Below are 57,671 nucleotides of genomic sequence, written 5' to 3' on the forward strand. Positions count from 1 at the left end.
TTTATACTCAGCCGCTCTTGACTATAAAGCAGCACAGTTACAAGGCCGAAAAAAAGGCCGACAATTGTTGATTGGCTTACAAAAAGCAGTAGCTGAAGACGGTCTAGCTTACTCTCCTGAGTTATCAGAAGAACTACTTCTAGCAGCCGGCGGGGATATTGATATGTATCGTAAAGACCGACAATCCGATTTTGTCAAAGAATCTTTCCAAACCGACCAAAAAGTTGCTCGAGAAATGGGGATTAAACAACATCCTACCGCAGTCGTTTACAACTATACTTGCGAGAATGATTTCGGCATTTTAGTCGAAAATTTTGAAAACATGGATGAAATTAAACAACTATGTCGTGTCCATCCACATAACGAACCGTTGCTGGACCAAGGTGACGCAACCTTTGAATTTAAACGTCGCTCCAATTATCATTTTCCAAATGGACATTTACATTTATTATAAAAAAGATGCTGCGACAAAAGCTGTTAACCAATTATCTTAAGAGTTAAAAAGTGGGATATAAGTCATTTGGACTTATATCCCACTTCTTTGTCTATAATTTTTCAACCAAAGCTTCTAATTCCGTTAAACGTTCTTCAAAAACTTTCATTGCATCTTCGATATACGCGGCTTGTGTCATATCCACGCCCGCTTTTTTCATCACTTCAATTGGGAAGTCACTACTTCCTGCTTTCAAGTAGTTAAGATAGTTCTCTAAAGCTCCCTCTTCTCCAGCTAAAATATGTTTAGACAATGCCGAAGCGGCTGAGAAGCCAGTTGCATATTGATAAACATAGTAATTATAATAAAAATGTGGAATTCTCGCCCATTCGTAACTAATTTCTTCATCTCTAACTACTTCTGGTCCATAATATTTAGCATTGAGCTCGCCATAATACTCACTCAAATATTCACTTGTTAATGGCGTGCCTTTAGCATCTTCCGTGTGAATAAAATGCTCAAATTCCGCAAATTGCGTTTGACGGAAAATGGTTCCCTTAAAGCCGTCTAAATAGTGATTTAAGACATACGCACGTACTTTAGGATCTGTCTCTGTTTGTAATAAATATTCTGTTAAAATATTTTCATTTGTGGTTGAAGCAATCTCAGCTAAGAAAATTGAATAGTCGCCATAAACATACGGCTGATTATTTCTTGTATAGTAACTATGAACACTATGGCCCATCTCATGGACTAATGTAAATAGTTGATCCAAACTATCATGCCAATTCATTAAAATGTATGGGGCTGTATCATAAGCTCCGGAAGAATATGCGCCGCTTCGTTTTCCTTGATTTTCAATCACATCAATCCAACGACTTGAAAAAGCTTCTTTAACAATAGATAAATAGTCTTCACCTAGTGGTTTTAAAGCCTCAATTGCTTTTTCTTTTGCTTCTTCATAGCTGTAACGAATTGGTGCTTCACCTAGCAAAGGCGCATACAAGTCGTACATGTGTAATTCTTCTACGTTTAATAATTTTTTTCTTAATTTTACATAACGATGTAGCAAAGGTAAATGTTTATTTACTACAGCTACTAATGTTTCGTGAACACTTTCAGGGATATGATTACTTGCTAAAGAGGCTGCCCGAGCAGAATCATAATTTCTAATTTTTGCTTTATAATTATGCGTTTTAACATGTGCACCTAAAGTTGAGGCTAATGTATTTCTAAATTGTTTGTACACTTTGTACAACCCTTTAAATGCTGCTTCACGAACAGATGGATCGACACTCTCCATTAATTGACCATAAACGCCATGAGAAAGTTGAATCGTTTCGCCTTCAGCATTTTGCACAGTTGGAAATTCTAAATCTGCATTATTTAAAATTGAAAATGTATTACTTGAGGCACCAAAAATTTCACTAGCCCCCGCCAGTAAAGCTTCTTGTTCCATCGATAAAACATGGGGACGTTCATCTAAAATATTTTGAATATAGTGACGATAAACAGCTAATTTCGGCTGCTCTTCAAAATATCCCCAGATTTGTTCATCACTTAATGTTAAAACCTCTGGGTCAAACCAAGAAACAGCTTCACTAACTTGTGCATATAAAGAACTAGCTCTGGCATATAAAGCTTGGTAAGCTGTATTTGTAGTGTCTTGATCATTTTTTAAATGAGAATAGACATATAATGTTTCCACTTTTCGATAGACATCTAAAACGTATTCTAACGCAGCTAGAAAAGCTTCTGCGCCATTCCCTAAGGTACCTTTAAATGACTCTGCTTGATTTAGCTCCTCTGTCAACTGATTATACGCAACATCAAAAGCAGCATCATCTTTAAAAATTTTGGTTAAATCCCAAGTCAATGGAGTTGGAACTTCATCACGTGTTGGTAATTGTTTAATTTCGCTCATAGTTTACTCTCCTTTAAGAAACGTTTTACTCATTATATTATCATAATTTAACACGTGTGACTAAAAAAATGTTGTTTTTTCACTTTTTTTAGCCAATGAATGAGCTTTTCAGGATCTTCTCTTAGGAAAATACTAGTTATTAGGTACTTATTGTTTACTTTAATTAACACATAACATTCTTGTAACCATCTCAATAAGCTATTCCCCACGATTTTAAAAAGCTTTTTTAAGCCAATATTCGGCAGCGGTTGCCAAATAAAGTTCCCTTCTTCCAAAAAACTAGCTTCCAAGATACGCCATAGTTCCTGTTTGGTCACTAAACGCCCTTCTTTGGTTTTTAGTGCTTCCCAAACAAGCATTTTTAAATGAATATCTTCTTCAGAAGAAGGTAATAGCTTCAATCCAGGATAATAAAACCAAGGAGGTAACTGGAGAAGGTGACAACCTTTCGTGTATAAAAAGCTTTGTGTTCTAAGCAACTGAGCATTTCTGTAACCAAGTTGTTGAGTCAATTTTTGATAATAATCATGCATTAATTGGCCAGTGTGCCGTCTATCTGGCAGTAAATTTAAATTAGCAGTCGGTAGTTGGATGATTTCTAGTAATTTTTTTTCGTAAAAATCCCATGATTGCTTTCTTCTATAAAATTGTTGACATTGACTCTCTTCAATATGACAAAGTAACTCTATTCGTTCTTGTTTCTTATTGGCCGTCCATAAATAAAACCCCAAGGACTCCGAAAAGTAAAGAAATTGTTTCGTTAATTGCGTGAGCTTGTCTTTAGGCACTAATCGTTCACCTAAAATCCAAACAACTTGATAGCCATGAGTTTGATAAGTCTCCGTCCGTTCCACCAAACGTTTAATTGGCAATGGACTACATTGAATTTCAATGGCTATCTTCCCAATGAGTAAATCTGGGCGTTGCTTCAAGGTGGGTAAGTATGCCTCAACTTGAAAGGACAGCTTTTCGCGTAAACACTTTTCCGCAAAAAGCTGCTTCAAGCGGAGGTGTTCTTCTGTTTCAGCTTCTGCTTCGTACCAACAACTATTCTTTTTACGATGAGCAAAATGGGGTATTTTAATGGGGCCTGCCTTCAAAATGACCGATTGATGACACATTGGACACGCAAAAGCTTGTTCGCTTCGTATCTGTGTTAATTCATCAATCGAGCAATCGATTAAAGAAAATAATTCTTGGTTGTCTGCCGTTAAAGCTGTTAACATGATTTTCACCTCTCATAAATAAACTACGCAAAGTTTCTTAATTTTCATCAAAAAAAAAGCAAAAACTCGAAAGTTTTTGCTTTTTTGCTTAATCATTAAAGTAATAACGTGTTAATTCCAGCGCACTGCGTTCCATAATACAAGTGCCATATTCGACTAAAGTATCCTGAGTGACAGTTGTTTTATGAGCAAATTCTAAAATCTGTGCAATTTCATTATCAACATTTGTTTTTTCTAATTCATCGGTTAAGAACAAAACTTGTAAGTAATAACGATCGTTGTACGTGTATAAGTTAGTCAAAACAGATTGCATGAAGACTTCTTTGGATAATTGGATCATCGCTTCAAAATTATCTAATTCAAAGATTACATTTCTGTTTGTTTCATCTGTGGCTTCCATCTCATCAAGTTCATCGGCGGCTGCTTTGTCTGCTTCAATTTGTTTGCGAATCAATTCGCTAACATCTGCATTGACTTCGCTCAGACCTTCTAAGGAAGACAAGTCGTCCATAGCGACATTCTTACTAATAAACAATTCTAAGCCATCATTTTTAGGCAAGACTTGGAAAGTGACTGCTTCACTACCTTGGAATTCATCTTCGACATCAACTTCTTCTAAAATACTATAAAAGAAATTTTCAACATCTTTGTGGTTTCCTAGTAAGTCAAGAAAAGTAATCCCTCTATCCGCCAGGTCTTCGTTGCCAATTAACACACGAATCGTATTTTCATTAATATGTTCCATTTCCATAGCGCTACACCTCTCTTTGCTTCAATCAGGAAACTTCTTACGTTCATTGTAGCGAAAACTGCACAAAAGTAAAGTGGAAAGTCTGTAAATCATCGGAAACTAGCGAACATTTTATAAACTTTGAACTTTTTTAACGATTGGTTTTTCGCTCCTTCTACCTCTTCATCTTAACGCAGTCTCTCTAAAAAAGATATTATTTTTCCTTGACTACGTTCTGCCAAATCAAATGAATACAAGTTCTAAATATGTATTAAAAAGCCAGAGATAAAAATCCCTGGCCCTAAATTCATATGAATCGTTCTTTATTACAATTAACAAATAAAGAACAAAATTTTATATTTTTTATAAACCTGCCATTAATTGTGCTTGGCGCAATTCCAGTTGTCGAACATCTCTTGGTAAGAATCGACGAATTTCATCTTCGTTAAAACCGACTTGTAATCTTTTCTCATCAATCATAATTGGCCGACGCAACAATCCAGGGTTTTCTTGAACCAACTCTAATAAATCTTGAAGTGGAAGCTCGTCCAAATCCATATTTAATTTTTGGAAAACTTTAGAGCGAGTAGAGATAATCTCTTCTGTTCCATCTTCTGTCATGATTAAAATTGCTTTTAATTCCTCAATATTTAAAGGTTCAGAAAAAATATTTCTTTCTTTAAAAGGAATTTCGTGCTCTTGCAACCAGGCTCTAGCCTTACGACATGACGTGCAACTCGGGGAAGTATAAAGTGTCAACATTGTGCATCACTCCTTTTCGCGAATCATCGCGTTTCTGAAACAGGGAACTGTACTGTTCCTCTATTTAAAACCAGTATACCTAATTTCTAATAAAAATACTAGAGGTTTTTAAACATTTTTTATTAACTTTGTTTATTTTTCCTTCATTACATCCGTGTAAAATTAGGGTTAATTTTTATGAAATTTTATGGATATTCGTTATGATTCTGTAAAAAAGTAATACAGTTTTCTATTTTTATGGTTGCTGTTATAATTTACTTCTCTTGGTGATTTTTCAAGAAGTTCCCATGTATTTTTTTCTAATAAAATGTATAATAGAACTATTCACTATCTTAAGTCTAAAGTCAGGTGGTTATTTAATGAAAACAATTTTTTCTGGTATTCAGCCCAGTGGTACTCCGACAATCGGAAATTACATTGGTGCAATGAAACAATTTATCGAATTACAAAATGAATACAATTGTTATTTTTGTATTGTGGATGAACATGCCATTACCGTTCCCCAAGAACCGCAAAAGCTACGCCAGCAAATTCGTAGCTTAGCAGCTCTTTACCTAGCGGTTGGTTTAGACCCACAAAAAGCAACAATTTTCATACAGTCTGAAGTGAGTGCCCATGCAGAAGCTGGTTGGATCATTCAGTGCAATACTCCTATTGGTGAGTTAGAGCGAATGACACAATTTAAAGATAAATCGCAAAAAAATGGTCGTGCTGGCGTAAGCGCTGGTCTTTTAACATACCCTCCATTAATGGTTGGTGATATCGTGTTGTACAACGCTGACTTAGTGCCAGTCGGAGATGATCAAAAACAACACTTAGAATTAACACGTGATTTTGTGGAACGCTTCAACAAACGTTACGCTCAAAAAAATCAAGAAATTTTAACGATGCCTGAAGTAAAAATCGCTGAGCAAGGTAGTCGAATTATGAGCTTACAAGAACCAACGAAAAAGATGAGTAAGTCTGATACAAATGTGAAGGGCTTTATTTCAATGCTTGATGAGCCAGCAGTGATTCGCAAAAAAATCCGCTCTGCTGTAACTGATTCAACTGGTGTAATTGAATATAATAAAGAAGAAAAGCCTGGCATTACTAACTTACTAAATATTTATTCTGCTGCGACAGGTCAAACTGTTGAGGAACTTGTTCAAGCTTACGAAGGCAAAGGCTATGGAGACTTCAAAGCAGATTTAGCAGAAGCAGTAGTTGCCTTATTAGAACCTATTCAAGTGCGCTACCAAGAGCTTCTAGCTTCAGAAGAATTAGATATGATTTTAGATGAGGGTGCAGAAAACGCTCGCCAGGTAGCCAACAAAACACTTCAACGAATGAAAAATGCTGTTGGTTTGGGAAGAAAAGTTCGGCGCTAACTAAACATAATAAAAACCCGCGAAGTTTTATTCGCGGGTTTTTTTATGTTCTAAATTGAGCATCGTACAGCCGACGATAGTGGCCTCTTTGCGCGTACAAAGTTTCATGTGTTCCATCTTCTAAAATTCCTTGGTCACTAACTACGATTATTCGATCAGCATGTTTAATCGTTGCCAGTCTGTGGGCAATAATTAATGTTGTTCGCCCGTCAGCTAACGAGTTTAATGACTCTTGAATCACTTGCTCTGTTTCTGTATCTAATGCAGAAGTCGCTTCATCTAGAATTAAAATTGGCGGGTTCTTCAAGAACATTCGCGCAATTGCCACTCGCTGCTTTTGACCGCCCGATAATTTCACGCCACGTTCGCCAATAATTGTGTCCAAGCCATCTGGCATTAGCTGAATTACATGTTCTAAATGTGCTAATTTCACCGCTTGTTGAATGTCTATTTCTGTAGCATTTAAATTCCCATAAGCAATATTTTCTCGTAATGTTCCAGGGAATAAAAACACATCTTGTTGAACAATTCCAATCTGCTTACGTAATGAAGCCAAGGTCATTTGCTGGATATTTCTACCGTCAATCGTAATTTCACCACTACTGACTTCATAAAAACGAGGCAACAGATTGCACAAGGTCGTTTTTCCTGAACCACTTTGGCCAACGAAAGCAACGGTTTCACCAGGTTGAATTTTTAAATTGATATGGTCTAAAACTTTTGTGCCATCTTCATAAGCAAATGAAACATCTTTATAGGCAATCGTTCCTTCTAAATGCGAAACAGCAACAGCTCCTGGCAAATCTTTGATGGCCGGTTGTTTGTCCATTTCTTCCGTAAAACGTTTAAAACCAGCAAATCCTTTGGGATAACTTTCAATCATATTATTGACTTTTTCAATCGGCCGAATAAAAATATTGGCTAATAAAATAAATCCTACAAACTGACCTTCTGTAATTTCTCCTTTAATTGTATAATACGCACCAAAAATTAATGAAAATAAATTTATCAGACGAATTAATAAGTAATTATAGGCGGAACTGACACCCATCACCTTATAAAAATATAATTTCGATTTTCGATACATTTGATTTAAATAATTAAACTGTTTTCGTTCAAATGGTTCATTTGCAAAAGATTGCGTGACACGTATCCCACTTACTGACGCTTCAATCCCAGCATTAAATTCACCTAAATTATCGTAAATATCCGTATTCGCTTTTGTCATTTTTTTATTAAAATAGCCTAGCGCAATCGTGATAAATGGCAATAAAATAAACGTAGCGATGGCTAATTTCACGTGAATGGTTAACATTAATAAAAAAGAACCTGCTAACGTCATAATCGTAATAAAGACGTCTTCTGGACCATGATGCGCCACTTCCGAAATTTCAAAAAGATCAGTGGTCAAACGGCTCATTAATTTCCCTGTTTTTTGATTATCATAATACTCAAACGGTTGTGTTTGAAGATGCTGATATAATTCTTCACGCATATCTGTTTCAATATTCACGCCTAACATATGACCAAAATAAACCACAATAAATTGTAAAAACGTATTGATTATATAAAATGCAAATAAGCCCGCACTAGCTAATGCAATGAGGCGAAAATCTCCTTTTGGCATAATCTTATCAATTACTTGGTTGACTGCTACTGGAAAAGCCAACTCTAACAGCCCCGCAAAAACGGCACACCCAAAATCCAAAATAAATAATCGACGATAAGGTCGATAATACCAAAAAAAACGCTTTAACATAACTCCTTAACTCTCCCCCTTCATTCTCACTCATTATACGGAAAAAGACGGTCTCTTGCAAAATTCTAACTTCTATCAGAACGCATGTTATTTAAGTAACTTTGACTCAAAATCATTTTCACAAACTTTTCATTATCAGAATATTTTTTCATTTATCGTTTCCATTTTTTCGGTAAAAATAACTATAATTGTCTTTTCCCGCAAGGCTTTGATTTCTGCGAAAAACCTTGAAATACAGTGAAAAATACTCTATTTATTTGTGAAAATATCAGCTACAATATAACATATGAAAAGTTTTGTAAAAAAGTTAAGAGGTGCACTTGTTAAATGAGAACCATTGTTTTTGATGTTGATGACACGCTGTACGATCAGCAACAACCCTTTCGAAATGCGATGACTAAAATTTTCCCGAACGTTGCGACAGAGGATATGCATGAATTGTATCTTCGTTTTAGACACCACAGCGATGAAACGTTTCCGAAAGTTTTAGCCAATGAATGGTCCCTAGATTTCATGCGGTTTTTCCGGATGAATGAAACATTAAAAGATCTAAACTATCCAGGAATTTCACAAGAAGAAGGAAAAATTTTCCAACAAGTTTATGAAGAAGAATTGGATAATATTACGATGCATCCAGAAGTTACTAAGCTTCTTGATACTTTACAAGAAAAGGAAATTCCGATGGGGATTATTACAAATGGTCCAACAGACCATCAATTTAAAAAAGTTAAACAATTGAATCTTGAAAAATGGGTTCCAAGCCAAAATATCATTATTTCTCAAAGTACGGGTTTTCAAAAACCTGAAAAGGAAATTTTTGATTTAGCCTGTAATCAATTTTGTATGGAACCTGAACATACTTTATATGTTGGTGATAGTTATGACAATGATATTGTAGGCGCACGTAATGGTGGCTGGCATTCTCTTTGGTTTAACCACCGCTCTCGTGAACTACCAAGTTGCCAACCTGCATCACACCTTGCAGAAGTCACTTGTTTCACTGAACTTTGTCCGACTGTGGAGAAATTATTTAATCTTTAAAAATAAAAAAGCCTAACTACGCTTCAAATTTGAAATGTAGTTAGGTTTTTTTCTATTCTCCAATGCTTAAAATTGTGCGAATATCTTCTTCCGTCATTTTCGCTAATTGCTCTTCATTTCCTTGAATCACTTTTTGGAACAGCTCGCGTTTCTCTTGCTGTAAGGAATTCATTTTTTCTTCAACCGTTCCTTCTGCAATCATCCGCCACACTTCAACAACCTTTTTTTGTCCCATGCGGTGCGCCCGACCAGCCGCTTGTTCTTCGACTGCGGGATTCCACCATAAATCGTATAAAATAACTGTATCTGCACCAGTTAAATTTAGTCCGGTTCCCCCTGCTTTCAATGAAATTAAAAAGACATCTTTTTCTCCTTCATTGAAGGCATTCGCCATCGTTAACCGATCTTGGGGCTTCGTACTTCCTCGTAAATAGAACGTCTCTAAACCTAATTCATTCAATTCTTTTTCTAAGATAGAAAGCATGCTTGTGAACTGAGAAAATAATAGAACACGACGATTGTTTTCTTTTGCAGCCACTAAAAAGTCTTTGACTTGTTCCACTTTGCCAGAACCTCCCGTGTAATCCTCAATAAACAAACGCGGATCGCAACAGATTTGTCGTAAACGGGTCAAGCCTGCTAAAATACTCATACGATTTTTCTTGAAGGTTGCCTGATCCATTTGACTAACATCTGCTTGCATTTGTTTTAGATAGGCCAAATAAACCGTTTTTTGTTCTTCTGTTAAGACACTGTACATATTATTTTCAATTTTTTCTGGTAAGTCTGCGAGCACCGTTTTCTTGTCTCGTCGTAAAATGAATGGTTGAATCATTTTGGCAATTTCTTCCGGCTTAATTTCTCGAAAGGCTTTTTTGCCTGGGAACAATCCCGGTAAGATCATTTGGAAAATTGACCACAGTTCATCTAAATTATTTTCAATTGGTGTGCCACTTAATGCAAAACGTTGGGGTACTTTTAAACTTTTTAAGGCTTGCGCCGTTTTAGTCCCACTATTTTTAACCATTTGGGCCTCATCTAAAATCAAATAGCCGACACGCATTTCCTGATAAAGCTGAACATCTTGTCGCATACTTGCATAAGAAGTAATCAGAATATCTTCGGTGCTATTTTGTAAAAGCGCTGCTCGTTCTTGGCGGTTGCCAGAAACCACTTGAACATTTAAGGTTGGCGCAAAACGTTTGACTTCGGCTAACCAGTTATAGGTTAAACTTGCAGGTGCGACAATCAAAGCTGTCCCTTTCAAGCGCTCTTCTTCTTTTTCCGAAAGTAAATAGGTAATGGTTTGCAGTGTCTTCCCTAAACCCATTTCATCAGCTAAAATACCGCCAAATTGATAATGGCTAAGCATTTTCAGCCATTTATAACCTGTTTCTTGGTAATGGCGTAACGTTGCTTGTAAGGTTTTGGGGACTTGCGCTTCAAAGTTTTCTGGATGCGTTAAATCCGTGACCATTTTTTTAAAGGAATCTGAAAAATGTGCCCGCTCGTTGTCTTCTAATAAACTTTCGATCATGAGGCCTTGGTTTTTGGGCACATGAATGACATTGTCTTCTTGATGCATATTTTTTCGCAGCTTCGTTAAAATTGCACTTGTATGGAAAAATTCCTCTGAGTCAAAAGCAAGAATTTCACCACTTTTTAACGTATAAAAAGCATCATTACGTAGCAGACTAGTCAATACTGCATCGATTTCGGTTTCATCAATGCCAGTGACATCAAACCGAATATCTAACCAAGAATCCCCTTCCGCAACTTCAATCGTTGGTTGATGATGCTGGGCATCTAAATACAATTCCCGTAATTTCCGTCCCATCCGAACTTCTCCTAATTGACGGAAAGCTGGAACCTCGGCTTTAAAGAAATAATACAAGGACTCTCCAGCAGGTAAGACTTTTTCAAAGCCTGTGGTTGTTTGCTGATAGGCAAACTGTTGAAATTGTTGCTTAATTGCTGTTTCTTTTGCTTTATCTCGAACGATTTCTTGATTGACTTCAGGTAATTGAGCATATTTCGGGTTTGTCGAGAAAATGACTTCTCCATAGTGATAGTCAATCCGAGCGTTAATCCGACCTTTAATTTTCTTAAAAATAAAGACTGCTTTTAAAGGATGGTGGACGACTAATTCTTCAACTGATTCTTCAACAGACACTCGACCAATTTTTTCCAATAATGGTAACACTTCACTAAATAAATCAGAAACTGTTTCTTTTTCATAAATAATTGACGGCTCTTCCAAGCGTTTCATTAATTGAAGTAACGTGGTGTAGATGGCTTCCTGCTCTTCTGTTAGTAAATAAACCGTTTGATCCGCAATCGCCCAGTGATAGTGGGCTAGAAACGTTGTAATAGGATTCTGAATAGTTAATTTGAAGCTTTGTTCCTCGGTTTTTTGTACTGTAAACGTAAGTGGCAAACTGGTTTCTTTGAACGTTAGATAGCGATACTTATGAGTTTGATTGGTCAATATAAACTGACCCGTTCGATTCATTTTTTCAACTAACGATTGACTGCGATCAATTGGTAATAATAGATAACGTTTGTCGATTTTCCCTTTAACTTGAATACCGTTTGCACCTAATAATTGGCTGGTATGATAAATTGCCGCAAGTTCTGTTAAAATTTCTTGAATCTCCATTGAAAAAGAATCATGTAGCAAAGTAAATTGGTGTTGTTTATTCACCATAAAAGTCATTTCTTTTTCATATGCTTGTAAAAAATCACCAATATTTTTCACAATATATGTTTTAGGTTTGGTCCCTTCCAAACCAATTTTTAAAGAAAGACCAATCGTTGATAATTCTGGATAGTAATTATTCGTTTCAATCACATCTAAATGAAATTCTAAACGTAAAGGTTGCAAGGGAACTTCGGCAGAGGCTTTGCTTAATTTGGCAAAGCCTTTGGTAAACATTTCAGCTGTTGATCGATTTGTTTTCTCAAAACTGACTGTTTGATTCGCTTGAATAATTCTTGACACGCCTCGTTGTTTCAGTGCCAGTTCGACTGCCACTGTATGCTTGCAATAGCCATGTTCCATCCAATATTGACATTCACAAACATCTTGTTCTTTGGCGGTACCATCCAATTCAACAAGATAAAGTTCTTCCCCTAAAACCTCAGACAACCAGATCCTTTTTTCTGGATTTTGAACGATAGATAAGACCCGGCCTTCTTGCATATATTCGCGCCCTTGTTCAACGATTCGCTCTGGAATACTCCATTTCATCGACTCACCTCCTCTTCTACTAAGCTAGCTGATAGTGAACGGTACTTTGACCATTCCCATTGCTTTTTATTTGTAATTGTTGTGGAATTCGTGCTTTTAATTCGCCAATATGACTAATAATCCCAATCATGCGGCCTTCATTTTCAATCGTTTCTAACGCCTCCATTGCCATTTCCAATGCTTCTTCATCTAAGGAACCAAAGCCTTCATCAATAAACAACGCATCAATTAAGACTCCGCCTGCTTGTTCTTGAATCACTTCTGCTAAAGAAAGTGCCAAAGCTAACGCTGCTATAAAACTTTCCCCGCCTGATAACGTGTGAGCGCTGCGCACCGTCCCCGAATTGTCATCATAAATATTGATTTCTAGCCCCGTTTGATTCCGATAACTGCCTGCTTCGTGATTCAATTCAAATTGATAACGACTATTGGTCAGGCGGTCTAAACGCTGATTAGCGACTGCCAGCACTCTTTCTAAATACGTTTGTAACATATACCGTTCAAAACTAATTTTTTTAGGATTATTGCCATTCACCGTATCTGCCAACTGTTGTAGTGCAGCAACTTCCTCAAACTTGTCTTCAATTGTTGTTCTTTGCGCATTAATTTCTTGAACCAACTGTTGGTTGTTCAGCATTTTTTCATGCAGTTGATAGTATTTTTTTTCTTGTTCTTCAATTTGTTGTGTTATTTGTTCAATTTCTGTGGTGATTAAAGATAATTCTGGGAACGTATCACTAGATAATTTTTTCTCAATTTCAGCGAGTTGGATAGTCAGTTGGGTTTGCTCTTGTTCAAATAAAGCAATTTGTTCTTGCTGACTTTCTAGTGTCGGTACCTCTTTCAACCACTCCGTCAATTGGTCCTCTGTCACTCCTTGTTCCGTTAAAACTGCCTTTAACTGACTCTCAAGTTGTGCGACTGTTTGTTGAAGTGTTTGTTGTTCTTTCTCCAAATGCGTCAACGTACTTTCAAGGATCATTTCTTCTTTCTTCAAGGTTTCTCCTTGTGTCGTCACGTTTTCTTTTTGACGTTCAAATGCAGAGAGTTCTTCTTGAAGCAAAGCTTGTCGTTTAGTCATTTCTTCGTATGTGACGGTTGCATCCAATAATTGGCTAGCAATCATTTGCTGCTGGATAGTGATTCTTTCCAGACTTTGTTGCATTGTTTCTACTTGTTGTCGGAGCACTTCAAAGCGTTGAGAATTTTCAGCTACTTGTTCTTCTAGTTCCGCCAGACGGTCCTTTTCGACTGAAATTTCCGTTAGTTTTTGTGCTATTTGTTGTTTTTCTTTAGCTAATTGCGACTCAACTTCCGCAATTTCTGCAGGTGTTACTTGTGAAAAAGTTAGTCCTGTTAACGGCAACTGCAAGTCAGCAAACTGCGCTGCTAATTGTTCTTGTTCCTCAGTATACGCAGCTTCCTGTTCTTGTAATTGGCTTTCTTTCTGTTGCTTTTCCGCCCCTAATGCAGAGAGCGTTTCAGTAAATCGTTGAACCGTTTTTTCAACTTCCGTTAATTCCCGTTCCGCTTGATCAATCTCTTCTAAGGAAACTTCTTGATGAGTTTGTTGCTTTGGATGTTCTAAAGAGCCACAAACTGGGCAAGGTTCCCCCTCTTCAAGTAACAAGCTTAATCGTTGGATTTGTAAAGAGGCCCATTGACTTTTCTTTGTCTGCAACTTCGCTTCTTCGGCGCTTTTTTGTTGCTGTTCAACAGCAAACCGTTGTGTCAACTCGTGCAATTCCACTTGGTTTTGACTAATTTTTTGCCAAGCTTTTTGATTTTTTTGCCAACGTTCTACAAAATTTTGCCAATGATCTGCTACACTAGAACATTCAAAATTTGCTTTTTCAAGTGTTCCTTCTTGTTCAATAAATTGTTTGGCTGTCGCCACTTTATCCGCTAATGTTATTTTTTCCTGTTGGCAAGATTCATACTCTTTTTGAATGGCTTGATAATTGGCTTGTTCTGCTATTTGTTGTTGGGCTAACTGTTCATATTCTTGGTATTGTGGTAATTGACGTTGAATCGTTTGAAGACGTTCTTGTTTTTCAGCAATCAATGGTTGTTGTTCTTCCAACTCACTCATGATTGCTTGCCAATCTGTCAATGCTTGTTGCGTTTCCATAAGAGCTTGTTGTTTGGACTTTGTTTCTTGCTCTTTTTGTTGTTTTTCGCTTCGTTTTTCAAAGACTTTTTCAGCTAAAGATTGCTGTTTTTGGCTCCATTTTAATTGCTGAATCTGTTCCTTTAGCCGCTCAATGACGGTTTCCTGTTCAGCTTGTTTTGCTTTCTTTTCCAATAATTCTTCTTTTTGCTGTTGCAAGTTTTGCCGTTCTTCAATGGCATAACGAACTTGCTCTTTTGCTTGTTTGGCTTGTTTTAAGGTTGCAATTTGTTCTCTTTCAACTAATAGTTGTTGCTGAGCCTCTTGTTGTTGGCTTTCTAATAATTGAAGTTTTTCAAAAAGTGTCATTGTCGGTTCAGGTTCTTCTGACCAATGCAACTGTTCTGTTTTCAGTTCAATTTTTTGCTGGGTTTCTTGAATCTCTTGATTGGCAATTTTTAAGCGTTCTTTTAAATTTTCGCTGAACAACTGATACAATTCTGTTCCGAATAAATTACGCAAAACCTTTTCTTTTTCATCACTTTTAGCAATTAAAAAAGTCCGAAATTCTCCTTGTGGTAACAATACAATTTGAGCAAATTGATTGGCATTCAAATGCAATAATTCTTGAATGAGTTCGTCCACTTCGCGTCTTTTAGAATAGGCTCGTAGTTCTTTCCCTTGAGCATCTTTGACAATTAAAGAAATTTTGGCACTTTGTTTACGGACTCCTGTGCCACGTTTTTTAAAAAGTTCTTGTTCGGGAAGGCGGTTCAGTTCATAGAGATACTCGTTATGTTTAAAAAGCAAAGTAACTTCAGTGGCTTCTGAGGGGTCAGCAAATGTGGAACGCATTTCTTTGCCTAAACGTAATTTCCCAGAACTTTCACCAAACAAAGCATAGCTCATTCCATCAAAAATCGTTGTTTTCCCAGACCCTGTTTTTCCACTAATTAGAAAAAGTGAAGAATCTTCAAACTTCGTAAAATCAATGGTTTCATTAATATACGGTCCGAAGTTTTTCAATGTTAAAGATAATGGTTTCATCCTGTTACTTCCCTCTTTCTAATTGATTAAGTGTACTCAGTTCTTCTTGGACCCATTGTGCTTGTTGTTCTGTCAAGGCCTCTCCTGTCACATCGTTAAAAAAGTCATGCAGATGTTCTTCTGGTGAACGTTGTTCTATTTGTACCACTTTTTTCTGATTTCCGTTGCTTGTTTCTCGACCATTCAAACGTTCCAACCCAATAATTTTGGGGTAAATTTTTCGCAATTGATTCATCATGTTGGGAATGATCGCTCGGTCGGTTAATTGGACATGTAAATAATTTTCCCGATTCACTTCTTGATAAAAAGCGGGATCCGTTAACTGCTGAAACGAGCCCGTCAATTGTTGAATGTCTCGCAATGGTTTCAAAGTACGGAATTTAAAATGAACTTCAGCTTCTGTTTCAACAAGCCAAACACCCTTTTCTTGTGTCATTTCTGATAAAGAAAATTTTACAGGCGAGCCACTGTATCGAGCATTAGGTGCCTGCAACGCATTTTTTCCATGTAAGTGGCCCAACGCGACATAATCAAAAGGCTCTAACAAAGCCGTCGGTACAACATCCAAACCACCCACTGTTAATTTTGTTTCAGAATCAGTTTTTTCACTGCCAGCGACAAAAAAATGACTAACTAACACCTGTTTTTTGTTGGGAAGAAAAGATTCCTGCATTTTCGCGACAACTTTTTCCATCGCCGCCTGAATCGTTCGAATCGTTTCATCTTCAAAATATAAGCGAGCCGCAATCGGTTCAAAATAAGGCAACAAATAAAATTGGGTATTGTCGATTTCAATTGGTTGAAAGGCTTGTTCTAAACGCGTATTCAAATGAAATTGCGTTTGGTTAAACCAAGGGCCTCCTGTTTCTAAACGAGTGCTGCTATCATGGTTTCCCGAAATAGCTAACACGGGTAAATGCTCTTTGAGATTCATTTGAATCATCATTTCATTAAAAATCTCGACTGCTTCAACCGCTGGAACAGAGCGATCATACAAATCTCCAGCGATCACAACAGCATCCACTTGCTCTTCTTTCGCAATTGCTAAGATTTGTTTAAAGGCTTCCTTTTGTTCTGCCAATAAATCAAAACCATGTAATTTTTTGCCAATATGCCAATCTGCTGTATGTAAAAATTTCATTTTTTCACCGCCTAAAAAAGTCCTTCTTATTATTATAACAAATTTCTGGTATTTTTTAAGAAAATCGGACAGAAGAATTAGATTTTTAACAAACTTTTTTCTTAACACAAGAAAAAAGACAGGGAGCATCATCTTTTGATGAGACTACCTGCCAGTAACATTCCTATTTTGTAGCGGTTTGTTTTATTCTTTTTCTGTTGATTCATATTTAAAAGTTGGATCAATTTCTTTATCTAACTGATCAAATGCTTCTTGCATCCGACGTTCCACTTCAGCTAAACCGTCTTTATCCATTTTTTTAATATCGCTAATATCGATTGGCTCCCCAAAACGAACCGTTACTTTTTTACGTTTAAACAACTCTTTTAAAGTTAACGGACCTTGATAAACAGATGGCACGATAGGTACTCGCCCCATTTTAGCAATCAAGGCTACCCCACCTTTTAATTCTGAGGAATGACGCGTGCCACTAGGGAACATAATCAAACTTAAATCAGAATTTTTTAAAATTTTGACAGGTGTTTTAATCGCGCTGGGACCGGGCTTCTCACGATCCACCGGAAACGCATTCGCATGTTTTAAAATGAAACGTAAAACAGGATTTTTAAACAACTCTTTTTTTGCCATAAAGCTAAACTTCTTAGGACTGCCAGCAACAGCTAAATACAGCGGTTCCCACCATGTTCGATGCGGCGCAACTAAGACATAGTTTTGGTCTTTTGGTAATTTTTCTTTATTTTCATAATGTGCATTTCCATTAATCACAAATAAAATGACGCGAACCACGCCACGCATAAATGTAAAAAACATAATTTTCTTCCTTTCTTCTCTCCGCTTTCTAGTATGCCGAAAGCTCTACCTTTTGACAAGCTTTTTTTACGTCTATCAATCAGAGAAATAACATGTCCCTACTAATCTAGGGAACAGATTTTGTCATACGGGTTTAAAAGTAGTATAATACATGAACAATCAGATGAAAAGTTGGAGGTTCTTAATCTATGTTATTATCCGGCGAACGGATTGATCAATTATATGCGGATGATATTCAAATTATTCAAAGCAAAGAAGTCTTTTCTTTTTCCATTGATGCAGTCTTATTGGCTAATTTTCCGCAACTACCAAAAAAAGGCAAGATTGTCGATTTGTGTGCTGGCAATGGCGCGGTCGGCCTCTTCGTTAGTCGGAAAACAGCTGCAAAGATCGACCAAATCGAATTACAACCTCGTTTGGCAGATATGGGTCAACGAAGTATTCTATTAAATAAATTGGAAAAACAAGTAACGATGTATGAACGTGATTTAAAACAAGCGACAGAAGTCATCAAAAAAGATTCTGTGGATTTAGTACTATGTAATCCCCCATACTTTAAAGAACGACCAACTAGCCAAAAAAATCCAAACCCGCACTTAGCGATTGCCCGTCATGAAATTCACACGTCTCTTCAAGAAGTGGTCACTGTGTCGGCGGATTTATTAAAAACAAATGGTCGTCTCGCAATGGTTCATCGTCCTGATCGTTTCCTGGATATTTTACATGCCATGGAAAACGCCAATATTGCGCCGAAAAAAGCTCGGTTTGTTTATCCGAAGCCAGGCAAAGAAGCCAATGTTTTACTAATTGAAGGCATTAAACAAGGCAAAAAAGACGGTTTTCGTGTGTTACCACCTCTTTTTACATACAATGAAAAGAACGAATACGAAGCAGAAATGAAGGCTATGCTGTATGGAGAATAAGAAATCCCATTATTTTTATGTTTTACTTTGCCAAGATGGTTCCTTTTACGGTGGCTATACAACTGAGCCAGAACGTCGATTAACCGAACATAATAGCGGAACTGGTGCAAAATATACTCGATTAGCCAAACGACGGCCAGTCAAAATGATTCATACAGAGAAATTTGAAACACGTAGCGCGGCCACCAAAGCCGAAGCCGCCTTTAAAAAATTAACGCGCAAACAAAAAGAACAGTATTTAAAAACCTTCCATTAAATGACAATAAATCAGAAAGAAACAGCCATCATTTCATTGATGAAATGATGGCTGTTTCTTTCTCTTTTTAAACTAAGTTTTCGACAAAATGAATAACCATTTCGGCTGATTTTTTCCCAGCTTCATCGATGAATTCGTCAAAGCTTTGAGTTGCTTCGCCATCTGCTGTATCACTCATTGCCCGTACAACTAAGAATGGAATATTGAACTGTGAAGCCGCTTGGCCAATTGCTGCGCCTTCCATTTCACAAGCTAAGGCTTCAGGAAACTCTTTCTTAATTTTGGCGATTTTCTCAGCGCTATCCACAAAAGTATCTCCAGTAACAATCAATCCTTTACGAATAGCTAGCCCAGTTTTTTCAGCAGCTTTCGCAATTTCCATCCGCAAGTATTCACTTGTTTCAAAATACAAAGGCACACCACCAGGCAATTGTCCATAGGCATAACCAAAACCAGTGACATCAACATCAAAGTAAGCTAATTTGTCTGCAATGACTAAATCGCCGACTTTTAGTCCTTCACCGATACCACCAGCAGAACCTGTATTAATCACCATATTTACGCCATATTGATGAATCAATAAAGTCGTGGTCACAGCTGAGGCCACTTTACCAATTCCTGAACGAACCACAATCACCTCATGTCTTCCTAACGAACCAGAAACAAATAAAGCGCCTGCTCGTTCCCATGACATCGTGTCTGTCAATTTTTCTTTTAGAATTTTGACCTCTTGATCCATTGCTCCAATAATTCCAATTTTCATAGTGATTCCTCTTTTCTATAAATTCAAAACGATATACGCCACAACGGCTAATAAAATCGCTACAATAATAATTGCCTTGTTTAACCAAGTACTCCGTTCTCGACGTTTCGAGTATTCTCCTACTCGTGACTTGTTGATCGGTTTTTGTTTTTTCTTTTCTTTACGATAAAACGTCGAAATTTCTTTTTCTTTTCGCTTATACGCTTTTTCCGCCAGCTTCTGTTCTTCCTGCTGACGACGTTCTACTTCTTTTTCTTCTGCTTCTCTGCGTTTGCGAAGTTCTGTCCGAGTGACTAACGGACCTTTGCTCATTGCGTGTCCTCCTTAAACTGTCTCTGCAGTAAATACAATTCCCAGTATTGTATAGCAAAAAGTGTTTTTGCATCACAAATCGTGCCCTTTGCCACTTCTGCTTTGGCTTCAGCTATTGTTAGCTCGTAAATTTCCAAGATTTCATCTTCATCTTGAGGACGCGGATTTTCGACTTTCTGCAAATCCGTTGCCAAATAGAGAGCCAATTTTTCATTAGCAAATCCTGGTGACAGATACATTGAATTTATGTAGGTAAGTTGACCTGCACGATACCCAGTTTCTTCTTCCAATTCCCGCATAGCCGTCTTTTCCAGTTGATTTTCTTCTCCAGGATCAATTTTTCCCGCCGGAATTTCTAAAATTACTTGTTCCAAGGGTTTTCTAAATTGTTTAACTAAGACGATTTTTCCTTCTGCGGTTAACGGAATCATAGCTACTGCGCCTGAATGAAAAACCAATTCGCGTTTAGCAGTGCCGCCTGTCGGTAAAGCCACGTCATCCAAAAAAACATCAATAATCTTTCCTTTAAAAATTTCTCGACGTTGAAGTGTTTTTTCTTCGAAGTCCTCATAATTTAACATATCTTTCACCAACCTTTCTTGTTTATCATACCCTAAAATGATAAAAATCGCACCCCTTCTTCTCTAGTTAAACCCTTTTCAAAGAAAAAAATTTATTGCTTTAGAAAAAAATTACATTTTCGAAAAAAAATAGACATAAAAAATTCACAACTTCCTTGTATTATTTAAGCATACCAACAAACAACCCTAACAAAACACTTTTTCATTTTTAACTCCTTTCCCGTCCTACCCCCAATTAGGACGGGTCTTTTTTTGCGTTTTATACTTTTTTTCTTATGATTTCACTAAATCATAAAATACATCTTCCGCTGTATGTCTTTTCTCTCACAGAGTATGCTAAAATAACTATTGTAACGAGAGCTGACTCTTTCGAGGATTAGATAGATAGGAGGAACTATATAAATGAACAAATTAAATACAAAATTACTGATTGGCTATATTCTTTTAGGAGCCTTAATCATTGCTGTCGCTAGAGAATATGGCTTCTTCGCTTTTGTGATTCTGGTAGGCTTTTTAGTATTCGTTCTCTATCGAAAAAAGAAAAATGCCGCCGACAAGAGCGATCAAATGCCTTACTTAACAAAAGATAAAGAAGCCCATTATCGTGAGTTGGGGTTATCTCCACAAGAAATTGATTTTTTCAGAAGTACAATGAGCACAGCCAAAAAACAAATCATACAATTACAAGAAAACATGAATCGTTCAACTAAATTACGGGCGATTGACTTACGTAATGATACAACGAAGGTTTCTAAAGCTCTGTTTAAAGAGTTAGTGAAAGAACCTAAAAAGTTACACTTAGCCAATCACTTTCTCTATACACATTTACCAAATATCGTTGACTTAACAAGTAAGCATTTAGAAATCGAACAACATGAAGTAAAAAACAAACAAACGTATGAAAAATTAGAAGAAAGCGCACAAATCATTGACCAATTGTCAAAATTAGTTAAAAATGATTATGAGGAAATCGTTTCCGATGACTTAGACGATTTAGATGTCGAAATGTCGATCGCTAAAAGCAGCTTATCGCTAAAAGCCGCAACTGAGGAATCACCTCAAGTAAACGAAGACCAGCAATAATCATTAGGGAGGAAAAAAAATGACTGAGCAACAACCCAAAGAAACAACATCTGTAACCAATACATTGGACGATTTATTAAGTAATCCATTTTCATCAATGGATGAACTAACACCAACGCAACAAAATGAACTATCTGAGTTAAAAGAACAGCAAGCAGCGCCTCGTTTAATTGATAAATTACCACAAGAACGTCAAGCCCAAGCAAAAGAGTTAGCTTCAAAAATTGACGTTCAAGATTCACAAGCAGTAATTACCTATGGTTCAAATGCCCAAATCAAACTTGGCGAATTTTCGCAAGCGATGTTAAACCACGTTCAAGCACAAGACATTGGTCCTGTTGGTGATTCACTGACCGATCTAATGTTTCGTTTAAATGAAGCCAATCCCAATGAATTACGTGCTGGCGAAGGCAACTTTATTCAAAAAATGTTAGGTAAAGTCAAACAATCCGTTTACGAAATTACCGCCAAATATCAAAAAATTGGTGCGCAAATTGACAAAATTGCTGTCAAATTAACCCATGAAAAAGATGGTCTTTTAAAAGATAATGCCATGTTAGATCAATTGTATCAAAAAAATAAAGATTATTTTGATGCCTTAAACATCTATATTGCCGCTGGGGAATTAAAAGCAGAAGAACTACGGACGCAAATTATCCCTGAAGCCATGAAAAAAGCGGAAGAATCTGGGGATCAAATGGATGTCCAAATTGTTAATGATTATAACCAATTCCTAGACCGTTTAGAAAAAAGAACCCATGATTTACGCTTGGCTCGTCAAATTACGATTCAACAAGCCCCACAAATTCGTTTAATTCAAAATACTAACCAAGCTTTGGCTGAGAAAATTCAATCATCGGTGAATACGGCGATTCCGTTATGGAAAAACCAAGTAGTCATCGCCTTGACCTTACTCCGTCAAAAAGATGCTGTGACTGCTCAACGTCAAGTCTCTGATACCACCAATGACTTACTGAAGAAAAATTCAGAAATGCTAAAAATTTCTGCAATTGAAACAGCAAAAGAAAACGAACGTGGCCTAGTCGATATTGAAACATTACAAAAAACACAAAATGATTTAATTGAAACTATCCAAGAAACATTACGTATTCAACAAGAAGGAAAAGAAAAACGCCAAGCTGCCGAAATCGAACTTGGCCATATGGAAGAAGATTTGAAAAATAAATTATTAGAATTAACACAATAAACACTGTCTAGAACAAACTTCTTATAGTACAAGCCTGGGACAAAATCCAAAGTGATTTTTGTCCCAGGCTTGCTTTTCTTTTTACGCTTGAATATTGTATTTCAGCCACTTAATGATACAATAAAAGAAAACCATGTTTCTTTTTGAAAGGAGGAGCAATTGTGCCACAATTTGCTTCTAAAGCCGAAGAAAAAAATTATTATGAACGCCAAGCTAGCTTAGCAGAGTTTCTAACTTGGTATCATCAACAAGAATTACCTGAATATGAAAAACCCTCTTTAACCGTTGATATGGTTCTTCTTTGTTACAACAAGGAAGCTGATCAATTAAAAGTCTTACTGATTCAACGTAAAGGTCACCCCTTTAGAAACTCATGGGCGCTTCCTGGCGGTTTTGTTAATCGTAACGAATCTACTGAAGATAGTGTTTTAAGAGAAACAAAAGAGGAAACTGGTGTGGTGATTTCTCAAGAAAATATTGAACAATTACACAGCTTTAGTCGCCCAGATCGTGATCCTCGTGGCTGGGTCGTGACAGTCAGCTATTTAGCCTTTATTGGTGAAGAACCTTTAATTGCTGGCGACGATGCCAAAGAAGTCCACTGGTTCAATCTTGAACGGCATGGTCAACATATCACGTTATCTCATGAAGATGTGGAAATTACTTTAGACTTGAAAACAGCGGCCTCTCTTGGTAAAGATACATTAGCCTTCGACCATAGTGAAATTATAATTAAGGCGTTTAATCGTGTTGTTGATAAAATGGAACATGAACCGCAAGTGCTTCAAGTCTTAGGAAAAGATTTCACCATTACGGAAGCCCGTAAAGTTTTTGCGAAGTTCCTCGGCGTTGATTATCGCAGCATTGACCATTCAAATTTTAAAAAAGCCATGACACAATATTTTGAAGAGTTAGGTGAACGTCCCGTTGGCATTGGCCGTCCTTCAAAAATTTACCAATTGAAAACAACAACAGGGTTCTAAGAGGAGGGAATATTTTTTGACTGTTTACTTAAGAAAAGCAGAACCTTCTGATTTGCCTGACATCCTTGCTATCATTGAAGATGGACGCCGCACCTTACAAAAAAGTGGCATTCCCCAATGGCAAAACGGCGATGGCCCGAATCAAGAAATTTTAGCAAAAGATATCGACCAGCAAACTTGCTATATTTTAATGGTTGAGGATGCCTTGGCAGGCGTTGGTGTTTTATGTTCGGAGATTGATCCTGCTTATGAAGCGATTTTTAATGGTTCTTGGCAACCTCATTCTCAAGCTACGTATACGGCAATTCATCGTGTTGCTCTAAAAAGTTCCTTTCAAGGTCAAGGACTGGCCTTGGTGCTTTTGCGCTCACTGGTTACAGCCGCTCGTTTGCAAGGTGCTACTGATATTCGAATCGATACACATCCACAAAATCTCGCTATGCAGCACCTGATTAAAAAAGCTGGCTTTGTTTATCAAGGTGACGTGATTTTAGATGTTAACGATGGCGAACGTTATGCTTATCAGATGATATTGAAATAAAAAAGTTAGGGATAACTGACAGATTGACAGCTATCCCTAACTTTTTACATCTTATGAACACTATGAGCGCTTTGAATGCCCTCACAGGCTTCTTTACAAGCTTGATTAATTAATAAATAAGAGGATTCTTTTTGGCGGATTCCTAATTGATATTTCAATTCATCAGTCACTTGGCAAGATTCACTTAATGCCTCTAACCAGAAAAATACTCCTTCTTTATACGTATCTAATCCTTCTAGCAAGATTTTCGTTGCTTCTTTATCATAATACGGCTCTAAATTTTTACGAAACATCATTTCTTCTGTAAAAAAACGATTCACATTATTTCGGCAAAACATATAAGTGTCACGGCCTCTCCGATGTGCAACCTGATTACAACCGTATTCTTGAACTTCTTTAGAGATGGCTTTGAAAATTTCGTTGTATACTTCAATTCTTTGCATAATTGACAAAATGGTATCTGTATAACTAAACATAACTCCTTGCTCCCTTCCCCTTCTAAGTAACAAAAATTTGCTTGTTACTTTCATTATAAAGGGAATGTTGGGTTTATATCAAATGATACGCTGTTTCCTTGCTAAAATCCTTCGTTTTTTCCTTAGAAGAATAATAAGTAAGCGGATTATTTAATCTGTTATGTTCGGATTTTCTACACTTGGAAAATAAATTATTTTATAAAGCCATTTTCCGTTTTAACTGATGGCAACGGGCCGGTCTGTGTATTACCAGGAACACCAATATACGTATTGCCGTTGATGGAAGTCATTTCGTTTTCCTCAGCTGCTTCATCTTGAACGGTATAATCACTTTGATATAAAAATTCACCGTTCGTATGGAAGACATAGCCGTCTTGATCTCGTTCATCTGGCTTTTCTAAATTTAAAGACACACGTAATTGATGACGGACATTTTCAATACTATCTGGATATAGTTCAACCATACTGCGCCCTTCATTACTAAAAGTGCGCCAGTCAAAAGAAAGCTGTTGTTTATCATAATTGGTCCAAGTCAAACCTTCTTTGACTAAATGAGTCAATTCATTGGAATCCACATCAGTTTGAATGTTTCCATTTAACGAATCAATAATGTCCATTATTTTCATGATTGATTGACCAGATTTCAACTTGTCTTCAACTGCTTGAATAATTTCTTGTTGTCGGAATCCACGCATAATATCGTTATCGCTATGTCTTTCACGGGCATAAGATAAAGCTTTCGTACCATCTAAATGCTGTTTCCCTGCATCAAAATGAATGGATCCTGGCCCGTCTTTGGTGACACCATCAAACGCCTGCTTGACATTGACATCTATGCCGCCAACTGCATCAATTAACTTAATAAAAGATAAAAAGTTAAACACAACGTAATGATTGATTGGAATATTCAATAATTTCTCAACTGTGTTAACAGAAGCTGTTGGTCCATCGTAGGTATAGGCGGCTTCAATTCGCTGCATCCCTTGGTAATTTTTCGCATCAATTTGAACAAAACTATCCCGTGGCAAACTTAAATAGGTTATTTTCTTCGTCTTGTTATTCACGGTAATCACCATCATAGCATCAGTCCTAGTTGTGCCTAATTTCCGTTCAATTGTATTGTCTAGACCCATGACCAAAAACGATTGACTATCTTTATTTTGCGCTTCAGTATAATCATTTTTTATGGGGACATAGCCTTTATCAATCGTTTTCTTTAAATAGCTACCCGCTACAGCAAAGTATGCTGAGCCGACTGTGACAAAAAACAAAATGATGACTAAACTAATTAAGCTGATTTTTCGCTTCCTACTCATTGGCTGTACTTCCTCTCTCTTGAAAAGTCTCCACCATCATTACTACTCCTCTAAGCAGACAAGAGACAAGTCTATCTTACCAGTCCCCTTCAAAACTAAACATAGCAGAATTTATATAGGGGTATAACCTAGAGGAAACAAAAAAGAGGGGCTTGTTTGTTTAAAAGCCTCTCTTTTTTGTTATTTATTTTTGTGTTCTTTTTTGAACAATTCCACCATTTTTTGCTGTGGTTTTGGAAAAACATACTCTGAAAATTGTTGTGCTGCCACCCATCGCTGCGACTCTAGTGTGGCTAATTCGCCTGTATTTCGGCCATAAAAGACTAAGATATGCCATTTTAAATGACTGAAAATATGAACGACTTCGCCTAAGGCACGTTTTTGCCAGACAACTGTTTCATAGTCAGCAAAAACATTGACAGGTTCTTCAGCGACCAAAGGCTCTGTTACAGGCTCTAACTCTAAAGTTAATTGTTTTTCCGTTTCTGCTGGTTGCGCCATTTTTTGCAATTGTTGAAATTGTTTTTTGCTAATTTCTTCAATCGGAAACAGCCACATATTGGCTAACAAACCTGTTTCAGGTCGTTGTTCTAATAAAAATTCTTGCTTTTTATTTTCAATAATAGTGCCGACATAATACACATCTTTCGGCTTAACTTTTTTTGATTTGACTGGATAAGCGGTCATTTTATCTGCCTGATAGGCCGCACAATATTGCTGAAGCGGACAGCTTTCACACTTAGGGGAAGTTGGGGTGCAGACGGCTGAGCCCAGATCCATTAAGGCTTGATTAAAATCCCCTGGACGCTCACGATCGATGATTTTAAGCATCGCCGCTTCAAATACTTTACGACTACTCGCTTTCGCAATATCTGCATCAATTTCAAATAAACGGCTCACTACCCGCATGACGTTACCGTCAATTGCTGGTTCGGGTAAATTAAAGGCAATACTGCCAATCGCACCAGCTGTATAGGGGCCGATTCCTTTTAAACTCCGAATATCTTCGATTGTGTCAGGCATTTTCCCACCAAATTCTGAAACAATCTGTTGCGCTGCCACTTTTAAATTACGTGCTCGTGAATAGTAGCCTAACCCTTCCCAAGCTTTCAACAACTTATCATCTGGCGCTTCCGCTAAATCTTGAATCGTCGGAAACCATTCCATAAATCGATAAAAATAATCAATGACTGTATCTACGCGAGTTTGTTGTAGCATAATTTCAGAAATCCAAATACGATATGCATCTGTATTCGCTCGCCAAGGTAAATTGCGTTTTTCTCGTTCATACCAAGCTAAAAAATCTTCCTGGAATGAACTAACTTTTTCGGGACTCCACGCCTCCCAAGGCTCTTTATTCGTCATGTTCTACTTCCTTTTCGCTAATAAATTGCTGAATCAAATCATAGTCAAACCCTTTTTGGAATAAGCTTTGTTTGACTTTTTGGACTTTTTTAGAAAAATCAAATCGCTGATTGGCACGCCATAAACGTTCGCCTTCCTTGTCTAACGCTTGTTGTTCTTGTTCTTCGTCCTTTTCAAAAGCTAAAGATTCCAAAGCTAGATCAATGATTTCATTTGTAAAGCCCTTTTGCATCAGATGCAGACGCGTTTTCTGAAGTGCATCTTTAAAACTTTTAGTTCGATAGCGTTTCATGGCTTTTTCTGCAGTTGCTGTGGCAACATTAAGTTGTTCATCTAACGTATAAAAGGTCAAGCCATGCTGAATATCTTCTTCACTAATGCCTTTTTGCTTTAATTGTTGTGCCACATTTCGTGGTCCTTTATCACTGGTTCGCATAGCTGTCCGTACGTAACTTTCACTAAAAATTGCATCATCTAACAACCGTAGCTCTTCTAAACGTTGAACGATTTTTACTCGATCTTCAGGTTCAATTTCTTTCTCTTTTAAATAAGTAAAAATCTCTTTCTTTGAACGTAATTGATAGCTTAAATAATTCATCGCCATTTGTAACCCGACATCATAAGAACTGGCTTTTTTTATTTCTTCTATTAAAGTATCTGATAACTCTTGGCCTTTTAGCAGACGCTGCCGTACTAAAATATCTTCCGAGACACGCAGTTTTTCGCCTGAAGATAGCCAAAGTAGATAAAATTCACCTTTATCTTTACTAATTCGTGTGATTGTTGTCATCTTATTCTCCTGCCCCTCTAAATCAGAACATATATTCTACTATACCATAGAATCCTTGGAAGCCAAATAAATAAAAATGTGCTAAAATGGGAGGAAGTGAAAAATGTGAGATGACTAAAGGATGAAAGAATATGACCCAACAACTAGTAAAAAAAGGCCAACAAATTTCTTTAAAAATTAAACGATTAGGAATTAATGGCGAAGGTATCGGCTATTATAAAAAATTAATTATTTTCGTTCCTGGGGCGCTACCCAAAGAAGAAGTAACTGCCACGATCACAAATGTTACACCCAAATTTGCTGAAGGAACCCTTCAATCTGTCAAAAAAGCTGCTAAAGATCGCGTGGTCCCTCCTTGTCCTGTCTATGAAACATGTGGCGGCTGCCAACTACAACATTTAGCCTACAAAGCACAATTAGACTTTAAAAAAGATTTATTAAAGCAGGCGCTTAACAAATTTAAACCAGCCAATTATCAAAACTATGAACTACGAAAAACAATTGGGATGGAGAATCCTTGGAATTATCGAAATAAAGCCCAATTCCAATTACGCCAAATCGATGGCCAAGTAGAAGCTGGTCTCTATCAAGCTGATTCACATCAATTAGTACCGATTGATAACTGTTTGGTCCAACAGCCTGCGACAACCAAGGTGATGAATACATTAGTTGATTTATTGAATAACTTTCAATTACCAATTTATGATGAACGTAAAAATAGTGGTATCTTTCGAACATTAATGGTTCGAGTGGGCATCCAAACTGGCGAAGTCCAAGTAGTGTTCATTACACAATCGCAGAAATTTCCACAAAAAAAAAAAATGGTTCGCGCAATTAATGAACAATTACCAGAAGTTGTTTCTATTATGCAAAATGTCCAAAATAAAAAAACCTCTCTAGTAATGGGTGATGATACCCTTCACTTATGGGGCAAAGAAAGCATTGAAGAACACATTAACGACGTTGTCTTTGATTTATCGCCGCGAGCATTTTTCCAATTGAATCCAGAACAAACGGAAGTTTTATATAATGAAGGAATCAAGGCCTTAGATTTACAACCAAATGAAACTGTTGTTGATGCTTATTGTGGCGTCGGGACCATTGGCTTAAGTTTAGCGAAACAAGCGCATCAAGTTCGTGGTATGGATACCATTCCCGCCGCAATTGACGATGCTAGATTCAATGCAAAACGACTTGGTGTTACGAACACACATTATGCTGTTGGAACAGCTGAAGACTTATTACCTAAATGGTTCAAAGAAGGCTTTAAACCTGATGCCATTGTAGTTGATCCCCCACGGACTGGTTTGGATCGTAAATTATTAACGGCCCTTTTGAAACAACCACCTAAGAAAATGGTGTATATTTCTTGTAATGTATCCACGTTAGCACGTGATTTAGTTCAATTAGCCAAAGTATATCAAGTAGACTATTTACAATCTGTTGATATGTTTCCACAAACCGCTCGTTGTGAAGTTGTCGTAAAATTAACGAGAAAATAAAAAAAAGGCACCAAGTCTCACGAAATTCGTGAGACTTGGTGCCTTTAACTAATTAAACAATTATTTACTTAATTAGCTATTTTTTCGTCCGAAGAAGAATGAAACCACAGCAACTAAAATTACTGCCCCAATAATTGATGGCACAATTGCCATACCTGCTACGTGAGGACCCCAGCTACCTAAGATTTTTTCTCCGATAAATGAACCAACTAAACCGGCAACGATATTCGCAATCCAACCCATTGATTGACCTTTGCTTGTAAGCGCGCCAGCGATAGCACCGATAACAGCACCAACGATTAAAACCCATAAAGTATGCATAAAATAATTCCTCCTAAATGCTTTATCTAGCGAATAATTCGCTATGTTACTATTATGGACTACTTTTATTAGATAACAAAATAGTTTGCTCGTTTCCATGAAAAAAAAGCAATAATTTCTGATAATTTCATTAAAAAAGCTCAGAACAGGAGACCGAAGTGCACTGTTCTGAGCTTTTATTTAAGAAATCGTTGGTCGTTTTACTCGTTCATGTGCGACATCCGCTGCTTGAATCTCTTTATTATTAAAAGGTGTTAAGCGGAATGCCAATTGGAATTCTTCAAACGTAGTCCGGTATTTTTCTAATTGCCACTGGCCACAAGAGTAGCTACCTAGGGCGTTTTGTTTGTAATCGATATTTAAAACAACATACTCACTTTCTTGTAATTCATTGGTATGCTTAGCAACATCTAGCGCTTGTTCTTCAAAATAAGAAACACTAAAATTATATGAATCAGCCGCTGTTGCTACTACTCCTTGGCCGCGATCATCCGTGAATGCGGACCATTTAGTCGCCATGTGGTTACCATTGGCTTGTGGAACAACATAATTAGTGAACATCTCCGCCACTGTAGCATCATAAACGCCAAGTAAACCAGCTTCTTGTGAATCTACATAGTTTTCTCTCGGCCCTTTACCGAAATATTTTACTTCTGATAGAGACTTGTCTAAATGGAGAGTCACACCCAAACGTGGTAACATATCTGGCGCATTTTCAATTTTACCAGCAGGACTACCTTTTAAGTCGAAGAAAATTTCGCCATTTGGTGCAATTAAATACTGATAGGTACATTGATAATGCCAAGCACTGTTAGTCGTTCCGTTAATTGTTTTTACGATGACTTGGATAAAATCATCAACTTTTTTCCACTCAAAAGAACGGACAATTTCATGCTCTAAATGTAAGAAATATTTTTTCTTCATTTCATCAATAATTTCCATATCATTACTGATTGGTGCCCGCCAAAATGTAAATCTCGGCCCTTTATGCAATAATTTTTTACCATCTCGTGTCACATTCGTTAAGGCGCCCTTCACTTTATCAAAATTAATTGAAAAGTTTGGTCCTTCAATGTATAAATGAGGGCCAATCTCCTTTGCCATCAGCGAGCCAACTGGTGTGATCTCAATCCCTGGTGTTGCAATTGGCAATTCAAACTGTGCGGTAGCTAATTCATGACCAGCAGATGCATAGGCGGTCGTTTCTTTCAATTGATATGAAAGAGTTAAATAATAGGCGGCTCCTGCCTTTTTAGGAAAATCTAAATGATAAGGTAAGTGCAGTCTTCCTTCTTCTCTAGCAGCAATTGCTGGCACTGCTACTGTCCCTGATTGAATCACTGTTTGATCTTCAGTAATTGTATAAACCAGCTTAAAGATAGCCAAGTTTTCAAAGTCAAACCGACTCAATAATGAGAATTCACCCGACAGAACGTCAATAGCACTAGTTGTAATGGGTTCAATGACTTTTTTGTATTCATACAAGCTAGGAGATGGCGTACGGTCAGGCATCAACATCCCATCAATACAAAAATCTTTGTTACTTGGATCATCGCCGAAATCGCCGCCATAACGATAATAAACTTCACCGTTATCTGTTACCGATTCAATGCCATGGTCAAACCATTCCCAAATAAAGCCACCTTGTAATTTATCATGAGCATAAAATAGCTCTTGGTATTCTTTTAAATTCCCAGGGCCATTTCCCATCGCATGACAATATTCACATAAAATATGCGGTTTTTTTGAATTTTCAATAATCGTATTCATCAGTAATTCTCTAGTTGGGTGTTCCAACCACGTATACATTGTAGAATAGACATCCGCGACCTCTGCCTCAAAATCACCTTCATAATGAATTAAACGTGTTGGATCCATTTCTTTGGCAATACGGGCCATTTCAATAAAGTTATGACCAAACGCAGATTCATTTCCTAACGACCAAAAGAGAATTGATGGATGGTTTTTATCCCGTTGAACCATCCGTACCATCCGAGAAACATAAGCCGTTTCCCATTCTGGATCGTTGCTAATCCAATCATATTCTCCGGTTAATTCAAAGCCGTGACATTCCAAATCAGTTTCATCAATCACATACATTCCATATTCATCGCATAAATCATAGAAATAAGCAGATGCTGGATAATGACTGGTTCGAATGGCATTAATATTAAATTGTTTCATTAAACGAATATCTTTTTCAATTTCTTCACGACTAACCACTCGACCATTTTTCGGATTATAATCATGACGATTCATTCCTTTTAGTTTAATGGCCACACCGTTGACTAAGAAAGTCTCACCAGATACATGAATATTTCTGAAACCAACTTTTTGCGGAATAACTTCGACGACTTCCCCTTCAGAAAAAACAGTGATAAATAGCTGATACAAGTATGGTTTCTCCGCTGACCAAGCAGTGACAGACGGCAAACTTGCTGAAAATTCAACCGTACCTTGATTTCCTGCGACAGTCTCTTTAAGAACCGTTTTTCCCTGCTGATCCATCAACTCCAATTGAACTTGTTGTCCTTTGTCTTGCCAAAATTTACCCGTAATTGCCAAGTGGCCATTTTGATACGAATCATCTAAATCGGAAATAATAAAGAAATCTTCCAGCCCATTTTCTGGTACACCGAGTAATTCAACATCACGAAAAATACCACTTAACCACCACATATCTTGATCCTCTAAATACGTACCATCTGACCATTGATAGACTCGCACCGTTAAATCATTTGTTTCACCAATTTTAGCGTAATGCGTAATGTCAAATTCTGCTTCATTTCGTGCACCTTTACTGTAGCCAACTTCATGGCCGTTCACCCAAACATGATAAGCTGAATCTACGCCACAAAAACGTAAAATGATTTTTTTATCGTGAAATGTTTCATCTATAGCAAATGTCCGTTTGTAAATACCTGTTGGGTTTTCCGTTGGTACATACGGCGGATTAATGGGAAAATTGTACCATAAATCAGAGTAATGCATTTTGCCATATCCTTGGACTTGCCAATTTCCAGGAACAGTGATTTGATCCATTTGGCTTGTATCAAAGTCCGTCGCAAAAAAGTTTTCTGGGCTGTATTCTGGCGCTTCTAAAAAGAAAAAATGCCAGCGTCCGTTTAAATTTTTGTATGCTTGTGTATATTTATTTTCATTTAATAACGCTGTTTCTTTCGAGGGAAAGCTCGAAAAGTGTGCTCGTCCAGGCAACCGATTAATACTATCTACTTTATAATTTTCCCAAGTCTTCATAATCCATTTCTCCTTTACCAACTTCATTTTTTTCTTTTGTTTCATACCGTTTCCAACAAATCCAAGCAAAGCCCATAAAGACAATTAACCCAATGATGTTATACGCCAACATTCCCAGTGGACTAGCGGTTCCTTTCGGTAATGTGCCATTGATTTCTTCCATGATTAATTTTGGATCCGGCACAGTTGACATAAAGAATACAAAGATAAAAATGGCTAATAAGAAAATCCCCGCAATTAAGCCAAAGGTTCGATTACCAAAGCGGAAACTTCTCGGCATTGTTTCTTTTTTCCAACGAAGCCCAATATAGGCGATTAACAAGAACAAGACAGGCACTAATGACGTAGAAGCTGTCATATTAATTAACGTTTCTAAAAAGCTATCTATATTTCCAATTCCTAGTGCTGGAATGGCAACTAAAATCGTCACAATAATTCCTTGAACTAACAAAGCATTGGTTGGATTTCCCTCTTCGTTGGTTTTCACTAGCCACTTACCGAAGACCCCATCAGGAATTTCTGAGAAAAATACTTTAACTGGTGCTGCTGTCCACAGAGCCAAAGAACCAAGACTTCCGACAAATAAGATAATTCCTACTAAGCGCACCATCATTGCTGCGGGAATATGGAAATACGTACCTAAAATTTTAAAGATATCAAAAATACCATTTGAAAAATTTCCTTTTAAGACGTCCGTTGGCACTACCAAACCTACAGCAACGGCACCAAGAATATACATGATACCGACCGCAATCGTTGCACCAATCATCGTGCGGACAAACGTTTTATTGCCGCCTTTAACATCCTTAATATATACACCGATACTTTCACCACCGCCAACAGCTTGTAAAATCCACGCCATCGTCATGAAAAAAGTCCAATTAAAAGTTGGCATAATTGACGTCGTGGTAAATTCTTGTGCTGGCTCATTGCCAAAACCAAACACGACGACAAAGGCTAAAACCACAAAAGCCACGCCCATAAATAAACGAGCACCACCCGCTAAGCTAGTCACTTTCGAAATCCACGAAACCCCTTTAATACAAACCCATGTCATTAACCAAAATAACAGAATAGAAATCACTGCAATTATTTTAGTACTATGGTTTCCTTGAAAAACGTTTTGACCTAAAAAAGCGTATGAACCATAAATCAATGTATTCGGTAGTAATGAACAGAAGAAAAACAAGTTGACAAAGAAATATGACCAAGCGCCTAAAAATGCCCATTTAGGTCCTAACACAGATTCCAACCAACTGTGAACACCTGATTCATTTTCAGAATTAGCAGAAGCAAATTCTGCAATCATTAGAATAAATGGTAAAAAGTAAAAAATAGAGCCGAATAAATAGCCTGGAATAGTTGCTAGGCCAATCTGAATACTGTTGTTAACAATGCTGGGAAAGGCAAAAACCGCTGAAAAAGTCATGAGCATCAATGCGACAGAACCTAATCGTTCCCGTGAATGTGTTGCCATTTTACTACATCCTCTCTTTATCAAATTAATTAGTACTCACACATTGTAAAACGCTTACAGTTTTTTAAAAATAAAAAATGTTGCCTATTTCTTGTAAAGATGTTGACTTTTAGAAAGCCTTTACATACTCTTATAAAGAGGTGATAGCATGCAAAATGTTTTTACAAATAATGTCAGCATCCTGATTAATGATCAACCTATTAGCCAAGAATTTCATCTTTATGAAGCTGGCTATGAAAAATGCCGCCCGACAAAACCAACTGAGTTTGCCCCCATTAATTATTGGGTTTTGCATTATTGTAGCGATGGTGAAGGTTATTTTTCAACACCCTTTATGGAAAAACAACACATTACCGCTGGCGATTTGTTTATGATTCCAGCTAATTGTCGCAATATTTATTATCCTAATCGGCAAAATCCTTGGACCTATCATTGGGTCGGTTTTGTTGGAGATCTTTCGTCTCAGTATTTAGAAAAAATAGGCCTGACTACCGAAAATTGTATTTTAAAAGGAACTGTTGATAAGAAATTAGAAAGTTTATTTAAAAATATTTACCAAGAAGCGAAGAAACATAATCATTTTGGCAGTTTAAGTGAAAGCTTTCAATTGTTGAATTATCTAGAGCATCATTCCGTTACACAGCACGAAAATCAAAGCCAACAATTATTTAACCAAATTAAAATGGCTATTCACGAAAATTTTTCAAACAATCTTTCAATTAGTCAATTAGCTTCTGAGTATAACATTGATCGTAGCTATTTATTTAAGCTGTTTCAGCGTTATGAACAAACAAATCCTAGTATTTATGTACAAAACTTAAAATTGCAAAAAGCCTGTTCTCTGTTAAGAAAAAGCTCCCTAACCATCACGGAAATCAGTTTTGAAGCAGGTTTTTCTTCACCTTCTTATTTTTCAAAATTTTTCTTCCAGAAAAAAGAGATGACACCTCGACAATATCGTCAACAGTTTTTGACTTAAAATAAATTGTTGCTTATCTGTAGTTAAAGAAAAAAACGATTTATTTAATAATTTTCAAATTTAGGTAGTTCTTATAATTTATCTATTTTATAATTAATTAGGGTTTTATTATAGGTGGGAGTGTGATATATAGACTAATCAAAATCAATAAATAATTTACAAGTTTTAGCAAATAAACAATATTGGAGAGAAAAATGAAACATTTTATTAAAGAAAACAAAGGTTTAGCCATCTACAGCTTTTTAATTGTCTTTGCTACTTATGGTATTAAACTATTTAACAATACTTACGCTATTGATACTATGCACTTAATGACTAACTACAGAGGCTACTTAAAACATTGGGTTTCGATTGGTAGACCAGGATTAGTAGCTTTAAAGCTTTTAACATACAACTATGTAAATGTTTATTTTTTAAATTTGTTAGCTATTATTTTCTTTGCTATCGCCACTATCTTGTTGTGCTATTATGTTGATCTTTCAACTAAGCAGATTTATAACAAAAAGTATTTATATATTATCCCAAGTATTTTTCCAACCAGTCAATTATTTAGCGAACAATTTTACTTCGTCCTACAAAATTTTGAATTTTCATTAGGTATCTGTTTGGTTATACTTTCTCTCATTGCTATTTACCATATTCCCAATAAAATTTTTAAATTATTCGGCTTTTTGTTGCTGACATTTACACTTACTATGTACCAATCATTCTTTGTATTTGCGTGTACCTTAATTTTATTCAAGATTTTAATGACATTGTATTTTGCTCAGTTGAATGACCTTAAAATTTCTTTTAAAGACTATGCCTTCAAAATTGGTCATTTTATTCTACTAGCTATTTCATCTCTCGTTCTATCTCAACTAATGACGGTGTTAGCGAAAAAAGTTTTAAACGTTGAAAGCTCCTATCTAGATAATATGATTCTTTGGGGTAAACGCCCCTTGATAGATTCTATCAACGATATTAAAGATTACGCCAAAGAACTATTCTTCCCTCCAGTCGGAGACACTTTTTTTACACCGCTGTTTTTGATATGTATTCTTTTACTGGTCATTGTATTAATTAATATGTCCTATCTGAAACGCAAAAATGTTTTCTTCATCTTTATTACCTTGTTAGGTATTCTAATCACTCCACTCATGTTTACAATTTTAGGTGGAAAACGTCCAGCAATTAGAGGTGAAGTACCTAACTTCCCTGCTGTTTTAGCGTTATTACTCATCTTTATTATGATTTACTGGGGATACAACTTTGTGCTTAAACATTTATTAATTGGTATAGTAATTCTCTTTACTTTTATTCAAGTTCGGGAAACAACCAACCTAGAATATTCTGAGTATCTAACAGCGGAAGAAGATTTACGTACTGCGGAAATGATTACAAATAATATTTATTCAATGGAAATTGAGAATCCAGAATCCTATAAACTTTTAATGTATGGAAATCGTTCTCCTCAGAATGTTTCAAATATAAAAGGTGAAACAAACGGTGTCTCATTATTTGAATTCATGCCTAACTCGGTGCATACTAGTTTAAATACTTTGCTCTATATGAAAACATTTGGATTAAATTTTAATGATCCTACCCCAGAAGATTTTGAAAAACACAAAGCTTTACAAGCGGAAATGAATGTCTGGCCTAGCAAAGATTCTATCCGAGTGGTAGATGATTGTATTGTTGTTAATTTGTCAAAGTAGACAATTAAATTTTATAGATATTTTACTAGCGGTAGTTGTTTTAGCAAAAGACAACTACCGTTTGCTATAAAAAAAGAACCCTTGCCACACAAGGGTTCTCGAACATTCAAAAGTTGAATGAATTATTTTACTGTTACTGAAGCGCCAACTTCTTCTAAAGCAGCTTTTAAAGCTTCTGCTTCTTCTTTAGAAACAGCTTCTTTAACTGGTGCAGGAGCGCCATCAACTACAGCTTTAGCTTCTTTCAAGCCTAAGCCAGTTGCTTCACGAACTGCTTTGATAACTTTAACTTTTTGATCGCCAGCTGCTGTTAATTCAACAGTGAATTCAGTTTGTTCTTCTGCTGCTCCACCTGCTGCTGGTCCAGCTACTGCTACAGGAGCTGCTGCTGATACGTCAAATTTTTCTTCGATAGCTTTAACTAATTCGCTTAGTTCTAAGATAGTTGCTGTTTCTAACTCAGCAACGATGTTTTCAATGTTTAATGCCATTTTGAATTTCCTCCATTTAAATTAAAATTGTTTGTTTTTTATTGGTTTGAATTAGACTGCAATTAAGCAACTTCTTCGTTTTTCTCTGCCACTGCTTTGACAGCGTAAGCCACGTTGCGGACTGGCGCTTGTAATACAGATAATAGCATAGATAGTAAACCTTCGCGGTTTGGTAGTTTTGCCAACGCAGTAATTTGTTCCACTGAAGAAACTTTTCCTTCGATGACGCCACCTTTGATTTCTAATGCTTTTGCATCTTTAGCAAATTCGTCGATGATTTTAGCTGGTGCTACTACATCGTCGTTGCTGAATGCGACAGCAGTTGGGCCTGTAAAGACTTCGTCTAAGCCGTCTAAACCAACTTTTTTAGCTGCACGAGAAAGGATTGAGTTTTTGATGACTTTCATTTCTACGCCTGCATCACGTAATTGTTTACGTAAGTTAGTGACTTCTTCAACTGTTAAACCACGGTAGTCCACGATTACAACTGATGCTGCTGATTCAAATTTCTCAGCGGCTGCTTGAACTAGGGTTTCTTTTTTAGCGATTGCTGCTTCACTCATTTATTTCACCTCCTGATTTTGATGGTGGAGTTGGACTTGGTTTACGATATGTAAAGTAGAAGAATCAAATGAAACTTCGCTCACTTCGTTCGCCAAGTATTGTTTTACATCGGTTTTTTTCAAAAAGTCGTGTAAAACAACAAAACTCCATGCCACCGTAGACATAGAGGGACCGAATTGTATATAACTCAACAATTGTCCTCGGTAGGAAATTAAGACTTGTGTCACCTACTGTCTTCGGTACAGTTAATTATTAACCTCACTCACTTTACCATAGGGTAAGTGAGTGAGTCAAGAATTTTTTAATTATTTTCTTTCAAATTAGAAAGAAGCTTGGTCAACGTGGATTCCAGGTCCAAATGTTGTTGTTACTGAAATGTTTTTGATGTATTGACCTTTAGCAGTTGATGGTTTAGCTTTCAATAATACGTCGTTAATTGTGTTGAAGTTTTCAACCAATTTTTCGTTATCAAATGAAACTTTACCGATTGGTACGTGGATGTTACCAGCTTTGTCAACGCGGTAAGTTACTTTACCAGCTTTAACTTCTTCAACAGCTTTTGTAACGTCCATTGTTACAGTACCAGTTTTAGGGTTTGGCATTAAACCTTTTGGTCCTAAGACACGGCCTAATTTACCAACTGTAGCCATCATGTCAGGAGTCGCAACAACTACGTCAAAGTCGAACCATCCACCTTGGATTTTTGCAACCATGTCGTCGTCGCCTACGAAATCTGCACCAGCAGCTTCAGCTTCTTTAGCTTTTTCGCCTTTAGCGAATACTAAAACAGTTTGTGTTTTACCAGTTCCGTTTGGAAGCACAACTGCTCCACGGATTTGTTGATCTGCTTTTTTAGGGTCAACGTTCAATTTGTAAGCAACTTCAACTGTTGCGTCAAATTTCGCGATGTTTGTATCTTTTGCTAAAGCTACTGCTTCTTCAACTGAGTAAGCTTTTGTAGCATCAACTTTTTTCAATGCTTCTTGCATTTTTTTGCTCTTTTTAGCCATTTTGTTTCCTCCTTGATTGTGGTTATAACGGTTGTACCTCCCACGTCTTTCATATCTTTAAATATGAAACGAACTGAGAAGCTACTTCTTTGAGTAAGTGTGGAATAAAAATTATTCTACGATGATACCCATGCTTCGTGCAGTTCCTGCAACCATGCGCATTGCTGCTTCAACGTCAGCGGCGTTTAGGTCTGCCATTTTAAGTTCAGCGATTTCTTTCACTTGATCGCTTGAAACTGTTGCAACTTTAGTTTTGTTTGGTTCACCTGAACCTTTTTCGATTTTTGCAGCTTTTTTCAATAAGACTGCAGCAGGTGGTGTTTTAGTAATGAATGTAAATGAACGATCTTCATATACAGAGATTACTACTGGAATAATCAAGCCTGCTTGGTCAGCTGTACGAGCATTGAATTCTTTAGTGAATCCCATGATGTTGATACCTGCTTGACCTAACGCTGGACCTACTGGTGGAGCTGGTGTTGCTTTCCCCGCAGGAATTTGTAATTTAACGATTTTTTCTACTTTTTTAGCCACGAAAATACCTCCTTAAGTTCTCGTGCGTGGTTAATGGGGTTGAGATTTCCCCTCCCACTCAACGTACATTTAAAACATACCCTATTACTATACAGGATTCCCTTTACTTTTTCAAGATGTTTTTATGATTTCAAGACAATTTTTTTATCTGTTATTTTCTTCATAAAATGTGCATCATGCTCAATCACTAGCATTGCAGGCTTCACAGATAAGATTAGCGCTTCTAATTGTTGATGATTAAATACATCCAAGTAATTAAGGGGTTCATCCCAAATATAAAGTTCAGCTGATTGAGACAATGATTTGGCTACTTCGACTTTTTTCCGTTGCCCCATACTCATTTGTTCAATTCGATTAGTGAAAACGGCGCGCTCCATCCCAAGTTTTCGTAAGTTATTTAAAAATTGAGTGTAATCTAACTGATTTTTCTCTGCAAATTCGGATAAAGTTCCTTGATTGTCTTCATAATCTTGGCGCACATAAGAAATGGTTAATTGGTGAGCCAAAGTGGCTTCGCCTTCTGAATCTCCAGAAAAATCCCCCAACAAATACTGAATCAAGCTCGATTTTCCTGAGCCATTTTTTCCTGTTATTCCAACAATTTCTCCCGCGTTTATTGAAAAAGAAATTGGCGCAAATAGCCAATTTTTCTCGTAGCCTAGACGAAGCTCTTCCACCGTCAATAATGTTTTGTGATGCGTTGGCTGATAATCCATTGACAAAGGATCAATATACTCAAGATCTTTTAATAGTTTTTCTTTTTCTGCTAATTGTGTTTCGGCACGTTGTTGAATGTGTTTTGAGCGCTTCATTACGCGCGCTGCCCGGGCACCAATGGCTCCTGTATCAAAAATCGCCCCGCTTCCTTTTTCCTTAGCGCTGCCGTACTTATCACCTTCACGGTTCATCGACCATTCCGCTTTTTTACGAGCGGTTTCTTTCAAGCGATTGACTTCTTTTTTGATTTTTTCATTTTCTGCTAGTTCAAAAGCATCTCTTAATTTTTTTTGCTCTTCATAAATAGAAAAAGTCCCTTGATACAGCGTCAATTGACTTTTTTCAATCGCCAAAATATGATCAACCACTTCATCAACAAATGCCCGATCGTGGCTGACTAAAATAAACCCGTGTTTCTTTTTCTTCAAATATTCAGCCACTTGTTGTCTGCCAGCTAGATCTAAGTGATTTGTTGGCTCGTCAATTAAAGGAAAGGCATTTTCTTCAATAAAAAGAAGACCTAATAAAACTTTCGTCTTTTCGCCGCCTGATAAAGAAGAAAAGGGCCGCCATAAAACTTCAGGATCAACGTTTAAAAGCGTTAATTCTCGTTCTAATTCCCACTGTTCAAAAGAAGTCACCCCTTGTAAGACATAATAAGTGAGCTGTTGTTCTTCTGCAACTGTTTGTGGAAAATAGACGAAATCGACTTGATGAAGAATCTCTCCTTGGTAATCCAACTGCTTTTGTAACAATCTTAATAAGGTTGTTTTCCCACGGCCATTGCGGCCAATCAATCCTAATTTCCAATTGGTATCCATCGTGATATTTGCCTGATCAAAAAGCAATACTTCTTGATTATCATAGGCAAAAGATAGTTGTTTTAGTTCAATTTTCGACATAAATATACCTCCATAAAGCAAAATTGATGCAGCTTTACGGAAATCAGCGGCATCAATCCAAGGTATACAAAAAGACCCGTGGCTGAATTCTTTAAGCTAATTTCCGAAAATCCGCACACTCCACCCGTTATATTCAGGCAAAGTTATACAGTTTCTCTAAAAAATTAACTTAAATTTTCAACGCACGAATCCCTCTTTTCGTCTTTTATTATCTAGAATTTAGCATCTCTTCACTGATTTGTCAACGAAGGCCCCTTGCTTTCATTCTGATAAAAATTTAAATTATTCGCTAAAACACAAGCGATTGCCTAGTTCCCCGCCATTTTTTGTGTTAGACTTCCAATGAAAACATATTCTAATGAAGAAGGTGCTGAAATGGAAGAGTTACGCTTTAATAGTGTTTTTGATATTATCGGACCCGTTATGATTGGTCCAAGCAGTTCTCATACAGCTGGAGCGGCAAGAATTGGAAAAGTGGTTCGCAGTATTTTTGGACAGCAACCTGATAGCGTTGACATTTATTTATATGAGTCTTTTGCCAAAACTTATCGTGATCACGGAACAGATATCGCCTTAGTTGGCGGCCTTTTAGGTATGGAACCAGATGATGAGCAATTAGCCAATTCTTTGGAAATTGCTTATGAACAAGGAATGGAAGTTTGTTTTATTCCTAAAAGTGAAAAAGCAGACCACCCTAATTCCGTTAAAATTGTGGTTTCTTCTGGCGACCGAAAACTATCTGTGACAGGAATTTCAATTGGTGGTGGAAACATTCAAATTTCTGAATTAAATGGCTTCAAATTGTCTTTAAGTATGGGCACGCCAACATTTATCGTTGTTCATCAAGATGTTCCTGGCATGATTGCTAAGGTGACCAACATCCTTTCAGCTAGCGATATCAATATTAGTACAATGACCGTTACCCGAGAATCTAAAGGGGAAAAAGCGATTATGATTATTGAAGTTGATCAAGCCGAAGTCGGTGACATTGTCATGCAATTAGCTGAAATCCCTCATATATATAGCGTTAACTATTTTGACTAAATGAACGTAAAGGAGTAATACGATGTTTTATTCAATTGAAGATTTGGTAGCTCAAGCGAAAGATTACCCTTCTGTGAGCGAATTAATGATTGCAACAGAAATGGCTCATGGCGGGTATTCTCGTGAACGAATTATTGAAACAATGGAAAAAAATCTAGCCGTTATGAAACAATCTGTCGCTGAAGGAATCGCTGGTGTTACCTCAGTAACAGGGCTAACTGGTGGCGATGCAACCCGCTTAAATGATTACATACATTCAGGCAACTTTTTAAGCGGTGAGACCATTTTACAAGCCGTGCGAAATGCGATTGCTGTTAATGAGGTTAATGCAAAAATGGGCTTGATTTGTGCTACACCAACCGCAGGCAGTGCCGGAGTAGTTTCTGGCGTCTTGTTGGCAGTTATTGATCGCTTAAAGTTAACGCATCAGCAACAATTGGATTTTCTATTTACAGCTGGGGCTTTTGGCTTAGTGATTGCCAATAATGCCTCAATCAGTGGTGCCGAAGGTGGTTGTCAAGCTGAAGTCGGTTCTGCTAGTGCAATGGCCAGTGCCGCTTTAGTTGCGGCTTCTGGCGGTACGCCTGATCAATCTGCTCAAGCTGTGGCCATTACGATAAAAAATATGATGGGCCTCATTTGTGATCCTGTTGCGGGACTTGTTGAAGTCCCTTGCGTGAAGCGAAATGCATTAGGTTCTTCTCAAGCCTTCATCTCAGCTGACATGGCTTTAGCGGGGATTCGAAGTGTCATTCCACCAGATGAAGTCATCCACGCAATGTACCAAGTGGGTCGCCAAATGCCACAAATTTTCAAAGAAACCGCTGAAGGCGGTCTTGCGGTGACACCAACTGCACAACGTTTAAGCAAAGAAATTCTAGAGAAACAAAAATAGAAATAACTATAGCAAGAAGCTTACAGAAAAAAACGTCCATTCATTTTTTCCGTAAGCTTCTTCTTTAATAACTTGTTCCGCCTAAACCAACCACAGCGACAATTCCATTCATGACATCTTTCATCGTTTCACCTACAAATGAAACAGTTCTACCATCAATGCGTTTAATCATTGGTAACATTTCAATACGATCTGCTTGTGCTGTCGTCACACATTGCAATTTTACAGTTGCAGGTGTTTGCAAGGCATATCGGGGTAATTCAGACAACGCAAAGGAAGTTAACACCTGACTTGTAGTCGCTACGATAGCTTCCCGAACTTGTTGCATGGGTCTATTTTTGATTGCATAACGTCCCAGAGAGTCTTTGGTGGAAACAAAGGGAACTTCGGGCATCATTTTTTCTTGAAAAAGTTGTTCCTCTAAGCCTGATTCACCGATAATTAAACCAACAGGGACACCTAATTCGCTAGCGTAAGCTGCATTAATTGTCGTTTCATTCATCGCTAAGTCGTTTATTTTTAAATCATAAGCAACCCTAGCGCTATACCCATGATCCATATTCCCTTTTTGTTTACCAATACCGGCATGATAACCTAAGAAAAAGACCACATCATAGCTACTATCCAAGCCACTCATCATATAATCCATGCGAGGAAAGCCGCTCACTAAGGAAATTCGTTCATCCATTTCTGCCAAGCGCGCATAAGCTAAATTCAATCCACGGCTATGCGAATCGGCAATAGTAATTTCTGTAATTTGTTCATTTTTGGCACTCTTTTGAATCCCTTCAATCAACCAAGCCACATGTTGGTGATATAATTCTCGGAATAAAACGGTGTCCTCTTTTTCCATATCAAATGTCGCAATACCTGCTAATCCTTCAATATCGCATGACACATAAATCTTCATTTGTTCCACTCCTTTGACAATGGCTGAACCAGTGCTTGAATTTTGTCGGCGTCTAAATTTTTGATTAATTGAATGACTAATTCTTTCGCCGCTTGGTAATCTTGAAAGTCCACATAGCAATGGGGTGTGTGAGCGTAACGGACAGGAATTCCTACAACAATCGTCGGGGCTCCTTGAACTTGTGTAATCACCATGCCATTGGTTCCACCACCACTTCGAACAGAAACTTGAACAGGAATTTTGTGTATTTTAGCAATCTCTAGTGCATACTCTTGAAATTCCGGATTCGTAATCATAGAAACATCAAAATAACGTAACATCGGTCCTTTTCCCATTGCTGATTGAATCATCTCTGGCGTTTCTGCCGTATCATCAGCCGGGCAGCCTTCGAAAACAATAGCTAAATCAGGATTGACTTGCTTTGCGGCAATAAGTGCTCCTCTTTCGCCAACTTCTTCTTGTGCAGTTACTGTCGCAACTAACTTGAATGGAAGTGTCTCTTCTTTCAACTCCTCCATGACGTCCACTAAGCAAGCACAGCCAATGCGACAATCAAAAGCTTTTCCTAAAAAAAGATCTGTCTGTTCGTTGTAACAACACGTCACATCTGGAATGACCGGTGCACCAAGATCGATTTTGTAAGTTTCAATTACTTCTTCTTTTGAGGTAGCACCAATGTCGATCGTCAAATCAGCAATGGTTAACGGTCGCTGACGTTCCTCTGGTGTCATAAAATGAGGGGGCCGACTAGTAACTACGCCTGGCAGATAGGTACCTTCCCGGTTACGAATCCGAACTTTTTGTGCAGAAATCGTATTAGGGACCCAGCCACCTAACGGAAGAAAACGCAACAAGCCGTTTTCTTTAATTGCTTGAATCATAAAACCCACTTCGTCACTATGAGCATCAAAAAGCACTACTGGACCTTCACTTAGATTATTTTTCTTCTCAAGATATAAATTTTTAATGGCATCTAGCCGTTGAATAGTAAAATCCGCAGTTGCGTGTTGAAGGATTCTAACGACTTCTGTTTCAAAGCCTGAAACACCATTAGCATTTGAAAGTTCCTGAATTAATTGAACAGCTTGACTTTTTTTCATTTTTTCCCAACCTTTACTTGTCACTGATAGAGACTGATTTGTAATAGCCTGAACCTAATGGACCATAGACTAAATTTTGGACAGAATCGGCCACTAAGCGTGCTTCTGTTAATTGATAAAGAGGAACTAGGGGTGCTTCTTCCGCAACCAATTGATCCGCTTTTTGTAATGTTTTCCAACGTTCTTCATATTTATTTGCATAAGTTACGTTTGCTTCTTGAAGCAACTGATCGAAGGTCTTATTAGACCATTTACCAAAATTATTGGAATTTTTTGATTGCAATAGGTTTAAGAAATCGATTGGATCAGCATATACTGGCGTCCAGCCACCAACCACAATGTCGAAATCTCCGCTGCGACTTTTTTCTAAACGATTATTAAAAGGAACTGGCGAAACATTGACTGTTAAATTTTCTAAATTATCTGCTAAAGCTCCTTGAACATACTCACTGATTTTTTTAGCATTTTCTGTATCCGAACTTAAAATGGTTAGCTCCGCTTTTTCAATTCCTAATTCTTTTTTAGCCGTTTGCCATAACTCTTTCGCTTTTTCTGGTTCACTAGGATTTAAATCTCCTAATTCCTCTGCAAAATCTTTTTGCGTTTCTTGATTAGTGAAACCTGTTGGCACGAAGCCAAGTGCTTTTTTTGAGCCATCATTTAAAACATTTTTAGCTAAACGCTCAGAATTCAATGATAATGCTATTGCTCGACGTGCATTCTTATTTGCCAAAAGATCTTTTTGCGTATTTAATTGGATATAATACGTTCCAGGAATTTCACGAATTTTCAAAGCTGCATTGCCTTGTTCTTGTGCAACAATTTCTCCAGAAATTTTTACAACATCTAATTCTTTCCCTTCGAAAAGATTTTTCCCAGTATTGACTTCTTTAACTACTTGGACATCCACCTTATCTAGCGAAACATTCGCTTGATCCCAATAATTTTTATTCTTCACATAGGACCAAGTATTATTCGTGCCATCCCAACCTTCTAATGTGAAGGCGCCATTGTAAAGTGTTGACTCAGCTGATGTACCATAGTTTTTGCCCGTTTTTTCGACAAATGCTTCATTTAAAGGATAAAAAGCTGGTACCGCCAATAATTGTTGAAAATAACTCATAGGATAGCTTAGCTCTACTTCCAAGGTATGGTCATCAATGGCTGTTACTCCTAACTCTTCTTTAGATTTGCCACCGTCAACAATAGCACGATAATTTTTTAGCCCTTCAAAGTAATACGCTTGCGGGGAAGCTGTTTTTGGGTCCACTGTGCGCTTCCAAGAGTATTCAAAATCATTGGCTGTGATTGGCTCGCCGTTACTCCATTTTGCATCTTTTCGAATCGTAAAAGTATAGCTTAAACCATCATTGGAGGGCTGTACTTTTTCAGTTGCCAATGCTGGTTTCGCTTCTCCTTTTTCGTCAAAGGAGAAAAGTCCCTCCCCTACTTGGCTCATTACATCTGCTGCTGTATTATCCATTGCCAACGACACGTCTGCCGTTGATAATTCCGAATCAATCCCGACCCGTAATACCTGTTGTTCTTGCTTTTTGGTTTCTTTCCCAACACTTCCACAGCCCGAGAGAAGTAAAACCATGATTGCTGCCAAAGACAGCCTTTGCTTTGTTGCCCTTTTCATAAAAACACCTCATTTTTTTTATTTTTTGATACCTTTTTCCCACAAAATTATTTATAATCTGATAAAGGAGGTTTGCTCATGAACTTAGATTACTTAAAAGAAACGTATCATTTAACAAAAACAGAAAGTCAGATTTTGTATTATTTGGATCAACAAAGTACGAACGCAGCCGATTTGAGTATTCGAGAAGTTGCCAAACACTGCTTTTCTTCGCCTAGTTCCATCATTCGTTTAGCCAAAAAATTAAATTTATCAGGTTATAATGAACTTATTTACAAATTAAAAGAAGCCCATTTTTCACACCCAATCCCTTTTGAAACAGCACCTTCATTTGAAACAACCAACGAGTTTTGTCAACTGCTTGCCAAACACAAGAGTCATTTATTTGTTATTTTAGGTCATGACTTTTCACGACATTTGGCGGCTTACATTAGTGAAGTTTTCAATTTTCATGGCATCCCCAGCATCACAACAGCCCATACTCATTCGATAAATAGTCAAAATAATCAGAATTTTCTTTTTATCATCCTTTCACATTCTGGTGAAGAAAAATACTTAAAAGAAACAGCTCTGCTTGCGAAAGAGAAAAAACATCCTATCATTTCTTTTGTTGGCGCCAAAAATTCAACTCTTGGTCGACTGGCAGATCTCGTTTTTTCAACTGACTCTTACAGCCCGTTTTCAACAAGTGTCGCTCAGCCACAAATGTTTTTTGGCCAAACATTAATCACCTTTGAAGCCTTGATTTGTGCTTATTTAAATCATGAGGATTCCATTCCAATATCTCATAAAAATAAATAATTTTATTTATTATAGCTGAAAAAAGCTATTTCGCTAGCCAAAGTATAGAAAAAGGCACATGTTCCATTTTTTATGGAACATGTGCCTTTTTGCTATTTTTTACTCGGCCATAGAAATTCGATTAGCAATTGATCTACTTCAGGATTTTCATGTAATTGACTATGTTGTGCATTTTCTCCTTTAATAATCTGGCTAGTGACTTGAGTTCCTCGCTGTCTTAGCAAGGCGTTGACTGCTAAGGCACTAGATAACGGCACCGTTCCATCACTTAAATCTGTTGGACTTAATTGACCACCAATTAATAAAATGGGCAGTTTTTCTGGAACAACATTAATCATCTCTTGATAATCCAAATAGCGGCTACTTTTTTCTGTGGGGCCGTTTTCTAGTTCCGTTTCGATGGTTTGCTGTTGACTCGTATCAATAAAATCATTGAAAGGTGCTCCAATGCTGACGAATTTTTCAATTTTAGGTAACGATGCGTCTTGCCCATAGGTTCCTAAATAACGTAAACCACTAACACCACCCATAGAGTGCCCGACAATATTGGCTTTGTTCACTTGATAATTTTTTTGTAAATAGAGTAATGTGTTTTTTATCCATTCTGTTTGATTCCATTCATTGTTTTTATTATCTTCAAATAGAACTTGAACACTGGGATTCGTCGCTTTGCCACTTAAAGCTCCTCGCTCTTTAACCACGGTCCCATCAGGTTTAACGAGTAGCACTAATTCTTGAGTTGTGGCACCTTGTTTCTCCAAGCGATGCAGTAACGAGCCAAACGAATTTTTAGTTCCTGCGTAACCATGAAAAAAAAGTGTTGGTGTTGTTGTGCGGTTTAACTCAACAGTTGCTTCTTTTGTGGCGGCTTGATTGTCATTCTTCGTGGTTGCCCCAATTTGGCAAGCACTTAATAATAGAACAAGACCCATTAGCAAAGAAAAATAACGATATTTTTGGGCATGTTTCATTTTTTTCATTCCTTTCTGCGATGAACTAAAAAAGGGCTTGGAAAAGAAGTCAGTTGACTGCTTTTCCAGACCCTACAATCTGTATCAATCAGCTGAACAATAGTTTGTCAGCTTGTTTATTAATCAATGTTATCGACTTGTTCAAAGTCTAATTCTGTACTTGTTTCACGACCAAACATATCGATGTTTACTTTTAATTTTTGTTTTTCTTCATCGATTTCTGTCACAACACCTTCAAGACCAGAAAAGGCACCTTCGATAATTTTCACTGTATCGCCTAGCGCTACTTCTAAGTCTGATTGACGGGTGCTCATGCCAATTGAACGTAAAATGTGGTTAATTTCTTCTTGTAATAAAGGAGCGGGTTTACTACCGGCACCATGTGAGCCTACAAAACCAGTTACGCCTGGCGTGTTACGAACAATATACCAAGAATCATCGGTCATAATCATTTCCACTAACACATAACCAGGGAAAGTTTTATGAACGATTTCTTTTTCTTTACCATTTTTGACTTCTTTTTCTGTTTCTTCTGGTACAACGACACGAAAAATATAATCGCCCATCCCCATGCTTTGTGCACGTGATTCAATGTTTGCTTTTACTTTATTTTCATAGCCTGAATAGGTGTGCAATACGTACCAATTTCTTTCAAAAGTTTCCATTACTGATTCGGCTCCTTTAAATGTTTTAGTTTATTTTTTTCGAGCAAATAAAAAAAGCTCAGTTTCCCGAAGCTTTTTCTCGAATACTATTATAGCACCCCTCGTCGGGAAATACTAGAATTAATTATTTTAAAATCCAGCCAAATGCCGTTTGGATAACAGTATCCATGATAAAGAACAATGCTGCAAATAAAATAGATGTTTCAATTACAACTAATGTATCTTTACGCAATTGTTTTTTTGTTGGCCAAGTTACTTGCTTCATCTCATCAGCAACGCTGCGGAAAAATTTCATGTTGATACCCTCCTCTAAATCTATTTCGTTTCTTTATGTAACGTGTATTGATTACAATATTTACAGAATTTATTGATTTCTAAGCGTTCGCCACGTTTACCTTCACTAACGGATTTAGAATAGTTGCGAGAGCCACAAACGGAACAAGCAAGAGCTGCTTTCTTTGTTGCCATGTTCTTCGACCTCCTCTATTCACAAATTTACTTCTTAACAGTACCATTATTCGAAAAAGTTGTCAAAGTTTAATTTACTTTTTAAAGAAGCGCTGTGCCGATTCTTACGTAATTTTTTACCATTATCGCGAATACGTGCTTGATTTCTTTTATAAAATATCTGATTTTTCTTTATTTTCTATTTATTTTAACAAAATTGCTTTTATTCTGAGGTCTCAGCTATTGTTTTCTGCTAAGTTATGATATGATAAATTTATTAAAAATGAACCCTTAGGAGGCCTGTTTATGTTATTAAAATCTGTAGTTATTAAAAAAGATAATTTAACAACAGTCAATGAATCTTGTACTCTAGAAGAAGCTCTTTCTATTTTAGAAGACTCAGGTTACCGTTGTGTCCCAATTTTAGACGAATCTGGAAAAATTTTCCGAGGAAATATTTATAAAATGCATATTTACCGCCATAAAGCAAACGGTGGCGATATGAGTTTACCTGTTACCTATTTGTTAAAAAATGCCACAAAATTTATTTATGTCAACACTTCATTTTTCAAGGTATTTTTTACTATTAAAGAACTGCCTTACATTGCTGTTTTAGATGAAAATAATTATTTTTACGGCATTTTAACACACAGCACCTTATTAAATATTTTAGCGCAATCTTGGAATGTAAAACAAGGGAGCTATGTTTTAACAATTGCTTCAGTTGGTCAACAAGGTGACTTAGCAGCCATTTCAAAAATCATTGCCAAATATAGCAGCATCGCCAGCTGTATTACATTGGATGTTGATAGTGAAGAATTTGTTCGTCGCACACTTATTACTTTACCAGCCGGCACAACTGCCGAAACGTGTACAGCCATTGTAGAACATTTAGAGCGGAAAAACTTTAAAGTTGTAGAATTGGAAAATTTAGAAGACGAGTAAAATTTACGACCTTTAGCTTAGGATTTAAAGCTAGGGAGGTAAGCCAATTTGACTTACCTCCCTAGCTTATTTTTTTAGACTTCTTCACCAATAATTCGAACTTCCGTTTGCAATTCAACATCAAATTTTTCTTTAATCACTTCTTGGATATGTGCAATTAATTCCACATAATCCGTGGCGGTTGCATGATCGATGTTAACAATAAATCCCGCATGCTTTTCGGAAATTTGAGCACCGCCCCATTTTAAGCCTTGTAAGCCAGCGTCTTGAATTAATTTCCCTGTAAAATGACCAACAGGGCGTTTAAAGACACTGCCACAAGAGGGATACTCTAGCGGTTGCTTCAGTTCACGAAGTTCCGTTAATTCATCCATTTGGGCTTTAATTTCTGCATGGTTTCCTTTTTCTAAAGCAAACGTTGCTTGCAAGACAATACAATGTAATTCTTGAATTTCACTATGACGATAACGGAAATTCAGGTCTTCTTTCGTCATTGTTTGGATAGTTCCATCTGCCAACAGCACTTCTGCAGACTGGAAAACATCTTTAATTTCCCCGCCGTATGCTCCAGCATTCATATAAACAGCACCGCCGACACTTCCTGGAATGCCACAAGCAAATTCAAAACCAGTTAAATCAGCTGCTAAGGCTTCGTAGGTTGTATCAATCAGTTTGGCACCAGCATCCACAACCATGGTGGTACCGGCTACTTTGATTTCTTTCATTTCTGTTAGCATAATCACGACATCGCGAATACCGCCATCACGAACAATCAAGTTGCTAGCATTGCCTAATACTAACCATGAAAGTCCTTGTTCTCGGCAATACGCCACAATCTCTTCGACTTCTTTTTTTGTTTTGGGTAAGGCCAACACATCAGCTGGGCCGCCTGTTTTGGTAAAGGTTACGTTTTTTAATGGTTCATCTACTAATAAAGTAATTTCGTTTAATGTTTCTAACATAGCTTTAGTGTTCACGAAAGTTAGTCCTTTCTTTTCAAAATATCTGTCTTATTCTAGCATGATAGAAAGAAAGTTGCTAGTCCTCTTTAAAGAACATGCCGTTGTTGTTGGCGTAGCATTTCTTCACATAACGCATGACTTTCATAGACTTTTTCTTGTTTTAACTCTTGCTCTTGCGGTTTTTGAATGGCCTGAATGAAAGCAGTAACCATTTGGTAAAAACCTCTTTTTTCCAATGTTGGCGTCCAACCCCCCATCTCTTTTACTTGGTATTCTTCTTCTGTTTGGATGGTCAAATGCGTTAAATTTTCCAAGCGATAAGTACCTGTGGGGCTGGTGACTTCAAAAGTTTCTGTATTGGCTCCAGAGTGTAAATCCATGGAACAAACAATCGTTGTCTGTTCGGTTTCTAATTGTAAAATTGCTCGTTTTAAATGACCGTTTTCTTCCACTAATTTTGACTGCACCACGTGGAGCGGTCCTTCCGCTAAATAAACTGCGGTATCAACGACATGTAAAAATAAATCATACATCATAAAACTTGTTTCTCTCGTTGTATTGATGCGGTTCTTTTTAATAAAAATTGTTTGTTTTTCAGGAATATTTTTCAATACTTCCGTATAAGGGGCAAAACGACGATTGAAACCAACCATCAGGCGCAGATTTTTTGCTACTGCCAATGCTTGTAATTCTTTGACTTCAGCAAGCTCTTCACTTAAAGGTTTGTCCACAAAGACGTGAATACCAGCCTGTAATAATTGGCGAACGACTGCACCATGCACTTTTGTGGCTACATGGACAAAACAAGCATCAATCTTCGCTTCAATCAATTCTTCTACGGTCTCAACGGTTTCTGTAAAGCCATACTGATCAGCGATTTTTTTTCGTGTTTCTGGGTTTCTAGTTGCTAATACAAACTCTGCCAAGTGGCGGCATTCACTATAAGTTGGCAAATACGCTTTTTGTGCAATATTTCCTAAACCAATGACTCCAATTTTCATTCGTTTGTCCTCATTTCTGCTCTTTTTACTATTTTATCATAGACTACTTCTTTCCAAAAATCAGTCATTTTCTCTTTTTCTTTTCAAGTATTTAAAACTTCTTTAAAAAGTATTAGAATAGAAGAAAGCACCAAGCGACCTTTTCTTTGGTTCTGGTTTGCACTGAAACGAGCAAAAGCGTTTCTTATTTGAAAGGAGTTTCAACAATGAAATGTATTTCTTGGAATGTCAACGGCTTACGAGCGGTTGTTAAAAAGAATTTTATGGATGTTTTTAATGAATTAGATGCAGATTTTTTCTGTTTACAAGAAACAAAATTACAAGCTGGGCAAATTGAGTTAGAACTTCCTGGCTATCATCAGTATTGGAATTATGCCGAAAAAAAAGGCTATTCTGGCACAGCAATTTTCGCTAAAGAAGAAGCGTTAAGTGTTCGCTATGGCTTAGGTATCGAGGCTCACGATCAAGAAGGCCGCGTGATCACTTTAGAATATCCAGAATTTTTCATGGTCACTTGCTACACACCAAACTCACAAGCTGAACTAAAGCGTTTAGCTTATCGAATGACATGGGAAGATGCTTTTCGTGCCTATTTAAACGAATTAAATCAAGAAAAACCCGTAATTCTTTGCGGTGACTTAAACGTAGCTCATCAAAAGATTGATTTGAAAAATTGGAAAACCAATCAAAAAAACGCGGGGTTCACGCCTGAAGAACGTCAAAAATTTACTGAGTTGTTAGACAGTGGCTTCACTGATACATTCCGTTATTTTTATCCAGAAGCTGAGGGCATCTACTCATGGTGGAGTTATCGCTTTAACGCACGAAAAAATAACGCAGGATGGCGGATTGACTATTTCGTTGTTTCAGAATCCTTGAATGAACGTTTAGTCAGTGCTAAAATCCATACAGATATTCTTGGTAGTGATCATTGTCCAGTGGAAGTTGTACTTGATTTTTAAGTGTTACTCAACGCGTTGAAAGGAGTTTTTTTAATGAACTTTTACGCTTTTGACTTTGAAACGGCTAGTTATGATAAACATAGTGCCTGTTCCATTGCAATTGTTAAAGTAGAAAATAGTCGGATTGTGGATGAATTTTACACGTTAATCAAACCAGAAACACCTTTTTTCTGGCGGAATACGCAAATTCACGGCATTCATGAATCAGATGTTGTCAATGCGCCCAAATTCCCTGAAGTATGGCAACAAATTCAGCATTGTTTTCAACCAAATCGGTTAGTGGTCGCTCACAATGCAAGTTTTGATTGTAGTGTTTTGGCTGGCTGTTTAGATTACTATGGCTTAGAACAACCTAATTACCTTTCTTTATGTACAGTCAAAACGAGTCGCAAACTGTTTCCTGAATTTCCTAATCATAAATTAAATACCGTTTGTGAAAACCTCAATATCACTTTAAATAATCATCATGATGCTTTAGAAGATAGCCGTGCTTGTGCCGAAATTCTTTTACAGCAAGAACAACGATTTGGGGTTGAACCTTTAAAAAAATTAGTATTGGTGAAATAATCCAGTTCTTGTTTCCAGCGAAGGCGTTATCTCTTTCAGTGGCTAGTTGGCAGGAGATAACGTCTTTTCTTTTACATAACTTTTCCCCTAAAACAAAAATTTTTCAGAAAGGACGCGATGATGTATTCGATTCTTTACTTATTCACAGACTCTCTCAAAAATGCGTGGCGCTCAAAAAAACAATTTAGTACGTTGATTCTTATCTTTATTATTAGTTTTCTGACTTTTTCTGCTCTATTATTGACTTTGTTGTTTTCTCGATGGCTTTCACAAATGATTCTTCTTGATAATTATGCAGTGATTCCTCCCTTGAAAATTTTCAGAGGTTTGGCTGGAACCAGCGCTGGAACCCTCTTTTTCTTCCTGATTAGTTATATTTGCCGAGCTTTCTTCCTAACTTTTTTAGAGCAAAAAAACGACTTACTGATCTTAGCTCTTTTAGGTACGACAAAATTACAAATTTTAATTAGCTATGCCTTACAACCCCTCTATTATTTGATTTTTGTTTTGCCTTTAGCTGCTTTTCTAGCCAATAAGCTCATTCAACAGTTTATCCATGATTTTTTCAGCGAGGTACCTGGTTTAATGCATATCGATAGCTACATGCAAGGTATCTTTTTACCACTAACAGGAAGCCTATTGTTCATTTGCTGTTGTGTCTTTTTAATTCTTTTTAGGAAACTCAATCGCTTAATCAAAAAAGGTACTTGACTAACTATGCGAAAAAAGTGAGAAATACATCATCTCGACGTATTTCTCACTTTTTTAAATGACTTAGGTCTTTAGGCTAATTACTTTTTTCCGCCTCTTTTAAGCCAAGGCTTCAATAATTTCGGTCATTGTTTTTGAACCAAAAATCATTTGTTCGCCATCAATCAGCATTGCTGGAACGCTCATAATTTTCTTTTCTTTTTTCAACTCTGGAAATAGACTAATGTCCACCATTTCTGCTTCAACATGAGGATTAATTGATGCAATACGTTGGCAAGCCGCCACGACATCGGGACAGAAATGACATGTTAGTGAAACAAAGATTTCTATTTTTCTTTTTGGCAATGCAAGTATGTTCTTTTGCAGACTTGCTTCTAACGGCTGCCCCTCGCTGCCGACATTATAAACCGCCAAAACCAACGAGTTTACTTCATGGCCACTAGGAATACCACTAAATTTAATTCCTGTATAGTTTCCTGCCGTATCTAAGAGCACAACGCTAGGCATTTTTTCAATCCCATACAGCAATTCTTTGGCTGGCTCAGTATCTTTCAAAATCGTTTCTAAAGTAATCTTCTGATCCAGACTTGCAAATTCTGTTAAGAATGACTGAAGTTCCAATGATTTTTCATCACTTGCATCCAAAAACTGAAGCAATGTCACTTTTTTGGTTAGTTTAGCGAAAATACCGCTTAATTGTTGGCGCATACTTTCTGGGAACCACTGATGCTTACCAGTAACTTTCGCTGGCTGTTTTTCTTTTGATTGCTGACTGTTTGTTTCAGGGGCAGATTGATTAGCTAATCGTTCAGTCATTCGCTTCGTTACAATCGGTTGGCCCGCCTGTGTTTTTTGTTCTGTCACGTAACGTTGCGCATGAGTGGCGGCAATTGCACCGTCTGCAACCGCCGTCACAATTTGACGTAATTCTTTTATTCGTAAATCTCCTGCTGCATAAACGCCAGGAATATTGGTTTCCATATTCTCAGTTGTTGGCACATACCCACGGTCTAAGGCAATTTTCCCTTCAAAAATTTCTGTACTTGGTTTATTTCCAGCAAAAACAAACAGACCAAATGTACTGTCTTTTGGCGCTTCATAAACCGTTTCTTCTCCCGTCTGGTTATTGACAAACACAGCTTTTCGGACAAAATCATCTCCCGTAATTTCTTTCACTTCTGTGTTATAAACAATCTTAATTTTCGGGTGATTTTTAGCCGCCTCCGCAGTTAATTTTGCACATGTAAAATCGGGTTCTCGGATAATCATCGTTACTGATTTACCGTAACGTGTCAAATAAACGGCCTCTTCCGCTGCTGCATAACCGCCACCAATCACAAAAATATCTAGGCCTTGGAAAAACTCCCCATCACAAGTAGAACAATAGGCCACGCCGCGTCCTGTAAATTCACTTTCACCAGGGAAACCAATTTTACGAGCAGAGGCCCCTGTCGCAATCAATACTGCATATGCTTGGTAGGTTTGACTCGCCGATTGAACAGTTTTTATCGTTTGACTAAAATCAACATCAATAATCTCGTCTTTTGTAAAAGCTACACCGAAGTCTTGTGCTTGAATGCGCATTTCTTCCATTAGTTCTGGACCTGTTGTGTGACGAATCGCTGGATAGTTCACAATTTCAGAAGTCGTCGTTACCTGTCCGCCAATTTTGTCTTTTTCAATAATTAAGGTATCCATCATTGCGCGACCTGCATAGATACCTGCAGATAAAGCAGCTGAGCCGCCACCAATAATAATCAAATCGTAGATTTCTTCTGTCACTTGCTTCTCCTCTTTCTTCTGTGTTTCAGAAAAAGAGCTGAACAAAACATTTTCTCTGTTTTATCCAACTCTTTGACCTCTATTTACAAAGCGAATTTAAATTTTACCAACTAAATCTAAGCTTGGCGCAATTGTTTCTTCTCCTGGTTGCCAATTGGCTGGACAAACTTTATCACCATGTTCTGCTACAAATTGAGAAGCTTCTAATTTACGAACAAGTTCTTCAGCATTACGACCAATACCCATGTCGTTGATTTCATAAGATTTGATGTCACCTTCTGGACTCACAATAAATGAAGCACGGTAAGCCATTCCAGAAGCTTCATCTAAAACGCCAAAGAAACGAGCAAGTTGACCGTTGGGATCGGCTAACATTGGATATTTAATTTTTCCAATCGTTTCTGTAGCGTCAGCCCATGCTTTATGCACATAATGACTATCTTCTGAAACAGAGTAAACCTCACAATTTAATTCCTGTAAATGCGCATAATGCTCTTGCATATCCCCTAATTCCGTAGGACACACGAAAGAAAAATCAGCTGGATAAAAGAAGAAAATACTCCATTTTCCTAAAATATCTTCTGTTGATACTCGTGTAAATTCACCATCGTGATA

At 37.2% G+C, this 57,671-nt stretch carries 55 protein-coding genes and 1 other annotated feature (2 of these 56 only partly in view); of the genes, 19 read left to right on the top strand and 36 right to left on the bottom strand.

The features are described from left to right. Nucleotides 1–454, top strand: the 3' portion of a protein-coding gene (locus IGJ41_RS11050; RefSeq protein ID WP_002356482.1) for a ClpXP adapter SpxH family protein. Its footprint begins 206 nt before the window's first position; 454 of the gene's 660 nt are visible here — the last part of the coding sequence; its start codon lies off the left edge, out of view; it ends in the stop codon at nt 452–454. Nucleotides 455–545: 91 nt separating this feature from the next. Here IGJ41_RS11050 and pepF read toward each other — a convergent pair whose 3' ends face one another. The 4 genes from pepF to spxA form a co-directional block, all read right to left on the bottom strand. Further along, a complete protein-coding gene (gene pepF / locus IGJ41_RS11055; protein ID WP_002356480.1) occupies nt 546–2,357 on the bottom strand; it encodes an oligoendopeptidase F in 1,812 nt (603 codons plus the stop codon). A 47-nt stretch (nt 2,358–2,404) separates the two neighbouring features. After that, nucleotides 2,405–3,583, bottom strand: coding sequence for a competence protein CoiA (locus IGJ41_RS11060; RefSeq protein WP_002381473.1), 1,179 nt, complete (start codon nt 3,581–3,583; stop codon nt 2,405–2,407). A gap of 88 nt (nt 3,584–3,671) precedes the next feature. After that, nucleotides 3,672–4,334: an adaptor protein MecA gene (locus tag IGJ41_RS11065; RefSeq protein WP_002356478.1), complete on the bottom strand. Its 663-nt coding sequence runs from the start codon at nt 4,332–4,334 to the stop codon at nt 3,672–3,674. A gap of 342 nt (nt 4,335–4,676) precedes the next feature. Continuing rightward, nucleotides 4,677–5,075, bottom strand: a complete 399-nt coding sequence (gene spxA / locus IGJ41_RS11070) for a transcriptional regulator SpxA (protein ID WP_002356477.1) — start codon at nt 5,073–5,075, stop codon at nt 4,677–4,679. A 359-nt stretch (nt 5,076–5,434) separates the two neighbouring features. On the opposite strand from spxA, the gene trpS reads away from it, so the two are divergent. After that, complete coding sequence (gene trpS, locus IGJ41_RS11075) at nt 5,435–6,445, top strand: tryptophan--tRNA ligase (protein ID WP_002381472.1); 1,011 nt, start codon at nt 5,435–5,437, stop codon at nt 6,443–6,445. Between the two features lie 43 nt (nt 6,446–6,488). Here the strand turns inward: trpS and IGJ41_RS11080 are convergent, their stop codons facing one another. Beyond that, nucleotides 6,489–8,204 (bottom strand): ABC transporter ATP-binding protein, encoded by a 1,716-nt coding sequence (locus IGJ41_RS11080; RefSeq protein WP_173961585.1) that lies wholly within the window; start codon nt 8,202–8,204, stop codon nt 6,489–6,491. Nucleotides 8,205–8,531: 327 nt separating this feature from the next. Between IGJ41_RS11080 and IGJ41_RS11085 the strand changes: the two genes are divergently transcribed. After that, the gene (locus IGJ41_RS11085; protein ID WP_002356474.1) at nt 8,532–9,245 is read left to right on the top strand and encodes an HAD family hydrolase; all 714 of its coding nucleotides are present in this window, start codon (nt 8,532–8,534) and stop codon (nt 9,243–9,245) included. Between the two features lie 52 nt (nt 9,246–9,297). Here the strand turns inward: IGJ41_RS11085 and IGJ41_RS11090 are convergent, their stop codons facing one another. From IGJ41_RS11090 to IGJ41_RS11105, 4 genes are read right to left on the bottom strand one after another with little or no spacing between them, the layout of a single operon-like run. Further along, a complete protein-coding gene (locus IGJ41_RS11090) occupies nt 9,298–12,495 on the bottom strand; it encodes a DEAD/DEAH box helicase (RefSeq protein ID WP_002362298.1) in 3,198 nt (1,065 codons plus the stop codon). Between the two features lie 19 nt (nt 12,496–12,514). Beyond that, entirely contained in the window at nt 12,515–15,652 is a 3,138-nt protein-coding gene (locus IGJ41_RS11095) for an SbcC/MukB-like Walker B domain-containing protein (protein WP_153854217.1), read from the bottom strand. Between the two features lie 4 nt (nt 15,653–15,656). Next, nucleotides 15,657–16,925 (bottom strand): exonuclease SbcCD subunit D, encoded by a 1,269-nt coding sequence (locus IGJ41_RS11100; RefSeq protein ID WP_173961587.1) that lies wholly within the window; start codon nt 16,923–16,925, stop codon nt 15,657–15,659. Nucleotides 16,926–16,976: 51 nt separating this feature from the next. Beyond that, nucleotides 16,977–17,603, bottom strand: coding sequence for a lysophospholipid acyltransferase family protein (locus IGJ41_RS11105; protein ID WP_002356461.1), 627 nt, complete (start codon nt 17,601–17,603; stop codon nt 16,977–16,979). Between the two features lie 188 nt (nt 17,604–17,791). Between IGJ41_RS11105 and IGJ41_RS11110 the strand changes: the two genes are divergently transcribed. Together IGJ41_RS11110 and IGJ41_RS11115 are read left to right on the top strand one after the other, a co-directional pair. Then, nucleotides 17,792–18,526, top strand: a complete 735-nt coding sequence (locus tag IGJ41_RS11110) for a tRNA1(Val) (adenine(37)-N6)-methyltransferase (RefSeq protein ID WP_002356457.1) — start codon at nt 17,792–17,794, stop codon at nt 18,524–18,526. Beyond that, nucleotides 18,516–18,782, top strand: a complete 267-nt coding sequence (locus tag IGJ41_RS11115) for a GIY-YIG nuclease family protein (RefSeq protein WP_002356455.1) — start codon at nt 18,516–18,518, stop codon at nt 18,780–18,782. Before IGJ41_RS11110 ends, IGJ41_RS11115 begins: the two co-directional genes overlap by 11 nt. Before the next feature lie 67 nt (nt 18,783–18,849). Here IGJ41_RS11115 and IGJ41_RS11120 read toward each other — a convergent pair whose 3' ends face one another. Genes IGJ41_RS11120 through IGJ41_RS11130 form a run of 3 tightly spaced genes read right to left on the bottom strand, consistent with a single transcriptional unit; the run spans nt 18,850 to nt 20,438 of the window. Then, nucleotides 18,850–19,545 (bottom strand): 5'-methylthioadenosine/adenosylhomocysteine nucleosidase, encoded by a 696-nt coding sequence (locus tag IGJ41_RS11120; RefSeq protein WP_002356454.1) that lies wholly within the window; start codon nt 19,543–19,545, stop codon nt 18,850–18,852. 15 nt (nt 19,546–19,560) lie between these two features. Continuing rightward, nucleotides 19,561–19,857, bottom strand: coding sequence for a cell wall synthase accessory phosphoprotein MacP (gene macP, locus IGJ41_RS11125; RefSeq protein ID WP_078131053.1), 297 nt, complete (start codon nt 19,855–19,857; stop codon nt 19,561–19,563). Beyond that, nucleotides 19,854–20,438 carry an NUDIX domain-containing protein gene (locus IGJ41_RS11130; RefSeq protein ID WP_162783027.1) on the bottom strand — a complete coding sequence of 195 codons (585 nt, stop codon included), beginning with the start codon at nt 20,436–20,438 and terminating at the stop codon, nt 19,854–19,856. Before IGJ41_RS11130 ends, macP begins: the two co-directional genes overlap by 4 nt. 402 nt (nt 20,439–20,840) lie before the next feature. Here IGJ41_RS11130 and IGJ41_RS11135 point away from each other — a divergent pair, with 402 nt between their 5' ends. The 4 genes from IGJ41_RS11135 (at nt 20,841) to IGJ41_RS11150 (ending at nt 24,252) form a co-directional block, all read left to right on the top strand. Beyond that, nucleotides 20,841–21,521, top strand: coding sequence for a 5-bromo-4-chloroindolyl phosphate hydrolysis family protein (locus IGJ41_RS11135; protein WP_173961588.1), 681 nt, complete (start codon nt 20,841–20,843; stop codon nt 21,519–21,521). 19 nt (nt 21,522–21,540) lie between these two features. After that, nucleotides 21,541–22,728, top strand: coding sequence for a toxic anion resistance protein (locus IGJ41_RS11140; RefSeq protein WP_438714444.1), 1,188 nt, complete (start codon nt 21,541–21,543; stop codon nt 22,726–22,728). Nucleotides 22,729–22,871: 143 nt separating this feature from the next. Further along, nucleotides 22,872–23,711, top strand: coding sequence for an NUDIX domain-containing protein (locus IGJ41_RS11145; protein WP_002384084.1), 840 nt, complete (start codon nt 22,872–22,874; stop codon nt 23,709–23,711). Between the two features lie 16 nt (nt 23,712–23,727). Beyond that, entirely contained in the window at nt 23,728–24,252 is a 525-nt protein-coding gene (locus tag IGJ41_RS11150; RefSeq protein WP_010827689.1) for a GNAT family N-acetyltransferase, read from the top strand. Between the two features lie 44 nt (nt 24,253–24,296). Here the strand turns inward: IGJ41_RS11150 and IGJ41_RS11155 are convergent, their stop codons facing one another. From IGJ41_RS11155 to recX, 4 genes are all read right to left on the bottom strand, one after another. Then, entirely contained in the window at nt 24,297–24,782 is a 486-nt protein-coding gene (locus tag IGJ41_RS11155; RefSeq protein WP_173963678.1) for a hypothetical protein, read from the bottom strand. A gap of 137 nt (nt 24,783–24,919) precedes the next feature. Then, the gene (locus IGJ41_RS11160; protein ID WP_002368824.1) at nt 24,920–26,044 is read right to left on the bottom strand and encodes an LCP family protein; all 1,125 of its coding nucleotides are present in this window, start codon (nt 26,042–26,044) and stop codon (nt 24,920–24,922) included. 180 nt (nt 26,045–26,224) lie between these two features. Further along, the gene (gene mutY / locus IGJ41_RS11165) at nt 26,225–27,409 is read right to left on the bottom strand and encodes an A/G-specific adenine glycosylase (RefSeq protein ID WP_002381425.1); all 1,185 of its coding nucleotides are present in this window, start codon (nt 27,407–27,409) and stop codon (nt 26,225–26,227) included. Further along, nucleotides 27,399–28,199, bottom strand: a complete 801-nt coding sequence (recX, locus tag IGJ41_RS11170; RefSeq protein WP_002381424.1) for a recombination regulator RecX — start codon at nt 28,197–28,199, stop codon at nt 27,399–27,401. Before recX ends, mutY begins: the two co-directional genes overlap by 11 nt. A gap of 131 nt (nt 28,200–28,330) precedes the next feature. Between recX and rlmD the strand changes: the two genes are divergently transcribed. Next, nucleotides 28,331–29,701 (top strand): 23S rRNA (uracil(1939)-C(5))-methyltransferase RlmD, encoded by a 1,371-nt coding sequence (gene rlmD / locus IGJ41_RS11175; RefSeq protein ID WP_438714448.1) that lies wholly within the window; start codon nt 28,331–28,333, stop codon nt 29,699–29,701. 72 nt (nt 29,702–29,773) lie between these two features. On the opposite strand, the gene IGJ41_RS11180 is transcribed toward rlmD, so the two are convergent. From IGJ41_RS11180 to IGJ41_RS11190, 3 genes are all read right to left on the bottom strand, one after another. Next, nucleotides 29,774–30,022 (bottom strand): GlsB/YeaQ/YmgE family stress response membrane protein, encoded by a 249-nt coding sequence (locus tag IGJ41_RS11180; protein WP_002356434.1) that lies wholly within the window; start codon nt 30,020–30,022, stop codon nt 29,774–29,776. A gap of 180 nt (nt 30,023–30,202) precedes the next feature. Beyond that, entirely contained in the window at nt 30,203–33,325 is a 3,123-nt protein-coding gene (ebgA, locus tag IGJ41_RS11185; RefSeq protein ID WP_002398828.1) for a beta-galactosidase subunit alpha, read from the bottom strand. Beyond that, nucleotides 33,258–34,757, bottom strand: a complete 1,500-nt coding sequence (locus IGJ41_RS11190; protein WP_002381422.1) for an amino acid permease — start codon at nt 34,755–34,757, stop codon at nt 33,258–33,260. The genes ebgA and IGJ41_RS11190 overlap by 68 nt, the downstream gene beginning before the upstream one ends. Before the next feature lie 148 nt (nt 34,758–34,905). On the opposite strand from IGJ41_RS11190, the gene IGJ41_RS11195 reads away from it, so the two are divergent. After that, nucleotides 34,906–35,736 (top strand): AraC family transcriptional regulator, encoded by an 831-nt coding sequence (locus tag IGJ41_RS11195; protein ID WP_002356429.1) that lies wholly within the window; start codon nt 34,906–34,908, stop codon nt 35,734–35,736. A gap of 194 nt (nt 35,737–35,930) precedes the next feature. Further along, nucleotides 35,931–37,433 carry a glucosyltransferase domain-containing protein gene (locus tag IGJ41_RS11200; RefSeq protein WP_104855416.1) on the top strand — a complete coding sequence of 501 codons (1,503 nt, stop codon included), beginning with the start codon at nt 35,931–35,933 and terminating at the stop codon, nt 37,431–37,433. 122 nt (nt 37,434–37,555) lie between these two features. On the opposite strand, the gene rplL is transcribed toward IGJ41_RS11200, so the two are convergent. The 6 genes from rplL to lsa(A) form a co-directional block, all read right to left on the bottom strand. Then, complete coding sequence (gene rplL / locus IGJ41_RS11205) at nt 37,556–37,924, bottom strand: 50S ribosomal protein L7/L12 (protein WP_002356427.1); 369 nt, start codon at nt 37,922–37,924, stop codon at nt 37,556–37,558. A 62-nt stretch (nt 37,925–37,986) separates the two neighbouring features. Further along, nucleotides 37,987–38,487, bottom strand: a complete 501-nt coding sequence (gene rplJ, locus IGJ41_RS11210) for a 50S ribosomal protein L10 (RefSeq protein ID WP_002356426.1) — start codon at nt 38,485–38,487, stop codon at nt 37,987–37,989. Beyond that, nucleotides 38,488–38,679, bottom strand: coding sequence for a hypothetical protein (locus IGJ41_RS11215; RefSeq protein WP_202550956.1), 192 nt, complete (start codon nt 38,677–38,679; stop codon nt 38,488–38,490). It abuts the gene before it with no gap. Continuing rightward, nucleotides 38,617–38,746, bottom strand: a sequence feature (ribosomal protein L10 leader region). It overlaps the preceding gene by 63 nt. A 62-nt stretch (nt 38,747–38,808) precedes the next feature. After that, on the bottom strand, nt 38,809–39,498 hold the full coding sequence (gene rplA / locus IGJ41_RS11220; RefSeq protein ID WP_002356425.1) for a 50S ribosomal protein L1: 690 nt from the start codon (nt 39,496–39,498) through the stop codon (nt 38,809–38,811). 111 nt (nt 39,499–39,609) lie between these two features. After that, nucleotides 39,610–40,032, bottom strand: a complete 423-nt coding sequence (gene rplK, locus IGJ41_RS11225; protein WP_002356424.1) for a 50S ribosomal protein L11 — start codon at nt 40,030–40,032, stop codon at nt 39,610–39,612. Between the two features lie 122 nt (nt 40,033–40,154). After that, a complete protein-coding gene (gene lsa(A), locus IGJ41_RS11230) occupies nt 40,155–41,651 on the bottom strand; it encodes an ABC-F type ribosomal protection protein Lsa(A) (RefSeq protein WP_438714451.1) in 1,497 nt (498 codons plus the stop codon). Between the two features lie 375 nt (nt 41,652–42,026). Between lsa(A) and sdaAB the strand changes: the two genes are divergently transcribed. Together sdaAB and sdaAA are read left to right on the top strand one after the other, a co-directional pair. Beyond that, the gene (gene sdaAB / locus IGJ41_RS11235) at nt 42,027–42,695 is read left to right on the top strand and encodes an L-serine ammonia-lyase, iron-sulfur-dependent subunit beta (protein WP_438714453.1); all 669 of its coding nucleotides are present in this window, start codon (nt 42,027–42,029) and stop codon (nt 42,693–42,695) included. Nucleotides 42,696–42,717: 22 nt separating this feature from the next. Then, nucleotides 42,718–43,590: an L-serine ammonia-lyase, iron-sulfur-dependent, subunit alpha gene (sdaAA, locus tag IGJ41_RS11240; protein ID WP_002362308.1), complete on the top strand. Its 873-nt coding sequence runs from the start codon at nt 42,718–42,720 to the stop codon at nt 43,588–43,590. Nucleotides 43,591–43,654: 64 nt separating this feature from the next. Here sdaAA and IGJ41_RS11245 read toward each other — a convergent pair whose 3' ends face one another. From IGJ41_RS11245 to IGJ41_RS11255, 3 genes are read right to left on the bottom strand one after another with little or no spacing between them, the layout of a single operon-like run. Then, nucleotides 43,655–44,500: a M55 family metallopeptidase gene (locus IGJ41_RS11245; protein ID WP_081115703.1), complete on the bottom strand. Its 846-nt coding sequence runs from the start codon at nt 44,498–44,500 to the stop codon at nt 43,655–43,657. After that, the gene (locus IGJ41_RS11250; RefSeq protein WP_202524666.1) at nt 44,497–45,600 is read right to left on the bottom strand and encodes a M42 family metallopeptidase; all 1,104 of its coding nucleotides are present in this window, start codon (nt 45,598–45,600) and stop codon (nt 44,497–44,499) included. The genes IGJ41_RS11245 and IGJ41_RS11250 overlap by 4 nt, the downstream gene beginning before the upstream one ends. A gap of 13 nt (nt 45,601–45,613) precedes the next feature. After that, nucleotides 45,614–47,242 (bottom strand): peptide ABC transporter substrate-binding protein, encoded by a 1,629-nt coding sequence (locus IGJ41_RS11255; protein WP_002362523.1) that lies wholly within the window; start codon nt 47,240–47,242, stop codon nt 45,614–45,616. A gap of 78 nt (nt 47,243–47,320) precedes the next feature. Between IGJ41_RS11255 and IGJ41_RS11260 the strand changes: the two genes are divergently transcribed. Then, nucleotides 47,321–48,043: a MurR/RpiR family transcriptional regulator gene (locus IGJ41_RS11260; RefSeq protein WP_153854345.1), complete on the top strand. Its 723-nt coding sequence runs from the start codon at nt 47,321–47,323 to the stop codon at nt 48,041–48,043. A 92-nt stretch (nt 48,044–48,135) separates the two neighbouring features. On the opposite strand, the gene IGJ41_RS11265 is transcribed toward IGJ41_RS11260, so the two are convergent. The 4 genes from IGJ41_RS11265 to rpmG form a co-directional block, all read right to left on the bottom strand. Continuing rightward, a complete protein-coding gene (locus IGJ41_RS11265; protein ID WP_002356414.1) occupies nt 48,136–49,023 on the bottom strand; it encodes an alpha/beta hydrolase in 888 nt (295 codons plus the stop codon). Nucleotides 49,024–49,133: 110 nt separating this feature from the next. Next, entirely contained in the window at nt 49,134–49,679 is a 546-nt protein-coding gene (gene nusG / locus IGJ41_RS11270) for a transcription termination/antitermination protein NusG (protein ID WP_002384070.1), read from the bottom strand. A 124-nt stretch (nt 49,680–49,803) separates the two neighbouring features. Beyond that, nucleotides 49,804–49,974 (bottom strand): preprotein translocase subunit SecE, encoded by a 171-nt coding sequence (gene secE, locus IGJ41_RS11275; protein ID WP_002356409.1) that lies wholly within the window; start codon nt 49,972–49,974, stop codon nt 49,804–49,806. Nucleotides 49,975–49,994: 20 nt separating this feature from the next. Then, on the bottom strand, nt 49,995–50,147 hold the full coding sequence (gene rpmG / locus IGJ41_RS11280; RefSeq protein WP_002356408.1) for a 50S ribosomal protein L33: 153 nt from the start codon (nt 50,145–50,147) through the stop codon (nt 49,995–49,997). A gap of 285 nt (nt 50,148–50,432) precedes the next feature. Between rpmG and cbpA the strand changes: the two genes are divergently transcribed. Beyond that, nucleotides 50,433–51,071, top strand: coding sequence for a cyclic di-AMP binding protein CbpA (gene cbpA / locus IGJ41_RS11285; RefSeq protein WP_002365057.1), 639 nt, complete (start codon nt 50,433–50,435; stop codon nt 51,069–51,071). A 74-nt stretch (nt 51,072–51,145) separates the two neighbouring features. Here cbpA and murB read toward each other — a convergent pair whose 3' ends face one another. Next, on the bottom strand, nt 51,146–52,033 hold the full coding sequence (gene murB, locus IGJ41_RS11290; RefSeq protein WP_153854350.1) for a UDP-N-acetylmuramate dehydrogenase: 888 nt from the start codon (nt 52,031–52,033) through the stop codon (nt 51,146–51,148). A gap of 86 nt (nt 52,034–52,119) precedes the next feature. Next, entirely contained in the window at nt 52,120–53,034 is a 915-nt protein-coding gene (locus IGJ41_RS11295; protein WP_438714457.1) for a Gfo/Idh/MocA family protein, read from the bottom strand. 206 nt (nt 53,035–53,240) lie between these two features. On the opposite strand from IGJ41_RS11295, the gene IGJ41_RS11300 reads away from it, so the two are divergent. From IGJ41_RS11300 to IGJ41_RS11310, 3 genes are all read left to right on the top strand, one after another. Beyond that, nucleotides 53,241–53,996, top strand: a complete 756-nt coding sequence (locus tag IGJ41_RS11300; protein ID WP_104855192.1) for an exodeoxyribonuclease III — start codon at nt 53,241–53,243, stop codon at nt 53,994–53,996. A gap of 33 nt (nt 53,997–54,029) precedes the next feature. Then, on the top strand, nt 54,030–54,563 hold the full coding sequence (locus IGJ41_RS11305; RefSeq protein WP_002356400.1) for a 3'-5' exonuclease: 534 nt from the start codon (nt 54,030–54,032) through the stop codon (nt 54,561–54,563). Between the two features lie 120 nt (nt 54,564–54,683). Beyond that, complete coding sequence (locus tag IGJ41_RS11310) at nt 54,684–55,274, top strand: hypothetical protein (protein ID WP_010730863.1); 591 nt, start codon at nt 54,684–54,686, stop codon at nt 55,272–55,274. 99 nt (nt 55,275–55,373) lie between these two features. Here IGJ41_RS11310 and IGJ41_RS11315 read toward each other — a convergent pair whose 3' ends face one another. Both IGJ41_RS11315 and ahpC read right to left on the bottom strand, forming a co-directional pair. Continuing rightward, nucleotides 55,374–57,056 (bottom strand): FAD-dependent oxidoreductase, encoded by a 1,683-nt coding sequence (locus IGJ41_RS11315; RefSeq protein ID WP_048955704.1) that lies wholly within the window; start codon nt 57,054–57,056, stop codon nt 55,374–55,376. Between the two features lie 96 nt (nt 57,057–57,152). After that, nucleotides 57,153–57,671, bottom strand: partial view of an alkyl hydroperoxide reductase subunit C gene (gene ahpC, locus IGJ41_RS11320; protein ID WP_002367212.1) — the 3' portion only. It continues 45 nt past the right edge of the window; only the last 519 of its 564 coding nucleotides appear in the window; its start codon lies off the right edge, out of view — the gene reads right to left on this strand; its stop codon occupies nt 57,153–57,155.

Source organism: Enterococcus sp. DIV1537a (genome assembly GCF_051712085.1).
Lineage (GTDB): Bacteria > Bacillota > Bacilli > Lactobacillales > Enterococcaceae > Enterococcus > Enterococcus faecalis.

What these genes read in the sequence shown, in the direction of transcription:
- pepF (WP_002356480.1), bottom strand. Translation starts at nt 2,357, where the DNA reads ATGAGCGAAATTAAACAATTACCAACACGTGATGAAGTTCCAACTCCA.
- rlmD (WP_438714448.1), top strand. Translation starts at nt 28,331, where the DNA reads ATGACCCAACAACTAGTAAAAAAAGGCCAACAAATTTCTTTAAAAATT.
- IGJ41_RS11080 (WP_173961585.1), bottom strand. Translation starts at nt 8,204, where the DNA reads ATGTTAAAGCGTTTTTTTTGGTATTATCGACCTTATCGTCGATTATTT.
- IGJ41_RS11065 (WP_002356478.1), bottom strand. Translation starts at nt 4,334, where the DNA reads ATGGAAATGGAACATATTAATGAAAATACGATTCGTGTGTTAATTGGC.
- sdaAA (WP_002362308.1), top strand. Translation starts at nt 42,718, where the DNA reads ATGTTTTATTCAATTGAAGATTTGGTAGCTCAAGCGAAAGATTACCCT.
- rpmG (WP_002356408.1), bottom strand. Translation starts at nt 50,147, where the DNA reads ATGGCAACAAAGAAAGCAGCTCTTGCTTGTTCCGTTTGTGGCTCTCGC.
- IGJ41_RS11305 (WP_002356400.1), top strand. Translation starts at nt 54,030, where the DNA reads ATGAACTTTTACGCTTTTGACTTTGAAACGGCTAGTTATGATAAACAT.
- rplJ (WP_002356426.1), bottom strand. Translation starts at nt 38,487, where the DNA reads ATGAGTGAAGCAGCAATCGCTAAAAAAGAAACCCTAGTTCAAGCAGCC.
- IGJ41_RS11200 (WP_104855416.1), top strand. Translation starts at nt 35,931, where the DNA reads ATGAAACATTTTATTAAAGAAAACAAAGGTTTAGCCATCTACAGCTTT.
- IGJ41_RS11180 (WP_002356434.1), bottom strand. Translation starts at nt 30,022, where the DNA reads ATGCATACTTTATGGGTTTTAATCGTTGGTGCTGTTATCGGTGCTATC.
- IGJ41_RS11195 (WP_002356429.1), top strand. Translation starts at nt 34,906, where the DNA reads ATGCAAAATGTTTTTACAAATAATGTCAGCATCCTGATTAATGATCAA.
- IGJ41_RS11140 (WP_438714444.1), top strand. Translation starts at nt 21,541, where the DNA reads ATGACTGAGCAACAACCCAAAGAAACAACATCTGTAACCAATACATTG.
- IGJ41_RS11085 (WP_002356474.1), top strand. Translation starts at nt 8,532, where the DNA reads ATGAGAACCATTGTTTTTGATGTTGATGACACGCTGTACGATCAGCAA.
- IGJ41_RS11100 (WP_173961587.1), bottom strand. Translation starts at nt 16,925, where the DNA reads ATGATGCTCCCTGTCTTTTTTCTTGTGTTAAGAAAAAAGTTTGTTAAA.
- IGJ41_RS11300 (WP_104855192.1), top strand. Translation starts at nt 53,241, where the DNA reads ATGAAATGTATTTCTTGGAATGTCAACGGCTTACGAGCGGTTGTTAAA.
- nusG (WP_002384070.1), bottom strand. Translation starts at nt 49,679, where the DNA reads ATGGAAACTTTTGAAAGAAATTGGTACGTATTGCACACCTATTCAGGC.
- IGJ41_RS11310 (WP_010730863.1), top strand. Translation starts at nt 54,684, where the DNA reads ATGTATTCGATTCTTTACTTATTCACAGACTCTCTCAAAAATGCGTGG.
- IGJ41_RS11130 (WP_162783027.1), bottom strand. Translation starts at nt 20,438, where the DNA reads ATGTTAAATTATGAGGACTTCGAAGAAAAAACACTTCAACGTCGAGAA.
- trpS (WP_002381472.1), top strand. Translation starts at nt 5,435, where the DNA reads ATGAAAACAATTTTTTCTGGTATTCAGCCCAGTGGTACTCCGACAATC.
- rplL (WP_002356427.1), bottom strand. Translation starts at nt 37,924, where the DNA reads ATGGCATTAAACATTGAAAACATCGTTGCTGAGTTAGAAACAGCAACT.
- sdaAB (WP_438714453.1), top strand. Translation starts at nt 42,027, where the DNA reads ATGGAAGAGTTACGCTTTAATAGTGTTTTTGATATTATCGGACCCGTT.
- IGJ41_RS11110 (WP_002356457.1), top strand. Translation starts at nt 17,792, where the DNA reads ATGTTATTATCCGGCGAACGGATTGATCAATTATATGCGGATGATATT.
- IGJ41_RS11250 (WP_202524666.1), bottom strand. Translation starts at nt 45,600, where the DNA reads ATGAAAAAAAGTCAAGCTGTTCAATTAATTCAGGAACTTTCAAATGCT.
- IGJ41_RS11245 (WP_081115703.1), bottom strand. Translation starts at nt 44,500, where the DNA reads ATGAAGATTTATGTGTCATGCGATATTGAAGGATTAGCAGGTATTGCG.
- IGJ41_RS11155 (WP_173963678.1), bottom strand. Translation starts at nt 24,782, where the DNA reads ATGAAAGTAACAAGCAAATTTTTGTTACTTAGAAGGGGAAGGGAGCAA.
- mutY (WP_002381425.1), bottom strand. Translation starts at nt 27,409, where the DNA reads ATGACGAATAAAGAGCCTTGGGAGGCGTGGAGTCCCGAAAAAGTTAGT.
- IGJ41_RS11255 (WP_002362523.1), bottom strand. Translation starts at nt 47,242, where the DNA reads ATGAAAAGGGCAACAAAGCAAAGGCTGTCTTTGGCAGCAATCATGGTT.
- macP (WP_078131053.1), bottom strand. Translation starts at nt 19,857, where the DNA reads ATGAGCAAAGGTCCGTTAGTCACTCGGACAGAACTTCGCAAACGCAGA.
- IGJ41_RS11095 (WP_153854217.1), bottom strand. Translation starts at nt 15,652, where the DNA reads ATGAAACCATTATCTTTAACATTGAAAAACTTCGGACCGTATATTAAT.
- ebgA (WP_002398828.1), bottom strand. Translation starts at nt 33,325, where the DNA reads ATGAAACAAAAGAAAAAAATGAAGTTGGTAAAGGAGAAATGGATTATG.
- IGJ41_RS11260 (WP_153854345.1), top strand. Translation starts at nt 47,321, where the DNA reads ATGAACTTAGATTACTTAAAAGAAACGTATCATTTAACAAAAACAGAA.
- recX (WP_002381424.1), bottom strand. Translation starts at nt 28,199, where the DNA reads ATGACAACAATCACACGAATTAGTAAAGATAAAGGTGAATTTTATCTA.
- cbpA (WP_002365057.1), top strand. Translation starts at nt 50,433, where the DNA reads ATGTTATTAAAATCTGTAGTTATTAAAAAAGATAATTTAACAACAGTC.
- secE (WP_002356409.1), bottom strand. Translation starts at nt 49,974, where the DNA reads ATGAAATTTTTCCGCAGCGTTGCTGATGAGATGAAGCAAGTAACTTGG.
- IGJ41_RS11265 (WP_002356414.1), bottom strand. Translation starts at nt 49,023, where the DNA reads ATGAAAAAAATGAAACATGCCCAAAAATATCGTTATTTTTCTTTGCTA.
- IGJ41_RS11160 (WP_002368824.1), bottom strand. Translation starts at nt 26,044, where the DNA reads ATGAGTAGGAAGCGAAAAATCAGCTTAATTAGTTTAGTCATCATTTTG.
- IGJ41_RS11295 (WP_438714457.1), bottom strand. Translation starts at nt 53,034, where the DNA reads ATGAAAATTGGAGTCATTGGTTTAGGAAATATTGCACAAAAAGCGTAT.
- murB (WP_153854350.1), bottom strand. Translation starts at nt 52,033, where the DNA reads ATGTTAGAAACATTAAACGAAATTACTTTATTAGTAGATGAACCATTA.
- rplA (WP_002356425.1), bottom strand. Translation starts at nt 39,498, where the DNA reads ATGGCTAAAAAGAGCAAAAAAATGCAAGAAGCATTGAAAAAAGTTGAT.
- IGJ41_RS11105 (WP_002356461.1), bottom strand. Translation starts at nt 17,603, where the DNA reads ATGTTTTTTACATTTATGCGTGGCGTGGTTCGCGTCATTTTATTTGTG.
- IGJ41_RS11115 (WP_002356455.1), top strand. Translation starts at nt 18,516, where the DNA reads ATGGAGAATAAGAAATCCCATTATTTTTATGTTTTACTTTGCCAAGAT.
- IGJ41_RS11135 (WP_173961588.1), top strand. Translation starts at nt 20,841, where the DNA reads ATGAACAAATTAAATACAAAATTACTGATTGGCTATATTCTTTTAGGA.
- IGJ41_RS11060 (WP_002381473.1), bottom strand. Translation starts at nt 3,583, where the DNA reads ATGTTAACAGCTTTAACGGCAGACAACCAAGAATTATTTTCTTTAATC.
- IGJ41_RS11090 (WP_002362298.1), bottom strand. Translation starts at nt 12,495, where the DNA reads ATGAAATGGAGTATTCCAGAGCGAATCGTTGAACAAGGGCGCGAATAT.
- IGJ41_RS11120 (WP_002356454.1), bottom strand. Translation starts at nt 19,545, where the DNA reads ATGAAAATTGGAATTATTGGAGCAATGGATCAAGAGGTCAAAATTCTA.
- IGJ41_RS11190 (WP_002381422.1), bottom strand. Translation starts at nt 34,757, where the DNA reads ATGGCAACACATTCACGGGAACGATTAGGTTCTGTCGCATTGATGCTC.
- spxA (WP_002356477.1), bottom strand. Translation starts at nt 5,075, where the DNA reads ATGTTGACACTTTATACTTCCCCGAGTTGCACGTCATGTCGTAAGGCT.